This is a genomic window from Clostridium sp. UBA3061 (assembly GCF_002367465.1).
In the GTDB taxonomy this organism is placed as follows: domain Bacteria; phylum Bacillota; class Clostridia; order Clostridiales; family Clostridiaceae; genus Clostridium_J; species Clostridium_J sulfidigenes.
The window spans coordinates 519,044-576,714 of sequence record NZ_DFCF01000002.1; the positions used below are offsets into that span (position 1 = coordinate 519,044).

General features: G+C 30.2%; 54 protein-coding genes (2 of these 54 running past the window's edge). 47 read left to right on the forward strand and 7 right to left on the reverse strand.

Features of this window, described 5'->3' with window-relative positions; genetic code table 11:
• From B2P65_RS02545 to B2P65_RS02575, 7 genes are all read left to right on the forward strand, one after another.
• Positions 1-1,778: the 3' portion of an endonuclease MutS2 gene (locus tag B2P65_RS02545; protein ID WP_346848605.1), read on the forward strand. The gene continues 589 nt to the left of window position 1, outside the view; the window shows 1,778 of its 2,367 coding nt (coding positions 590-2,367); the start codon falls outside the window, past its left edge; it ends in the stop codon at positions 1,776-1,778.
• A gap of 24 nt (positions 1,779-1,802) precedes the next feature.
• Positions 1,803-2,276 (forward strand): DUF523 domain-containing protein, encoded by a 474-nt coding sequence (locus B2P65_RS02550; RefSeq protein WP_346877768.1) that lies wholly within the window; start codon positions 1,803-1,805, stop codon positions 2,274-2,276.
• 23 nt (positions 2,277-2,299) lie between these two features.
• Positions 2,300-3,322 (forward strand): alpha-hydroxy-acid oxidizing protein, encoded by a 1,023-nt coding sequence (locus B2P65_RS02555; RefSeq protein ID WP_346848607.1) that lies wholly within the window; start codon positions 2,300-2,302, stop codon positions 3,320-3,322.
• Positions 3,323-3,571: 249 nt separating this feature from the next.
• Complete coding sequence (locus B2P65_RS02560) at positions 3,572-4,468, forward strand: phosphate butyryltransferase (RefSeq protein ID WP_346848608.1); 897 nt, start codon at positions 3,572-3,574, stop codon at positions 4,466-4,468.
• Between the two features lie 76 nt (positions 4,469-4,544).
• Positions 4,545-6,311 carry an indolepyruvate ferredoxin oxidoreductase subunit alpha gene (gene iorA, locus B2P65_RS02565; protein ID WP_346879536.1) on the forward strand — a complete coding sequence of 589 codons (1,767 nt, stop codon included), beginning with the start codon at positions 4,545-4,547 and terminating at the stop codon, positions 6,309-6,311.
• A gap of 1 nt (position 6,312) precedes the next feature.
• Positions 6,313-6,888, forward strand: coding sequence for an indolepyruvate oxidoreductase subunit beta (locus tag B2P65_RS02570; RefSeq protein ID WP_346848610.1), 576 nt, complete (start codon positions 6,313-6,315; stop codon positions 6,886-6,888).
• 271 nt (positions 6,889-7,159) lie between these two features.
• Complete coding sequence (locus tag B2P65_RS02575) at positions 7,160-8,020, forward strand: hypothetical protein (protein ID WP_346877771.1); 861 nt, start codon at positions 7,160-7,162, stop codon at positions 8,018-8,020.
• Between the two features lie 104 nt (positions 8,021-8,124).
• On the opposite strand, the gene B2P65_RS02580 is transcribed toward B2P65_RS02575, so the two are convergent.
• Entirely contained in the window at positions 8,125-9,615 is a 1,491-nt protein-coding gene (locus B2P65_RS02580) for an aminotransferase class I/II-fold pyridoxal phosphate-dependent enzyme (RefSeq protein ID WP_346848612.1), read from the reverse strand.
• A 382-nt stretch (positions 9,616-9,997) separates the two neighbouring features.
• Here B2P65_RS02580 and B2P65_RS02585 point away from each other — a divergent pair, with 382 nt between their 5' ends.
• The 25 genes from B2P65_RS02585 to spoVAE all read left to right on the forward strand — a co-directional run bounded on the left by B2P65_RS02585 (position 9,998) and on the right by spoVAE (position 37,526).
• Complete coding sequence (locus B2P65_RS02585) at positions 9,998-11,059, forward strand: tetratricopeptide repeat protein (protein WP_346848613.1); 1,062 nt, start codon at positions 9,998-10,000, stop codon at positions 11,057-11,059.
• 181 nt (positions 11,060-11,240) lie between these two features.
• Positions 11,241-13,082, forward strand: a complete 1,842-nt coding sequence (locus B2P65_RS02590) for a nucleoside-diphosphate sugar epimerase/dehydratase (RefSeq protein WP_346848614.1) — start codon at positions 11,241-11,243, stop codon at positions 13,080-13,082.
• Between the two features lie 51 nt (positions 13,083-13,133).
• Positions 13,134-14,450 (forward strand): nucleotide sugar dehydrogenase, encoded by a 1,317-nt coding sequence (locus B2P65_RS02595; RefSeq protein WP_346879537.1) that lies wholly within the window; start codon positions 13,134-13,136, stop codon positions 14,448-14,450.
• 155 nt (positions 14,451-14,605) lie between these two features.
• Positions 14,606-15,706, forward strand: a complete 1,101-nt coding sequence (locus B2P65_RS02600) for a Gfo/Idh/MocA family oxidoreductase (protein ID WP_346848616.1) — start codon at positions 14,606-14,608, stop codon at positions 15,704-15,706.
• 13 nt (positions 15,707-15,719) lie between these two features.
• Positions 15,720-17,012, forward strand: a complete 1,293-nt coding sequence (locus B2P65_RS02605; protein WP_346877772.1) for a flippase — start codon at positions 15,720-15,722, stop codon at positions 17,010-17,012.
• A 10-nt stretch (positions 17,013-17,022) separates the two neighbouring features.
• Positions 17,023-18,114, forward strand: a complete 1,092-nt coding sequence (locus B2P65_RS02610; RefSeq protein WP_346879538.1) for a leucine-rich repeat domain-containing protein — start codon at positions 17,023-17,025, stop codon at positions 18,112-18,114.
• A 14-nt stretch (positions 18,115-18,128) separates the two neighbouring features.
• Entirely contained in the window at positions 18,129-19,481 is a 1,353-nt protein-coding gene (locus tag B2P65_RS02615) for an O-antigen polymerase (protein ID WP_346879539.1), read from the forward strand.
• Between the two features lie 26 nt (positions 19,482-19,507).
• Positions 19,508-20,608, forward strand: coding sequence for a glycosyltransferase family 1 protein (locus B2P65_RS02620; RefSeq protein ID WP_346879540.1), 1,101 nt, complete (start codon positions 19,508-19,510; stop codon positions 20,606-20,608).
• Positions 20,609-20,628: 20 nt separating this feature from the next.
• The gene (locus B2P65_RS02625; protein WP_346879541.1) at positions 20,629-21,723 is read left to right on the forward strand and encodes a glycosyltransferase; all 1,095 of its coding nucleotides are present in this window, start codon (positions 20,629-20,631) and stop codon (positions 21,721-21,723) included.
• 19 nt (positions 21,724-21,742) lie between these two features.
• Positions 21,743-22,795: a non-hydrolyzing UDP-N-acetylglucosamine 2-epimerase gene (wecB, locus tag B2P65_RS02630; protein ID WP_346879542.1), complete on the forward strand. Its 1,053-nt coding sequence runs from the start codon at positions 21,743-21,745 to the stop codon at positions 22,793-22,795.
• A 22-nt stretch (positions 22,796-22,817) separates the two neighbouring features.
• A complete protein-coding gene (locus tag B2P65_RS02635; RefSeq protein ID WP_346877778.1) occupies positions 22,818-24,038 on the forward strand; it encodes a glycosyltransferase family 4 protein in 1,221 nt (406 codons plus the stop codon).
• A gap of 12 nt (positions 24,039-24,050) precedes the next feature.
• Positions 24,051-25,220, forward strand: coding sequence for a DegT/DnrJ/EryC1/StrS aminotransferase family protein (locus B2P65_RS02640; RefSeq protein ID WP_346877779.1), 1,170 nt, complete (start codon positions 24,051-24,053; stop codon positions 25,218-25,220).
• Between the two features lie 240 nt (positions 25,221-25,460).
• On the forward strand, positions 25,461-26,114 hold the full coding sequence (locus B2P65_RS02645; RefSeq protein ID WP_346877811.1) for an exopolysaccharide biosynthesis polyprenyl glycosylphosphotransferase: 654 nt from the start codon (positions 25,461-25,463) through the stop codon (positions 26,112-26,114).
• A gap of 183 nt (positions 26,115-26,297) precedes the next feature.
• On the forward strand, positions 26,298-27,182 hold the full coding sequence (locus B2P65_RS02650) for a DMT family transporter (RefSeq protein WP_346877780.1): 885 nt from the start codon (positions 26,298-26,300) through the stop codon (positions 27,180-27,182).
• A 366-nt stretch (positions 27,183-27,548) separates the two neighbouring features.
• Positions 27,549-28,682: a glycosyltransferase gene (locus B2P65_RS02655; RefSeq protein ID WP_346877781.1), complete on the forward strand. Its 1,134-nt coding sequence runs from the start codon at positions 27,549-27,551 to the stop codon at positions 28,680-28,682.
• Between the two features lie 310 nt (positions 28,683-28,992).
• Positions 28,993-30,516 (forward strand): histidine ammonia-lyase, encoded by a 1,524-nt coding sequence (hutH, locus tag B2P65_RS02660; RefSeq protein ID WP_346877782.1) that lies wholly within the window; start codon positions 28,993-28,995, stop codon positions 30,514-30,516.
• A gap of 116 nt (positions 30,517-30,632) precedes the next feature.
• Positions 30,633-31,529 (forward strand): glutamate formimidoyltransferase, encoded by an 897-nt coding sequence (ftcD, locus tag B2P65_RS02665; protein WP_035134405.1) that lies wholly within the window; start codon positions 30,633-30,635, stop codon positions 31,527-31,529.
• A 22-nt stretch (positions 31,530-31,551) separates the two neighbouring features.
• A complete protein-coding gene (gene hutI, locus B2P65_RS02670) occupies positions 31,552-32,808 on the forward strand; it encodes an imidazolonepropionase (RefSeq protein ID WP_346848629.1) in 1,257 nt (418 codons plus the stop codon).
• A gap of 17 nt (positions 32,809-32,825) precedes the next feature.
• Entirely contained in the window at positions 32,826-33,461 is a 636-nt protein-coding gene (locus B2P65_RS02675) for a cyclodeaminase/cyclohydrolase family protein (RefSeq protein ID WP_346848630.1), read from the forward strand.
• A 410-nt stretch (positions 33,462-33,871) separates the two neighbouring features.
• Positions 33,872-34,207, forward strand: a complete 336-nt coding sequence (gene spoIIAA / locus B2P65_RS02680) for an anti-sigma F factor antagonist (RefSeq protein ID WP_035134409.1) — start codon at positions 33,872-33,874, stop codon at positions 34,205-34,207.
• A gap of 17 nt (positions 34,208-34,224) precedes the next feature.
• On the forward strand, positions 34,225-34,656 hold the full coding sequence (spoIIAB, locus tag B2P65_RS02685; protein WP_035134411.1) for an anti-sigma F factor: 432 nt from the start codon (positions 34,225-34,227) through the stop codon (positions 34,654-34,656).
• 9 nt (positions 34,657-34,665) lie between these two features.
• Positions 34,666-35,421 carry an RNA polymerase sporulation sigma factor SigF gene (sigF, locus tag B2P65_RS02690; RefSeq protein WP_035134413.1) on the forward strand — a complete coding sequence of 252 codons (756 nt, stop codon included), beginning with the start codon at positions 34,666-34,668 and terminating at the stop codon, positions 35,419-35,421.
• 266 nt (positions 35,422-35,687) lie between these two features.
• Entirely contained in the window at positions 35,688-36,140 is a 453-nt protein-coding gene (gene spoVAC, locus B2P65_RS02695) for a stage V sporulation protein AC (RefSeq protein WP_346848631.1), read from the forward strand.
• A 4-nt stretch (positions 36,141-36,144) separates the two neighbouring features.
• On the forward strand, positions 36,145-37,164 hold the full coding sequence (gene spoVAD, locus B2P65_RS02700; RefSeq protein WP_150844476.1) for a stage V sporulation protein AD: 1,020 nt from the start codon (positions 36,145-36,147) through the stop codon (positions 37,162-37,164).
• Between the two features lie 2 nt (positions 37,165-37,166).
• A complete protein-coding gene (gene spoVAE / locus B2P65_RS02705; protein WP_346848632.1) occupies positions 37,167-37,526 on the forward strand; it encodes a stage V sporulation protein AE in 360 nt (119 codons plus the stop codon).
• A 72-nt stretch (positions 37,527-37,598) separates the two neighbouring features.
• Here spoVAE and B2P65_RS02710 read toward each other — a convergent pair whose 3' ends face one another.
• Positions 37,599-40,187 carry a transglycosylase domain-containing protein gene (locus B2P65_RS02710; protein WP_346848633.1) on the reverse strand — a complete coding sequence of 863 codons (2,589 nt, stop codon included), beginning with the start codon at positions 40,185-40,187 and terminating at the stop codon, positions 37,599-37,601.
• A 184-nt stretch (positions 40,188-40,371) separates the two neighbouring features.
• Here B2P65_RS02710 and B2P65_RS02715 point away from each other — a divergent pair, with 184 nt between their 5' ends.
• The 3 genes from B2P65_RS02715 to B2P65_RS02725 all read left to right on the forward strand — a co-directional run bounded on the left by B2P65_RS02715 (position 40,372) and on the right by B2P65_RS02725 (position 41,879).
• Positions 40,372-40,728, forward strand: coding sequence for a hypothetical protein (locus B2P65_RS02715; RefSeq protein WP_346879543.1), 357 nt, complete (start codon positions 40,372-40,374; stop codon positions 40,726-40,728).
• The gene (locus B2P65_RS02720; protein WP_346879544.1) at positions 40,725-41,003 is read left to right on the forward strand and encodes a sporulation protein YunB; all 279 of its coding nucleotides are present in this window, start codon (positions 40,725-40,727) and stop codon (positions 41,001-41,003) included. Before B2P65_RS02715 ends, B2P65_RS02720 begins: the two co-directional genes overlap by 4 nt.
• Before the next feature lie 144 nt (positions 41,004-41,147).
• A complete protein-coding gene (locus tag B2P65_RS02725; protein WP_035134424.1) occupies positions 41,148-41,879 on the forward strand; it encodes a class I SAM-dependent methyltransferase in 732 nt (243 codons plus the stop codon).
• A gap of 139 nt (positions 41,880-42,018) precedes the next feature.
• On the opposite strand, the gene hpt is transcribed toward B2P65_RS02725, so the two are convergent.
• On the reverse strand, positions 42,019-42,546 hold the full coding sequence (gene hpt, locus B2P65_RS02730; protein ID WP_346848635.1) for a hypoxanthine phosphoribosyltransferase: 528 nt from the start codon (positions 42,544-42,546) through the stop codon (positions 42,019-42,021).
• Positions 42,547-42,697: 151 nt separating this feature from the next.
• Here hpt and hflX point away from each other — a divergent pair, with 151 nt between their 5' ends.
• From hflX to B2P65_RS02765, 7 genes are all read left to right on the forward strand, one after another.
• Positions 42,698-44,485: a GTPase HflX gene (gene hflX, locus B2P65_RS02735; RefSeq protein WP_346877786.1), complete on the forward strand. Its 1,788-nt coding sequence runs from the start codon at positions 42,698-42,700 to the stop codon at positions 44,483-44,485.
• Between the two features lie 71 nt (positions 44,486-44,556).
• A complete protein-coding gene (locus B2P65_RS02740) occupies positions 44,557-45,261 on the forward strand; it encodes a HEAT repeat domain-containing protein (RefSeq protein ID WP_346878557.1) in 705 nt (234 codons plus the stop codon).
• Positions 45,254-46,162, forward strand: coding sequence for an EamA family transporter (locus B2P65_RS02745; protein WP_346879545.1), 909 nt, complete (start codon positions 45,254-45,256; stop codon positions 46,160-46,162). Before B2P65_RS02740 ends, B2P65_RS02745 begins: the two co-directional genes overlap by 8 nt.
• Before the next feature lie 73 nt (positions 46,163-46,235).
• Positions 46,236-46,889: a YigZ family protein gene (locus B2P65_RS02750; protein WP_346848638.1), complete on the forward strand. Its 654-nt coding sequence runs from the start codon at positions 46,236-46,238 to the stop codon at positions 46,887-46,889.
• A gap of 95 nt (positions 46,890-46,984) precedes the next feature.
• Positions 46,985-47,725 (forward strand): YebC/PmpR family DNA-binding transcriptional regulator, encoded by a 741-nt coding sequence (locus B2P65_RS02755; RefSeq protein WP_035134436.1) that lies wholly within the window; start codon positions 46,985-46,987, stop codon positions 47,723-47,725.
• A 372-nt stretch (positions 47,726-48,097) separates the two neighbouring features.
• Entirely contained in the window at positions 48,098-48,244 is a 147-nt protein-coding gene (locus B2P65_RS02760) for a hypothetical protein (RefSeq protein WP_346848644.1), read from the forward strand.
• Between the two features lie 283 nt (positions 48,245-48,527).
• Positions 48,528-48,776, forward strand: a complete 249-nt coding sequence (locus tag B2P65_RS02765) for a BhlA/UviB family holin-like peptide (protein WP_150843415.1) — start codon at positions 48,528-48,530, stop codon at positions 48,774-48,776.
• A 240-nt stretch (positions 48,777-49,016) separates the two neighbouring features.
• Here B2P65_RS02765 and B2P65_RS02770 read toward each other — a convergent pair whose 3' ends face one another.
• From B2P65_RS02770 to B2P65_RS02785, 4 genes are all read right to left on the reverse strand, one after another.
• The gene (locus B2P65_RS02770; RefSeq protein ID WP_198028596.1) at positions 49,017-49,184 is read right to left on the reverse strand and encodes a hypothetical protein; all 168 of its coding nucleotides are present in this window, start codon (positions 49,182-49,184) and stop codon (positions 49,017-49,019) included.
• 446 nt (positions 49,185-49,630) lie between these two features.
• Positions 49,631-52,123 (reverse strand): CoA-disulfide reductase, encoded by a 2,493-nt coding sequence (locus B2P65_RS02775; protein WP_346879546.1) that lies wholly within the window; start codon positions 52,121-52,123, stop codon positions 49,631-49,633.
• A gap of 158 nt (positions 52,124-52,281) precedes the next feature.
• Positions 52,282-52,575, reverse strand: coding sequence for a metalloregulator ArsR/SmtB family transcription factor (locus B2P65_RS02780; RefSeq protein ID WP_346879547.1), 294 nt, complete (start codon positions 52,573-52,575; stop codon positions 52,282-52,284).
• Between the two features lie 194 nt (positions 52,576-52,769).
• Positions 52,770-54,161 (reverse strand): hypothetical protein, encoded by a 1,392-nt coding sequence (locus tag B2P65_RS02785; protein ID WP_346879548.1) that lies wholly within the window; start codon positions 54,159-54,161, stop codon positions 52,770-52,772.
• Positions 54,162-54,394: 233 nt separating this feature from the next.
• Between B2P65_RS02785 and B2P65_RS02790 the strand changes: the two genes are divergently transcribed.
• The 5 genes from B2P65_RS02790 to queA form a co-directional block, all read left to right on the forward strand.
• Positions 54,395-54,808: a DUF3785 family protein gene (locus tag B2P65_RS02790; RefSeq protein ID WP_346848648.1), complete on the forward strand. Its 414-nt coding sequence runs from the start codon at positions 54,395-54,397 to the stop codon at positions 54,806-54,808.
• Between the two features lie 205 nt (positions 54,809-55,013).
• A complete protein-coding gene (locus B2P65_RS02795) occupies positions 55,014-55,673 on the forward strand; it encodes a hypothetical protein (RefSeq protein ID WP_346848649.1) in 660 nt (219 codons plus the stop codon).
• 294 nt (positions 55,674-55,967) lie between these two features.
• Positions 55,968-56,561: a Holliday junction branch migration protein RuvA gene (gene ruvA / locus B2P65_RS02800; RefSeq protein ID WP_346848650.1), complete on the forward strand. Its 594-nt coding sequence runs from the start codon at positions 55,968-55,970 to the stop codon at positions 56,559-56,561.
• Positions 56,562-56,598: 37 nt separating this feature from the next.
• Positions 56,599-57,606: a Holliday junction branch migration DNA helicase RuvB gene (ruvB, locus tag B2P65_RS02805; RefSeq protein ID WP_346878561.1), complete on the forward strand. Its 1,008-nt coding sequence runs from the start codon at positions 56,599-56,601 to the stop codon at positions 57,604-57,606.
• Positions 57,607-57,644: 38 nt separating this feature from the next.
• A protein-coding gene (gene queA, locus B2P65_RS02810; protein ID WP_346848652.1) for a tRNA preQ1(34) S-adenosylmethionine ribosyltransferase-isomerase QueA crosses the window boundary here: on the forward strand, positions 57,645-57,671 show its beginning. 1,002 nt of this gene lie beyond the right edge of the window; 27 of the gene's 1,029 nt are visible here — the first part of the coding sequence; the start codon lies at positions 57,645-57,647; the stop codon falls past the right edge of the window.

A 57,671-nucleotide genomic window follows, 5' to 3' on the forward strand; every position in this document is an offset into this window, starting at 1 on the left:
CTGTAAGATCTGAGTATAAAGAACAGGTTAAGGGTTTGATCCATGACCAGAGTGGTACAGGTGCTACATTATTTATAGAGCCTATGGGACTAGTAGATCTTAATAATGAAATAAGAGAACTTAGAAATAAAGAAAAGGCAGAAATAAATAGAATTCTTAAGGAACTTACTTTAAAAATTGCAGGTAACATTGATGTTATAGAGAATAATGGAAGTATTATATGGGAATTAGATTTTATATTTGCAAAAGCTAAATATGCCAATGAATTAAATTGTATATGTCCAGAGGTAAATGATAAAGGAATTATAGATTTAATAGAGGCTAGGCATCCTTTAATAGACCAAAAGGTAGTAGTACCAAGCACTATTTATCTTGGTAGAGAGTTTACTTCTTTAGTTATTACAGGTCCTAATACAGGAGGTAAAACTGTAACACTAAAAACTGTAGGTTTAATAGAGCTTATGGCTATGAGTGGAATGATGATTCCTGCAAGAGCAGGTTCAGCTGTTAGTGTATTCTCAAATATATTTGCTGATATTGGTGATGAACAAAGTATAGAACAAAGTTTATCTACTTTCTCATCTCATATGACTAATATAGTAAATATTATTAATGAAGCAGATGAAAATACTTTAGCACTTTTTGATGAGCTTGGTTCAGGAACAGATCCAACGGAGGGTGCAGCTCTTGCTATGAGTATTTTGGATAACTTAAGGGATAGAAATACAAAAATAATAGCAACTACTCACTATAGTGAACTTAAAGGTTATGCTTTAAAAACTGTTGGAGTAGAAAATGGCTCTGTAGAATTCGATGTTGAAACTTTAAGACCAACTTATAATTTGCTTATAGGTGTGCCAGGTAAATCTAATGCCTTTGAAATATCAAGGAGGCTTGGTCTTCCAGAGTATATTATAAATAGTGCTAAAGAAAATATTTCCACAGAGAGCTTAAAGTTTGAAGAGTTAATACAAAATCTTCAACAAAAGAGCATTAAAGCAGAAAATGATGCTAGGAAGGCAGAAGGTTTAAAAGCAGAAGCAGAAAAACTAAAAAATAAATATGAAGAAAAGTTATATAAGTTCGAAAATGTTAGAGAAAAAGCTATCTATGAAGCACAACGAGAAGCTAAAGAGCTTATAAAAGCTGCTAAGGAAGAAGCTGATTCCATTGTTAAAAATATAAGAGAACTTGAAAGGTTAGGCTATTCTTCAGAAGCTAGAACTAAAATAGAGAATGAAAGAAAGAAGATAAAGGATTCTCTTGATAACATGGAAGAAAAATTAAGTAAAAAAGATGAGCCTAAGGGAGAAGGATTAACTTCTGTAACTCAAGGACAGGAGGTATATCTTCCATCTTTAAATCAGAATGTTATAGTAGTATCCGAGGTGGATAATAAGGGAGAAGTTCAAGTTCAAGCTGGAATAATGAAAATCTCTGTAAAGCTTAAGGATTTAAGGAAGGGAAAAGTGTCTAGTGAAGATAAGAAAAAAGCTAAGGTTCAAAGAAGAGAAGCTAAGCTTAATCTAAAAGCAGTATCATCTTCAGTAGACTTAAGGGGTATGGATTCCGAGGAGGCTATTTATACCACAGATAAGTATTTAGATGAAGCTTATCTTGGTGGTCTCGGCGAAGTTACAGTAATTCATGGTAAAGGAACAGGAGTACTTAAAAGTTCTATAACTGATTTATTAAAACATCATCCCCATGTTAAAAGCTATAGACTTGGTAATTATGGAGAAGGTGGAACAGGAGTTACTGTGGTTGAGTTAAAGTAATACTAGAGTATAGGGGTTGACGAAATGATTTTGGTAAGTGGATGTCTTTGTGGTATTAACTGCAAATATGACGGTAACAATAATTTAAATGAAAAAATTCTTGAACTTTTAAGACAAGGGAAGGCTATACCAGTATGTCCAGAGCAACTTGGAGGACAGGCGACTCCTAGAGAAGCTCATGAGATTGTAAATGGTGATGGTGCTATGGTCTTAGATGGAAAATGTAGGGTTTTAGGAAGAGATGTAAGTGATGATGTAACTGGTGAATTTATTAAAGGTGCAGAGGAAACATTAAATATAGCTAGAGAGTTAAAAATTGATACAGCTATTTTAAAGGCAAGGAGTCCATCATGTGGAAAAGGAATTATATATGATGGTACTTTTTCAGGTGGTAAAAAAACAGGTAATGGAGTAACTGCAGAGATTTTAATTAGAAATAATATAAAGATTTATACTGAAGATGAATTGGATAAATTCTTTGAGGAAAATAATATTTAGTTTTATAGTTAGGTGGGGATTTTATGAATTATAGTGATGTTAGAAAAGAAGCTAGAGTTAATTTAAATAATAGCTGTAAAGTATGTAATGTATGCAATGGAGTTGTTTGTGCAGGAGAAGTGCCAGGTATGGGTGGAAAAGGTACTGGAAATGCATTTACAGAAAACATTAGAGCTCTTGAAAGATATAAGCTTAATATGCGCGTAATTCACGATGCTAAGGATCCAGATACAGCTATTGAGATTTTTGGTAAGAAGTTAGATATACCAGTTTTTGCAGCTCCAGTTTCAGGAACTACTCTTAACATGGGTGGAAAGTATTCTGAAGAAGAGTATATTTCTTGGGTTATTGGAGGTACTTTAGATGCAGGTATATACCCAATGGTAGGAGATACAGCAGTAGATACATTTTTAACAACTAATTTAAAAGTGTTAAAGGAGTTTAATGGTGAAGGTATTGTATTTATAAAACCATGGGAAAATAAAAATATAATTGAAAAGATAAAATTAGCTGAGGAGTCAGGAGCATTTGCCGTAGGCGTGGATATAGATGCCTGTGGACTTATAACTTTAGCTCTTCATGGGAAGCCAGTAATGCCTAAAGGAGTAAAGGAGATAAAGGAATTAGTTAACAGTACTAAACTTCCATTTATACTAAAGGGAATTATGACAGTAGATGAAGCATTACTTGCAGTAGAATCAGGTGTAGATGCTATAGTAGTTTCTAACCATGGAGGTAGAGTTTTAGATGAAACTCCAGGTGTAGCAGATGTTCTTGAAGATATAGCAAAAGCAGTAAAGGGTAAAGTTAAGATTTTAGCTGATGGAGGAGTAAGAACAGGAGTAGATGTACTTAAATTCTTAGCCCTTGGTGCAGATGCTGTATTAATAGGAAGGCCTTTTGTAACTGCATCCTTTGGTGGTAAAAGAGATGGTGTAAAAACTTATGTTCATGGATTAAAGGGAGAGTTGAAATCTGCTATGGTACTTACGGGATGTAAAGATGTAGATAGTATAGATAAGAGAATTATATTCCAAAGAAAATAATCGAATAAGTAAAGTTTTTTAAAGTAATAAAAATTTTTAATAGATATCTTAAATTGTATAATTTAAGATATCTATTTTTGTTAATTTTAAATAAAAAATACACTATTACACTTTAGCAGTTAAAATTGACTCAGAAAGGATTACACATTATACTTAAAAGTAAGAAAATATAAAATATTATAAAAAAAGTGTTGGATATCTACTACTTATTTCAATTTTTTAGTAAACCTATACATAAGGAGTGAAAATATGGTTAAAAGTTTAGAAGAATTGTTAGAATTAGCAAAGAAAAAAGAAAAGAAAACTATGGCAGTAGCAGTAGCACAAGACAATGTTGTTCTAGAAGCAGTGATAAAGGCAGTGGACATGGGTATCATAAATGCTATATTAGTTGGAAATGAAGAGAAAATTAAAACTATAGCAAAAGATTCTAATATAGACTTATCTAGAGTAAGAATAATTAATGAGTGTGACATAACTAAGGCTGCAGCAAAGGCTGTGGAATTGGTTACAAAGGGCGAGGCTAATTATGTAATGAAAGGATTACTTGGGACTTCAGATTTATTAAGAGCTGTACTTAATAAGGAAGCAAATCTAAGAACAAATAATTTACTATCTCATGTAATGGTGTATGATGTAAAGTCTTATGATAAGCTGTTACTTCTTACCGATGGAGGAATGGTGCCATATCCAGAATTAAAAGATAAAATAGGAATATTAAAGAATGCAGTAACAGTGGCAAAAGCACTAGAGATAGATATGCCAAAGGTAGCACCAATTTGTGCTGTAGAAGTAATTAATCCATCAATGCAGGCAACTTTAGATGCAGCAGCTCTTTCAGCAATGAATAAGAGAGGACAAATTAAAGGTTGTATAATAGATGGTCCACTGGGACTTGATAACGCTATATCTAAGGAAGCGGCTCACCACAAAGGAATTGTAAGTGATGTAGCAGGAGAAGTGGATATACTTCTTGTACCTAATATTGAAGCTGGAAACTTCCTAGGAAAGTCTATGACTTATTTTGCTGGTGCTGAAAGTGCTGGAGTAATTGTAGGTGCAAAATGCCCCGTAGTATTGGTTTCTAGAGCAGATAGTGCAAAATCCAAGCTTTATTCAATAGCATTAGGTAGTATTTTAGGGTAAACAATTATTGGGGAATAATTGAAGTAGGATAGTTAATTAATTATTAAAAGATAAATTGTAATGGGGGAATGTGAATATGAAAAAGGTTATAATGACTGGTAATGAAGCCATCGCTAGAGGTGCCTATGAAGCTGGATGTCATGTAGCATCAGCTTATCCAGGAACACCTAGTACAGAAATATTAGAGAACTTTGCATTATATGAAGGTGTATATGCAGAATGGGCACCAAATGAAAAGGTTGGTTTTGAAGTAGCATCAGGTGCATCTATTGGAGGAGCAAGAGTGCTTACTACAATGAAGCATGTAGGACTTAATGTGGCTGCTGACCCATTATTTACTATGGCATATGAAGGAGTTAACGGAGGTTTTGTAGTTGTAACTGCTGATGATCCAGGAATGCACTCTTCTCAAAATGAGCAAGATAACAGATTTTATGCTCCTCATGCTAAGGTTGCAATGGTTGAACCATCAAACTCACAAGAATGCATTGACTATATGAAGGAAGCATATGAAATAAGTGAAAAATTTGATACATTAGTTTTATTTAGAGTTACAACTAGAATTTCACACTCTAAAACAGTAGTAGAGGTTGGAGATAAACAAGCTGTAGAAGTGAAGCCATATGAAAAAAATATTAAAAAATATATAATGACTCCAGGTCATTCAAAAATTAAACACTATGAAGTAGAAGAGAGATTAGAGAAGCTAAGACAATATTCTAATACTACAAAGCTTAATAGAATGGAAATGGGCAATACAAAGATAGGTATAATTACTAGTGGTATTTCTTATGAATATTGTAGAGAAGTTTTTGGAGATAATGTATCATACCTAAAGATAGGTTTCTCTTACCCATTACCAGATGAAATGATTAAAGAGTTTGCATCTAAGGTAGAAAAATTATATGTAGTAGAAGAGAATGATCCATACTTAGAAAATTCAGTTAAAGCTTTAGGAATTAGCTGCATAGGTAAGGAAGTTATTCCTATATGTGAAGAACTAAATCCAGCCATTATTAGAAGAGGTATTTTAGGAGAAGAAAATAAAATAACTTATACAGCAGATACTAATCCACCTTCTAGACCACCAGTGCTATGTCCAGGATGTCCTCACAGAGGAATATTCTATGCAGTATCAAAATATAAGGATGTAATAGCTTCTGGAGATATTGGATGCTATACTCTTGGTATGAATGCACCACTTAGTGTAACTGACACTGTAATTTGCATGGGTGCTTCTATATCAGCTGGTGTAGGAATGGAAAGAGCTAGTATAGTAGCTAATAGAGAAGATAAAAAGGTATTTGCATTTATTGGAGATTCAACGTTCTTCCATTCAGGAGTAACTGGATTAATTGAAAGTGTTTATAACAATACACCGATAGTAACTGTAATTCTTGATAACAGAATCACAGGAATGACAGGGCACCAAGAAAATCCAGGAACAGGTAGAACCCTTCAAAATAGAGAAGCTCCAATGGTAGATATTGAAGCTTTAGTCCTTGCATGTGGTATTAAAAAGGAAAATATAAAGGTAGTAGATCCATATAAAATAGAAGAAACTTCAAAGGCTGTAAAAGAAGCTCATGATAGCACAGAACCTTTTGTAATTATTACAAAACAACCTTGTGCTTTGATAAAAGACGTATTAAAGAAAAGAGCTAACTTAAAGTGTAAAGTTGATGTAGAGAAATGTAAGAAGTGTAAAATGTGCTTAAAAACAGGATGTCCAGCATTGAAATTCCAAAATGGTGTAGTGGAAATAGATGAAAGCATGTGTAATGGTTGTGAAATATGTAAGCAAGTTTGTCCATTTGATGCTATAGAAAAGGTTGGTGAATAATATGAAGGAAGTAAAAAGTATATTATTTATAGGTGTAGGAGGACAAGGAACTATCCTAGCTTCAAAAATATTATCTGAAGGCTTGTTAAGAAATGGCTATGACGTTAAAATGTCTGAGGTTCATGGAATGGCTCAAAGAGGAGGAAGTGTTACTACTCAAGTTAGATTTGGAGAAAAAGTCTATTCTCCTTTAATAGAAAAAGGAAAAGCTGATGCCATAGTTGCTTTTGAAAAAAGTGAAGCACTAAGAGCACTACCTTATTTAAAAGAAGGTGGACATTTAATAGTAAATGATTATGAAATTCATCCTGTACCAGTACTAATAGGACTAGAAAAGTATCCAGAGGGTGTAAATGAGGCACTAAGATCTACAGCAGAAAATACAGTTATAATTAAAGCGGCAGAAATTGCAAAAGATCTAGGTAATATGAAAGCACAAAACGTTGTATTACTAGGAGCGTTACTTAAAGCCCTAGATATAAAGGAAGTAAATTGGGAAGAGGTTGTAGCTTCATTAGTGCCAGCAAAGGCTGTAGAGTTAAATAAGAAAGCTTTAGTTGCAGGAATGGAAGTATAGAGGAAAATCAGAAGAGTTAATTTCATGATTGAAGCTTGTTCATTATAAGGTTTAGAATAAGTTTCTATAAAATATTAGCTTTACTCTATTATATAGAGGTAAAGCTAATATTTTTTATATAAGCAATAAATTTATATGATTTTCATTATTTTCTGATATAATATATTATAGTAAAAGTCTGAAAAGTAGATCTAATGATAATAAGAGTATATTAAGTTTAGTGGTTACTATTCATAATTATATAAGTAAAATTACTATGGGAGGATAATTAATGGGAATATACAAAGCACCAAATTCAGAAGAAAAAAAAGCTATAAAAAAATATAGTAAGTTATTTGAAGATATTAAGATATCTGAGCCAGCGCTATTTTTGGGAAATACATATAAAGAGGTAATATTTGAAAAGAAAGGTATTGTCAGCTTAATTGGTAAGAAAAAGGGATATATATATATTGATGCAAATAATAAAGTAGTAGAAGATGAGAAAACAATAATGAGACTAGGAAGAATATTCTTTTTCATGGAAGCATTCTTAAATGATGATAATGGTAGTATAATTAAGGCTCTTCAAAATGAAGAAGAAGTAGAAAAAAATAAAACTGATTTGGAATTAATGATGAAAGGCTTTGAAATCATTGAGAAAATGAATAAAAAATATGATATTGAACATAAGGAAGTTGAAAAGGTTAAAGATATATTATCAAAACTAATAGAACTTAGAGCTAAAACTAACTTGAAATTACAAGATTTTCTTAAGGTAGTACAGGAAGAAACATCAAAACAGAAATACTTTGATGAAAATATTATTGAAGCATGTATGCCAGCATATAAAGAAGTGATGGCATGTAATTATGAAAAGGTGATACTCATAGCTAAAGGATCTTCAAGTTATAACTGCTTAAAAAAGGCGGCAGAGAAAGTAAGGAAAAAATATACTATAAGATTTAATATATCTTATACAGATCCATTAATGAAGGTAAACTATATGATGGGTTATTTTGAAAGTTTAATTAGAGCTTATGAAAGCATTATTAACATGTCTTATAATCAGTATTTAAAAAGTATAGTAAATTCAGGAAGAACCAATGCTGAATTTAAATTATTAGAGTTAAGAAATAAGAAAAAAAATTAAAAGATCAATACAGTTAAAGATTAATAAAAATAATTAAAGGTATGTATGTGAGAGATATCATACCTTTAATTATTATAATTTATATAATATAAAATTCACATTTATTATTCAACGTTAATAAATACTGCATCCTCATCTTTAACTACATTTATATACTCAACTTCAGGATCTTCAGTACCTTGAACATAAAGGCCAGTATCTTTTAGTTGTTGAACATAATCTACAATTTCTTGTGTGATTTTTTCTCCCGGGCATAGTACAGGTATTCCTGGTGGATAAGCCATTAGGAATTCACCACTAATCATGCCTACGCTATTTTTAATTCTAACAGAAGTTTTAACACTGTTGAAGGCTTCGTTAGGAATCTGTATTTGCTCAGGAATGGAAGGGATGTCTATGAAGTCTGCTTTAGCAGTACCCTTGCCATAATAGTCATCACTGATTTCTCTCAAAGCTCTTAAAAGTCTTTCCATGCCATCTTCAGTATCGCCAAAGGAACCTACAATAAGGACATTATATAAATCCGAAAGTTCCATTTGAATATGATACTTGTTTGTTAAAATCATATCCAAATCATAACCAGTTATACCTAAATCTCTACAAGTTATTGTAATTTTAGTTGGATCAAAGGCATATGCTCCAGGAACTCCTAAGATTTCTTCGCCAAAGCAATAGAAACCAGGGATTTTATTAACTTCATCTCTAACATAATTAGAAAGTTCTATTGTTTTATCTAGTAATTCTTCTCCACCCAATGCAATTTGTCTTCTAGCAGTATCTAATGAAGCCATTAGAATATAAGAAGGCGAAGTTGTATGCATTAAGTTTAAAACCTGTTTTACCCTTGGAATACTTACTCTTTTAGAGTTAACTTGAAGTAGAGATCCTTGAGTTAAAGCACCAATAATTTTATGAGTACTTTGAGCACAGATATCAGCACCAGCTTCCATGGCAGACATAGGTAAATTTTTATTAAAGTTTAAATGCGGTCCATGAGCCTCATCAACTATTAAAGGAATATCATATTCATGAACGATATCAGCAATTTGCTGAATGTCTGTAGATACACCATAATAAGTTGGATTGATTATAAGAACAGCTTTAGCATCCTTATTAGCTTCCAATGTAGTTCTTACTGTTTCAGGTGTAACTCCATTTGCAATTCCTATCTTTTTATCTAACTCAGGCTGCATATATACAGGGATAGCACCAGCTAAGATAATTCCTCCAGTAATGGATTTATGAACATTCCTAGGAATTATTATTTTGTCCCCAGCACCTACTACAGAAAGAATCATTGCTTGAATAGCGCCGGATGTTCCATGAACAGAGAAAAAGCATGCATCTGAACCGTAGGCATCAGCAGCTAATTCTTGAGCTTTTTTTATAGGACCTGTTGGATGATGATAACTATCTACTAGTTTAAAAACTGTAACGTCAATCTTAAACGGATTTTCGCCCATGAAGTTTTTAAAATCTATGTCTACTCCAACACCTTTTTTATGCCCAGGAACATGGAATGGAAGAGTGTCTCTATTCACATATTCCATTAAGGCATCAAATAATGGGGTTTCATTTTGGTTTAACTTATACAATTCCATACCCTCTTTCTAATTTATAAAGTATAGAGATATCAATAATATAATTTAATGACCTCCCTATAATAATTTTACTCCAAATATAATATTTATAAAGTTATAAAACAAATTTATTATAGAATAATATTAGTATCAATGCAATAAGATTTTAGTTTATAATTAAATATTTATAATGTTTTACTTATTATATGAGTTATAAGATTATAAATGTATAATAAAGCATATAAATTTTATGCGTTTATTAAATTGTGTTATATAAAAAATAAAAAAAATACGAAAATATTACTTTATACAAAAAACAGATGATTAAAAATAAAATAAATGGTAATATAGTTTAGTGGAATAAATTAAAAAATATAGAATAGTAAGAAGGTGCATTATGAGTAATGAAAATTATTTTTTAGAAAAACTTGAGAAAATGCTATTTCTTGAAATAAAAAAAGGTAGCAAAATAAATGAATATGTATTTAAAGATAATATATATCTACCAGTAAATTCAGATAAAATAGTTTCCAAAACTAAAGAAGGAGATGATTTATCTAATATTCCTGTTAATTTTTTTATAGAGGGAATTTTTTATGCACTAGGAGCAGATAAAAACTTTAAATTTAATCATGTATATAAGGAAATAATAGAATCCATTCCTAATAGCGTTAATTATATAAAAGGAAAAATATTTGAGAATATTAAAAATGAAAAGTATGAAGATGGATATATATTATTAAAAGGATTATTGGAAGTTGAAATTACAACAGATAATTTAAATAAAGCTTTTATTTTAATTGATGGAATGAGAAAAAATAATATTGTATTTAAAGAAGAGATTATTAAACTTATTGAAATTGGAAAAGAGATTAAGGATTATCCACAACCCTATTATTATTCAGCCTTAGTAAGTTATGAAGATAAAGATTTTGAAAAAGCTCATTTTAATATTAAACAATATATATCATTGGGAGGAAATGTAAGTGAAGAGGTTGAGGTATTAAAAGAGAATCTAGATATAATCAATTCTTTTGATAAGGGGAAAGAACTTGTATATGAAGAGCCAAAGAAAGCGTTAGAAGTATTATTACCACTAATAGATGTATTAGGGGATAGCGCTGAGATATTTTATTATATTGCAGTTTCTTATAGAATTTTACAAAACTATGAAAAAGCTATATACTATTTAAATGAAGCATTATCTATAGATAGTAACTATGTTCAGGTGTTTAATGAACTTGGGATAAACTATGCTTGCTTGAATGATTTCGAAACTGCAATTAAGTATTTAAGGAAAGTATTTGAGGTTACCAAATCTATAGAGGTATGCACTAATTTAATAATGTGTTATATAAATATTAAGGATTTTAATCAAGCAAAAATACATTTAGATATAGCTAAAAAATTAGATCCAGAGGATGAAATTGTAAAGGAACTTGAAGAAACATTAGGATAATCAAACGAAAAAGAATGTATCAATAGAATATAAATAATTAAATAATATTTTATGAATAACTTTGAATGCAATTGTGTTTACATGCAAAAAACAGTATAATAACTGTGATAAACTTTTGAAATTTGCATTTCAAAACATCTTGAAGTATTTGATTACCATAATTGATTTAGGAAGTGAAGTTATGAAAAAAGAAAATAAAAATATAGTTTTAGATGTAATTCTTGTCGCAATAAGTTTATATTTGGCTTTATTACTAAAATTTGATTTCAGGATACAACCTGATTATAGAGAGTTTTTTATATTATCAATAGTTCCAGTTGTAGCATTAACAATTATATTTAATATGATATTCAAACTATATAGTAATATTTGGAAATATGCATCTGTTGAGGAGTTACTATCGATAGTATATTCTATGACTGCTTCTAATATAGTATTTATAATCTATGGTTATTTTATAAGCCACACTATGTTAAAAAGTAGATTTTTTAGATTTCCAATAACTGTTCATATTATATTTTGGCTATTGAGCGTAATAAGCTTAGGTGGAGTTAGATTTTTATATAGAATCATGGAGAATAATGGAACAGATAAAGGATCGATTAACAAAAAAAAGAATTTGTTAATCATAGGTGCTGGAGATGCTGGAGCTATACTTATTAAAGAAATAAATAATAATAGTACTTTGCACTATAAAATTGTTGGGTTGATTGATGATAATATAAATAAGATAGGTAAGAGAATTCATGGAGTAAAGGTTGTAGGAGATAGAAATAAGATTATATCCTTTTGTAAGCAAAACAAAGTTGATGAAATAATGCTTGCGATGCCATCAGTGGATAAGAATACTAAGAAAGAAATTCTAGATATATGTAAACAGGTGACAAAAAATATTAAAACCATGCCAGGTATTTATAAAATTATTGATGATAGCATAAATGTAAATCATATGAGAGATGTGAACATTGATGATTTATTGGGAAGAGAATCGATAAAGCTAAAATCGGAGCATATAGAAAGATATATAAAAAATAAAACAATACTAGTTACTGGTGGTGGTGGAAGTATTGGGTCTGAAATTATTAGGCAAATAGCAAAATTCTCACCTAGAAAAATAATTATTCTGGATATATATGAGAATAATGCTTATGATTTAGAAATGGAATTTAACAGAAACTATCCAGAAATAAATAAACAAGTAATTATTGCTTCTGTAAGAGATATGATAAGAATAGATCAAATATTTGACGAGCACAAACCAGAAGTGGTATTCCATGCAGCAGCTCATAAGCATGTACCTTTAATGGAGGGAAATGCAGGGGATGCAATTAAAAATAATATTTTAGGTACATATAATGTAGCTAAATGCTGTAATAAATATAATGTTAAAAAGTTTGTTTTAATTAGTACAGATAAGGCAGTAAATCCAACTAATGTAATGGGAGCCACTAAAAGATTTTGTGAACTTATAATTCAAGCTTTTAATGAAGTTAGTAAAACAGATTATGTAGCAGTTAGATTTGGAAATGTTCTTGGAAGTAATGGTTCAGTAATACCACTATTTAAAAAGCAAATTGAAAAGGGTGGACCAGTAACTGTAACCCATCCAGAAATAACAAGGTTCTTTATGACTATTCCTGAGGCTGCTCAATTAGTTATTCAAGCTGGTGGTCTTGCAGATGGTGGAGAGATATTTGTATTAGATATGGGTAAACCGGTTAAAATGGTTGATTTAGCAAGAGATTTAATAACATTATCTGGATATAAGCCAGATGTAGATATTAAAATAGAATATGTGGGATTAAGACCAGGTGAAAAGTTGTATGAAGAGCTTTTAATGGATGAAGTAGCACTTACATCTACAGAGCATAATAAAATTTTTGTAGAAAAACCTAAAGATGCTACTATAGAATTTATTGAAGAAGCTATAAAACAGTTTAGAAATGTAGATAATATGACTAAAGAAGAAATAATAAAATTGCTTGAAGAAAAAGTTCCTACATATAAAAGAAAGAAAGACTAAGATATGTAACGAATTGTGTAATGTAATAAATTACTAATAGGAGGAACAATTATGAGTCAATTAAAGGAAGAATTATTATTAAAATTAAAGAATAAAACAGCTAAACTAGGTGTAGTAGGTCTTGGATATGTAGGACTTCCTCTAGCAGTAGAAAAAGCTAAGGCGGGATATGAAGTTATAGGATTTGATGTTCAAGATAAAAAAGTTGTTATGGTTAACAATGGAGAAAATTATATAGGTGATATAGTAGATAATGACTTATCAGCCCTTGTTAAAGCGGGTAAGCTAAAAGCAACTACGAATTTTAGCTTCATAGAAGAAGTAGATACAGTATGTATAGCTGTACCAACACCTCTTGATCTTTATAAACAGCCGGACTTATCCTATGTAGTTAACTCAACAAAAGATGTAGCAAAATACTTAAAGCGAGGAATGCTTATAATTCTTGAGAGCACAACCTATCCTGGAACAACGGATGAAGTTATAAAACCAATTCTTGAAGAAAGTGGATTAAAATGTGGAGAGGATTTCTTTTTAGCATTTTCACCAGAAAGAGTAGATCCCGGTAATAAGGAATATAACACTAAAAATACACCTAAGGTTGTAGGTGGATGTACACCAGAGTGCACTGAGGTTGCAGGAACTTTATACAGATGTGTATTGGATGGAGAAATTATGGAGGTATCGTCACCAGCAGTAGCTGAGATGGAAAAAATTCTTGAAAATACCTTTAGAAATATAAATATAGCCTTAGCTAATGAAATGGCAATATTGTGTAAGAGGATGGGAATTGACGTTTGGGAAGTTATTGAAGCTGCAAAAACTAAGCCTTATGGATTTATGCCATTCTATCCAGGTCCAGGTCTTGGTGGTCACTGTATACCACTAGATCCATTCTACTTGGAATGGAAGGCAAAAGAGTATGATTATCATACAAAACTTATAGAGACTTCAGGTATAATTAATGATTCTATGCCAGAATTTGTAGTTGAGAACGTGATGAAGCTTTTAAACGGACATAAAAAGGCGTTAAATGGTGCAAAAGTACTTGTTATGGGTGCAGCATATAAAAAAGATATAGATGATATGAGAGAGTCACCAACATTGAAAGTCCTTGAGATATTAAACAAAAATGGTGCGGACATAATGATTAATGATCCATATATTCCGTCTTTTAAACATAAAGGTATTGAATATATATCAGTAGATTGGGAAAAAGAAATTGATAATGCTGATATAGTAATCATCACTACAGATCACAGTTGTTACGACTATGAATTGATGATTGAAAAGGCTAAGATCCTTTATGATACAAGAAATGCGACAAAGGATGTTAAAAAAAATAGAGATAAAATAAATAAACTTTAATATATTAAGTGTATTAGATACAGCACTACAATGTCTTTTGTGCTGTATCTAATAATTATGAATAAAAATTTAATAGATAATATTGGTAATAATTAACCATATTTAAAGGGTTCGAGTTTAGTCTTAATCCCTAAAATATATTAGGAGGAATTGGTATGAAATTATTTAATGTAGCTGTTATTGGATGTGGAAGGATATCCTATAAGGGAATAGAAGCAGTGGTTAATAACAAGGAAAGGCTACAGTTGGTATCAACTTGTGACCCTATAGAAGAAAAAGCTATTGCAAAGAAAAATGAATATATTGACAAGTTAGGTAAGGAAGTTAAAGTTAATATATATAAAGATTATAAAGAAATGTTAGAAAAAGAAGATATAGATATAGTGTATATAGCAACTGAAAGTGGATATCATCCAGAAATTGCTATAAATTGTATGAAAAAACATATTCATGTTATAGTTGAAAAACCAATGGCGTTATCAATTAAAGATGCTGATGAAATGATAGCTTGTGCTAAAGAAAATAATGTTAAATTATGTGTATCACATCAAAATAGATTTAATACTGCTATTCAAAAACTAAGAAGTGAAGTTGAAGCAAATAATTTTGGTAAGATGGTTAATGGTACAGCAAGAATACTTTGGAATAGAAACATGGGATATTATGAGCAAGCTCCTTGGAGAGGGACTTATGAACTTGATGGTGGAACATTAATGAATCAATGTATCCATAATATAGATTTACTACAATGGATGATGTGCTCAGATGTTGATACAGTATATGCTCAATGTGATACTTTCTTAAGAGATATTGATGCAGAAGATTTTGGAGCTATATTAATAAGGTTTAAAAATGGTGCCATAGGGATAATAGAAGGAAGTGCTTGTGTGTATCCTACAAATTTAGAGGAAACATTAAGTATTTTTGGGGAAAAGGCAGCTGTTTGCATAGGAGGCCTTGCAGTAAATAAAATTGAAACTTGGAGAATTGAAGGCTCAGAAGAAAGTGAGGAGAAAGTTTTGGCAGCACAAGAAGCAGATCCAGATAGTGTTTATGGATTTGGACATACTTTATTATTTAAAGATGTAGTAGACTCTATCATAGAAGATAGACAGCCACTAGTAAGTGGAGAAGAGGCTAAAAAACCTCTAGAAATAATATTAGCTGCTTACAAGTCTACAGCAACTGGAATGCCTGTTAAGTTTCCATTAGGCGATTTTTCTACTATGGATATGAAGGAAATGAAAAATAAGTAAGTGAGGGTTCACTGTGGGATATAAAAAGAATATAGCAAGTAACTTTGTTACTCAAATAATTACGTCAGTTTTGGCCTTTATAGTGAGCATTATAGTTTCTAGAGTGCTAGGAGCAGAAGGAAAAGGTGAGGTGGCATACTTTCTATTGTTTTTTACAACAATAGGACAGTATGGTCACTTTGGAATAACTTATGCTACACCATATTTTAGTAAGAAGACACAGTATAGTAGTGAGGAAGTTTTTAATAATAATTTTTCTTACATAATGCTAATGTGTGTTATACAATCAAGTTTTGTGATTGTAGCAAAGACTTTTGGATTAATTTTTGAAGAATATAGTTATTTAACTTTATTTCTTGGAATATTAATTTTAGCATTTACTATGATAGCTGAATTTTTATCAACGGTATATATAGGTAATGAAAGAATTATTGAAGTAAATAAAATTACTTTAGCGTCTAATATAATAAAAATAGCATTAACTATAATATTATGGCTTGCAGAATTATTAAATATATATACTTATTTGTTAGTTTTATCTTTACCAGTTATATTTAATTCAATACTATTAATGAGAAAATCAAAACAAAAGTATAAATTTGAAATAAATAAAGTCTTAATGAGTAAGGAGTTTAAATTTGGAATAAACATATATCTAGCAACCTTATTTATTTTCATGAATTATAAAATTGACCAATTTTTTATAAAGTTTATGTTAGGAACATCTGAATTAGGAGTTTATAGTGTATCGGTATCTCTAGCAGAACTTCTATTTTTAATTCCTGGTAGTGTAGCAAGTGCAATTTTGGGAAGATTATATAATATGAAAAACGATACTCCGGAAGAAAGGGCTAGACTTACTAGTAATACTATAAAAGTTACTTTTTATGTAACATTCCTTATTATGATAATAGGTATTCTATGTACGCCTATTATTCCAGTTTTATACGGGAAACAGTATATGGGTGCTATAGTACCTACAATTATATTATTTGTAGGAATTTTATTTGCATCAATAGGAAAAATTTCGTCATCATACTTCCAAAGTTCTGGAGAGCCAAAAGTACACTTATATATAACCTTTTCAGTATTTGCTATAAATATTGTTTTTAATGCAGTGTTGATACCACTTGTTGGTATAAATGGTGCTGCTATTGCTTCAAGTATTTCATACTTTGCATATGGAATAATATATGTAATTATCTTTATTAGAAAAGAAAAGTTTACATTTGAAGGATTATTCCTATTTAGTGATAGTGATAAAGAGATGATTAGACAAGTAAAACGCAGAGTTTTAAAAAGATAATGGAGGGAACATGAAAAAATATTTAAACTATATTAAGAACAATAAAAAAATAGCTACTATAGGGATAGCTATAATAGCTTTAGCTGTAATATGTATATTTGTAGGGATTAAAGTTAGTCTTAATAATAAAGAAAATGCTGAGAAATATAAAGGTGATAAGGGTGTATTCTTTGAAGATAAGAATTTTGAGAAAGCCATAAGAAAAGAAATAAATAAATATATAGGAAAAATATATGAAAGTGATTTAGAAAAAGTTAAGGCTTTAAATTTAAGTGAAAAGAAAATAGAAAGTATTGAGGGAATACAATATTGTATTTCTCTTACTGATTTAAATTTAAGTAAAAATAAAGTCACTAGCATAGAACAACTAAATGAGCTGACATATCTTAAAATATTAAATTTAAGCTCTAATCAAATAGAAGATATAATTCCATTATCAAACCTTAAAAATTTATTAGATTTAGATTTATCAACTAATAATATTCGTAATATTGAGCCTTTAGGTAAAGTTAAAGGTGTAGTATCTTTAAATATAGCGAAAAATAATATAAGTAAGATAGATTCATTGGTGAATCTTAAAAACCTAAAAATTTTGAATTTGGCTAATAATAGAATTACTAAAGTAGATGATTTAGTTAAGATGACAGAATTAGTAAACCTGGACATTTCTAATAACTCAATTATGAACTTAAAAGGAATTGAGGATCTGCTTTATCTTAATGAACTTAAGGCTAATGGAAATGGAATAGAGGAGATAAATAGTCTTAAGAACATTGAATATTTACAGATTTTAGAGTTATCTAACAATAATTTAAGCAATTTAAGTTTTATTAAAGATAATATAAATCTTCAAAATCTAATTGTATCCTATAATGACATTTCAGATTTAAATGATATAAGTAAGTTAGATAACTTAGAAAAGTTGGGAATAAGGTATACTAGTATAGAAAATGTGGAGTTATTAGCAAAGCTACCAAGTTTAAATGAATTATATATAGATGATAGAATTGATAGAACACCACTATTGGATATGAAGACTAGATTTAAAAATGCTGATACAAAAACTAAAGAGTTTTTTATAAATAATATATACAATAAGTAAAGGAAGAAAAGTTTATGGCTTTAAAAATATTAATAGTTGCATTAGGATTAACATTAAGTACTTACTTGTTCAAAAAAGCAGCAGGAACATTAAGTGTAAGAAAATTAAATTTAATATCCTATACATTTTATTTATTTATACTTCAAACATATATTGGTACTAGTTTAGTATTTCTTGGAGACAGAGAACATTATACTATTACATATATTTTAAATAATGATACCATACCTAGAACATTTTTTTATGTACTGTTAACAGCTGTACTACTTCCTTTAATTATAATTTTTCTGTACAAATTATTAAAAGTAGATATCAATTATATATATAGTGAGTATTTAAGTAAAGAAACTAATGTAGATAATGAGCAAATAGTATTTTACATAGTATTAGGGATTTCAAGTATTTCTATAATATTAATGATTATGTTATTTGTAAAGATAGGATATGTACCATTGTTAAAGATGGTTTTTGCTGAGCCAGGGTTTAACTTTAAAACAGCTAGAATAAACATATCTAACGTTACAATAATACATGAATATGTGAAAAACATACTTATACTTTCTTTAATACCTGTATTTTCATATATATCTTTTGTATATGTCTATACTACTAAAAATAAAAGATGGATAGTGCTATTTGGAGTCTTATTTATATGTTCACTATTTACTAAAACGTATAATTTTGCAAAGACGCCAGTTATATTTTATTTGTTCACATTTGTAATAATATATATTATGTTAAATGATGGTATAAGGAGACATTTGTTATATGTGATAGTAGGGTGTTTGGGTGGAGTGATTTTTTTACTTTACAAAGTTATGGGATATGCATTAGAATTTTCTATACACACTGGTCCTATAAGTAGAGTAATATTTACACAAGCAGGAACCCTTATGTATCATTTTGATTTCTTTCCTCAGCATTTTCCATTCTTAATGGGAAGAAGTTTATCTGGTACAATAATTAAGGTATTAAGTTCAGATTTGACGCCTCTAAGGTCTGCCAAAGTAATTATGGCTTTTTATGGTTCAAGAAGTGTATATGAAGGTACTGCTGGAGTAATGAATGCACTTTTTATTGGAGAAGCTTATGCAAACTTTGGTGCAATTGGATTGCTTTTAAGTATAGTATATATATCTTTATTGTTTGGAATGATATACTATTTGTTTACTAAAAAATTTCGTAAAACGGCTCTTAATGTAGCTTTATTTGGAATTTTAACTAGTGAATTAGCAAGTATAACACAAGGTGGTTTTTTTGATTTTATATATAGTGCAAATATAATAATAATAGTTTTATTATTTATATTTGTTAATTATTTAAGTAAGTTTTTAGAAAAGAAGATAAATAAGGGATATAAAGGGTAAGAGTTCATTAGAAAGTAGGATATAAAATGAAGAAATGTATTGTATATTTTCCTTTTAAAATTCATGAAGAGCATCCGAGCGCTTCTAATCTACGACCAATAAAAATAGTAAAAGGGTTTAAAGAGTTAGGGTATGAGGTTGAAGTTATAAAGGGGTATGCTGCTGAACGTAAAAATACTATAAAAAAACTTGAAAATAAAATAGAGAACGGTGAGAAGTTTGATTTTATTTACATGGAAAGCTCAACAGAACCAACACTTCTTACAGAATCACACCACATACCAATTCATCCTTTTTTTGATTTCAAATTTCTTAAATTTTGTCGAAAAAGAGGAATTAAGGTAGGATTATTTTATAGGGATATTCATTGGAGATTCAGTCAATACAAAAATACTGTTTCAACACCTAAAAGGGCAATAGCATATACATTTTACTATTATGATTTATTAAAATATAAGAGTTCTATAGATGTTTTATATTTGCCATCCCTAAGAATGGAAAAATATATACCTATAAAACTAAATAAACCTATTTTAGAATTACCATCTGGGTGTGAATTTATAGAAGCTACAGGACAATTAGATATATCAAAAGATAAATTTTCTATCCTATATGTTGGAGGTCTTAATAGGGAGCTTTATAATATCGAAGAAATGGTTAAAGCTGTAGCTAATAATGAAAGATTTACTTTAACTATCTGCTGTAGGCAAGAAGAATGGGAAGCTAATAAAGGGTACTACTATGAATATTTAAATGATAGAATAAAAATCATACATGAAAGTGGTAATGAACTAGATAAAATTGCGATTAGTGCGGATATGTTTTCTTTAATAGTTGAGCCTACAAGTTATTGGGAATTTGCAATACCAATGAAATTATTTTCTTATATTTCTTACTGTAAACCAATTTTAGGAGTAAGTAATACCGCGTGTGGTGAATTTATTGAGAAGAACAATATAGGATATACTACTAAATATAATGAAGAGAATATTGAAAATATATTAAAATATGTAGAAAAAAATTATAGCAAAGATTATGATAGAATGAAACTAGCAATGAGTGAAGCCTTTGAAAATAATACTTGGGAAAAAAGGGCTTATGCTGTGGTAAGAAGCCTACATAAATAGTAGATATAAGAGGTGAAAAAATGAAGATTTGTTATTTATCTGATGCAAATAGTATACATACAAAAAAGTGGTGTAAATTTTTTAAGACTAAGGGATATGATATACATGTAATTTCATTAAATGATGGTGAAATAGATGGAGTTACTGTACATAGTCTAAAAATACAATTAGATAATGTTAGAAATGGAAGTTTTATGAATAAGATTCAATATCTTACGTATACAGGGAAGGTTAAAGCTTTAGTTAATGAAATAAAACCAGATATACTGCATGCACACTATGCAACTAGTTATGCGTTTTTAGCTGGAGCTACTAATTTTCATCCTTACGTTATTTCTGTTTGGGGAAGTGATGTTTATGATTTTCCAAAACAGAATATATTATGTAGAAAATTTGTTGAGCGAAACTTATCTAAAGCAGATGTATTGCTATCTACAAGTAAAGTAATGGCTGAGGAAACCAAGAAATATACTAATAAATCTATAGAAATAACTCCATTCGGTGTAGATATTAATTTATTTAAACCTAATGAAAATAAATATGATAATAGAGAAGAGATAGTAATCGGAACAATTAAAGCTTTAGAGGCTAAATATGGAATTGAATATTTGGTAAGAGCTTTCGGTAATTTAGCGAAAAAGTATGATAATATTTACCTGGAAATAGGGGGAATAGGATCTCAAAAGGAATATTTAGATAACCTATGTAAAAAATTAAATATAGAGAGTAGAGTTGAATTTTTAGGATTTATAACTCCAGAAGAAGTAGTGCAGTCATTTAATAGATTTGATATTGCAGTATTTCCATCTACTTTAGATAGTGAAAGTTTTGGGGTAGCTGCTGTAGAAGCTCAAGCTTGTGGAACCCCAACTATAGTATCCAATGTAGGTGGGTTACCAGAAGCGACATGCCCTGGAAAAAGTAGTATTGTAATTCCTAAGGAAGATACTATTGCCCTTGAGAAAGCTATAGAAAAGTTAATTACAGATGAGGAACTAAGAATTTCTATGGGAAAATACGGAAGACAATTTGTTGTTAATAATTACAATGTTAAAGATAATTTTAATAAGGTAGAGGTTATATATAAAGAATTGTTAAATAGTCAACATAAGTAAGCTAAAAGGAGTATAAATTATGAAAATAATAACAGTTATTGGAGCTAGACCTCAATTTATTAAAGCTGCGGCAGTATCTAATAAGTTAAGAGAAAAACATGAAGAAATATTAGTTCATACAGGGCAACATTACGATGAAAATATGTCAAAAATATTTTTTGATGAATTAAACATACCTTACCCTAATTATAACCTTTCAGTTGGATCTGGAGGACATGGAAAGCAAACTGGAGAGATGATGACAAAGCTAGAGGAAATATGTGTTAAAGAAAATCCCGACATGATTTTAGTATATGGTGATACAAATTCTACTTTGGCCGGAGCATTAGTTGCAAGTAAAATGTTAATTCCTGTAGTTCATGTTGAAGCAGGACTTAGGAGCTTTAATAAAGCTATGCCAGAAGAACAGAATAGAATACTTACAGACCATATATCATCCAAATTGTTTGCACCTACGGAAACAGCTATTAGAAACTTAAAAAATGAAGGTATAGTAGAGAATGTATATAATGTGGGAGATGTAATGTTTGATGCAGTTCTTCATTTTGGTGAGATTGCTAAGAAAAACAGTACAATAATTGAAAGATTGAATTTAAGGGACAAAGAATTTATATTAACTACAATACATAGAGCTGAAAATACTAATAATATTTCAAGATTAAAAAATATAATAGAAGCCCTTAATGCCAGTGAGAAGACTATAGTACTTCCATTGCATCCAAGAACTAAAAAGTATATGAGCGATTATAACTTAGAATTTGGTGACAATATAATAGTAATTGACCCAATAGGATATCTAGATATGCTTGCATTAGAAAGTAACTGTGTAAAAATAGTAACTGATAGCGGTGGAGTACAAAAAGAAGCTTTCTTTATGAAAAAACCATGTATAACTATGAGAGATGAAACTGAATGGGTGGAGACTGTAGAAAATGATTGGAATAGAATTGTTGGAACAGATAAAGAAAAGATACTAGATGCTATAGTTAATTTTATACCAAGCCAACCACAAATGGATATATTTGGAGATGGTAAATCATCTGAAAAGATTTGTAGCATTATAAAAAAATAAGATTGGTAAAGAGGGAATTCTAATGAAGATATTATTTTTAACTCAGTATTGTCCTCCAGAAGTAGGAGCTCCTCAGAATAGGATTTTTGAGTTTGCCAAACAATTAAAGAAATTTGGTCATGAGGTTACGATATTGACTGCTATGCCGAACTATCCAAGAGGAGAAATATTTGAAGAATATAGGGGCAAGAAGATAGTTAAAGAAACTATTGATGGAATAGATATAGTGAGAACAGGAATTTATGCTACTAAAAGTAAGGATTTTGTAAAGAGACTTAGAAATTATTTATCATTTACTTGGAGTAGTGTATTTAGTGGAGCAAAGCATATAGAAAAGCAAGATGTGATAATAACAGAATCACCACCATTATTTTTAGGCTGGTCAGGATATGTTCTATCAAAGATGAAAAAAGCTAAGTTTATATTCAATGTATCAGATCTATGGCCAGAGTCAGCAGTAAAATTAGGTGTTTTAAATAATAAAGCTATGATTAGAGCATCCACGTGGCTAGAAGAATTTTGTTATAGAAAGGCTGCAGCGGTTACAGGTCAAACTAAAGGAATTGTTGATAATATAGTTTCTAGAGGGTTTGATAAAAATAAAGTTCATATCATAACAAATGGTGTCGATACAGAATTCTTCAAAAAAGAAAATAGGTCGGAAGAATTTAGAGAGAGTATAGGAATAAAAAATAAATTTGCAGTTGTTTATGCAGGAATTCATGGAATTGCTCAAGGACTTGAAGTATTAGTCGATGCCGCTGAAATCATAAAAGAAGAAAAGGAAATACAAATTGTATTTATAGGAGAAGGTCCAGAGAAGCCAATGCTTATGAATAAAGTTAAAGAAAAGAAGCTTGAAAATGTTAGTTTTTTACCTATGCAAGATAAAAAAGATATGCCAAAGATTATAGCTTCAATGGATGCAACTGTAGTACCATTAAAAAAATTAGATATATTTAAAGGTGCACTACCATCAAAGATGTTTGAAAACTTAGCTTCAGAAATACCTATTGTATTAGCTGTTGAAGGTGAGGCAGAAAATTTAATTAATGATGCACAAGCTGGGATTGTGGTTGAACCTGAAAATTCAAAGGAAATTGCAAAAGCAATTTTAAAGCTACATAAAAATAAAGAACTAAGAGAAGACCTAGGAAAAAATGGAAGAAGTTATGTTATGAATAATTTTTCTAGAGAAGCGATTGCAAGAAAACTAGAAAATATATTACTAGACTTAAAGTAAGGAGGAATTAATATGGTTAGAAAAAGAGAAACATTTTTACCTTATTCAGTACCACTAATTGATGATGATGACATAAATGAAGTAGTAGAAACATTAAAATCAGGATGGGTAGCTAAGGGGCCTAGAACTATTGAATTTGAGAAGAGATTCGCAGAATATACAGGTGCAAAATATGCTATCGCTATGAATTCAGCTACTGCTGCATTACATATTGCTTTAATAGCTGGAGGAGTTAAACCAGGAGATGAAGTTATAACAACTCCAATTACTTTTGCAGCTACAGCCAACACTATAATTCATGTAGGTGCTAAACCTGTATTTGTAGATATAGATCCAAATACATTTTGTATAGATGCAAATAAAATAGAAGAGAAAATAACAGATAAAACTAAAGCTATAGTTCCGGTGCATTATACAGGTCATGCTTGTAATATGGACAAAATAAGAGCTATTGCTGAAAAATATGACCTTTTTGTATCTGAGGATGCAGCGCATGCCATTGATACTTACTATAAAGGTGATTTAATAGGAAAAAAAGGCGACTGTGCATCCTTTAGTTTCTATGCAACTAAAAATATATGTACAGGTGAAGGCGGAATGCTTACTACTAATAGAGAAGATATAGCTGAAAAAGCAAGGATTATATCAACTCATGGGATGAGTAAAGCTGCATGGAATAGATATGGAAAAGGTGGAACTTGGAGATATGATATAGAATATCCAGGGCATAAGTACAATATGTTTGATATTCAAGCTGCTCTGGCTAAAACACAAATGAATAAATTAGATTTCATGCAAGATAGAAGAAAAGAGATTGTAAAAAAATATGAAGAGGCGTTCTCTAATCTAGATGGAATTAAACTTCCACCAGAAGCAGAGTATACTACTCACTCATGGCACCTTTATGTAATAAGATTGGAATTAGATAAACTTACAATTGATAGGGATGAATTTATAGAACTTATGGCGGAAGCTAATATAGGCACTAGCGTTCACTTTATACCTGTACATTTAATGAGTTATTATAGAGAAACCTATGGATATAAAGAAGGTGATTTACCAATTGCTGAAAATTACTTTGACACTATAGTTTCATTGCCATTATATCCTAAGATGACAGATGAAGATGTTCAAGATGTAATTAATGTAGTTACAGATATTATAAAAGAGAATCACAAATAAATATATTTAATATAGTATTGAGTATATCTAAATTTAAGGACTTAGTTCTTTTAAGTAGGATTAAGTTCTTAAATTATAAATCTTTAAAAATAATTAAAATTGTATGAAATATGAGCTTTAATATCTATAATCTATAATATATATTGACATAATATAAATTAATAAATTCATAATAATTAAAAAATATTTTTTTTATCAAATAAATGATATAATAGTTTTGTGTTCGTACAAGGAGGAATTATTTTGGAGAACAATATAGTAATAGATGTAAAGGAAAAAATCGAAAATAAGCGATTTCAGTTTTTTGTGAAAAGGGTTTTTGATATTATATTGTCACTTATAGGAATAATAATATTGTTGCCTATATATTTAATTATCGCTATTGCGATAAAATTAGATAGTAAAGGCCCAGTGTTATTTAAACAAGTTAGAGTAGGGAAGAATAGAAAAGATTTTGTTATATATAAATTTAGAACTATGGTAGTATCAGCTGAAAGTAAAAGGGAATTACAGATAGACCCAAGTAATATGGATAATTTTGTATTTCAAAGTAAAAGCGATAATAGAGTTACAAAGGTTGGCAGCTTTTTAAGAAATACTAGCCTTGATGAGATACCTCAATTATTTAATGTTTTGTTTGGTGACATGAGCCTGGTTGGGCCTAGACCTGAAATACCTGATGTTGTAAAGTATTATCCAGAAAATTATTACCAAAGATTACTAGTATTACCTGGAATAACAGGTCTTGCACAAGTCAGTGGAAGAGGCGAGATAGAATTGGGAAAAACCATTTATTATGATTTAACCTATATAAGTAATTTTTCAATATGGAATGATATAAAAATATTATTTACTACTGTTTTTAAAGTATTTAAGAGAGATGGCGCTTTTTAAGAGAGAATTAGTAAAATAAAGGTATTAGAGCTAGGGTTATAGATAAAAATATGCAGTTATAAATAATAATAGCACGAACACAAATATAAATAGTAGTAGCTATAAATATAAAATTAATTTCTTATATTCCTTTCATGGTACAGAATTTTAGCATGTACTATGAGTTAGGAGGGGGGAAAAAATATGGACAAGAGTAATGAAAAAATAAAAGGAATTTTTTACATTACCATAGCATCGATAGCTTTTGGGGTAATGCCAATATTAGCTAAATTAGCATATAAAGGTGGAGCAAATCCAATAAGTACTTTGGCATTAAGATTTACTTTTGCATCAATAATACTTTATATATATATAAAAAATAAAAATCTTTCACTTAAATTAAATAAGGAACAAATAAAGCTTATATTGTTTTTAGGAGTAGTAGGATATTCAATGACATCCATACTATTATTTTTAGCCTACAATTATATAGATGTAGGTATAGCAGGAATGATACTACATACATATCCTTTAATGGTTATGATCTTATCTATAGTAATATATAAAGAAAAGTTTAAGATGAAAAAATTTCTCTATTTAATTATAACTACTATAGGTGTATTTATAATGTTGGATGTCAATGTTGGAAATGTTAATAATATAGGTGTGATACTAGTTTTATTATCTGCTCTTTGCTATGCAATATATGTCATTGGAGCTTCTAATGAGAAACTTAAAAATATAAATAGCTTTGTTATAACCTTTTATATATCTATAATTTCTGCAGTTGTTGGAAGTGGTACAGGAGTCATAACTAGTAGCTTTAATAGCACTATAAATTTTTATGGAATTATATCTATATTACTAATTGCATTTATATCTACTGTGGTTGCTTTGATGGCATTTTTAAGAGGAGTAAAACTCATAGGACCAACAAACTCAGCAATCTTTGGCGCTTTAGAGCCTATAGTATCTTTAGTTTTAGGTGTAATTGTTTTAGGGGAAGCCATATCTATTAAGATAATTATAGGTAGTGTTATTATTATATTAGCTATGATTGAGCTAGCTAAGGATACTGTTAGAAATTAAGAGTTACTTTATCAAAATGATTGGATCACTTTGATAAGGTGATTTTTTGTAATTATGGATTCATAAATAGATAGAAATTTGTCGCATATATGAGTTATAATTATATAGTACGATATATAAGATTCAATAAATAGATTTTATCAATGCTACTTAATATAGTTAGATTAAAGATTAATACAGGTATAGAAACTTAATTGAAATTATTATATGTAGAATAAAGAGTAACATATACTAGTGGATTATAGTATGGTGGATTTTATATAAATTAAGAATAGTATAGAATTAAAATAAATAAATATTTCTCTGAAATTTTACTTTAGAAGACTAATAGATTTAATTCTATTATATAGAATAAAGGAGTTTTATATGAATGTATTGATATTACCAGCGTGGTATCCAAATAAAAAAGATTATGTTGGAGGTATATTTATAAAAGAACAGGTTAAAGCTCTTAAAAGTGTTGGTATTAATCCAATAGTATATTATCCTTTTGATAATGAAATTTTACCTAATGATTTAAGGTTAAATATAGAAGATACAATTAAGGTATACAGGGCTAATACAGATTATATGAAAAATAGTAAATTATCTAAATTTAATAGCTTTAAAAATTCCATTAGAGATCTAAAAAAAATAGTTAAAGATAATAGTATTGATTTAATTCATGCACATGTTGGATATCCAGCAGGTGTTATAGCATATTTACATTATCTTACGAATAAAAGCATACCATATATTTTAACGGAGCATAGATCAAATACAAGGGAATTTGCTGCTAGGTTCTATAATGGAATTCTAAAAAGAGTATACTTAAACGCTAAGAGTGTCATAACTGTTAGTGAATTTTTAAAAAAAGAACTTGAAAATTTAGAATATGTTTTTAATGGTAAGGTTATAGGAAATGTAGTAGATATTCCTAAAGAAAAAGTTGTTTATAATCCTATAAAAGAAAAGGTGACTATACTTTTTATTGGAAGTATGAAGGAAAATGAAGTTAAAGGAATAAAATATCTTATTCCAGCACTAGCTAGATTTATTAAAAATATATCTCTTAAGGTTAATGTTTTATTTATAGGAGAAGGCACATATAAAGAGAGCTATGAGAATCTTGCTCAGAATTTTGGAATAAAGGATAATTGTACTTTTATTGGAAGTATACCAAATGAAAGTGTTGGAGAATATATAAAAAGAAGTAATTTTGTAATATCATCTAGTATAAAGGAAACTTTTGGAGCAGTCCTCATTGAGAGTATGAGTTATGGAAGACCAGTTCTTGCTACCAAGTGTGGCGGACCTCAAGAATTTGTTAATGAATTCAATGGTATATTGGTAGAAAAAGAAAGCGTAGATGAGTTATATTATGGAGTGAATAAAATGGTAAAAAATTATTCTCAATTTTCTAGTGAAGATATAAAGAAATATGTAGAGGATAATTATTCATTAAATGTTATAGGTGAAAAATTGAAAAAAGAGTATGAAGTAATATTAAAATCTATATAAAATTATTTTATTATAAATATAAGTAGATTAACTAAGTATATAATGTATATGAAAATTTAGGAGTTACTGTATCAGAGTGATTTAAATATCAATGTGGTACAGTATTTTTATTGCTAAAATATTAGAAGTAATCATCCATGTATGAGATTTATATAAATTTATCATAAGGATGATAATGCTCCTTTAGTAAGTTAAAATGATAATACATTAAAAATATTCATAATATTCAGACGTAACAATTAAAAGGTTATTTTGATTTTATAAAGAATAGTAATTATATAGGAAAATATATTGTAAAGGGGAGATATTAATGAATAAAGTAATAATCAATGGAAATGACTTAAGACTTGAAGATATAGTAAATGTGGCTAGAAATAATTATCAAGTTGAGCTTAGTGAAGAAGCCATAAAAAGAGTAGAAAAATCTAGAGAAATTGTAGATAAAATTGTTGAAGAAGATAGAATAGTCTACGGAATAACTACAGGGTTTGGAAAATTTTCTGATGTATCTATATCAGGTGAAGATTGCAAAACTCTTCAAAGAAATTTAATTATATCTCATGCTTGTGGCTTTGGAAACAGCCTTGATACAGATATAGTGAGAACAATAATTTTGCTTAGAGCTAATGCTTTATCCAAAGGATATTCAGGAATAAGATTATCAACACTACAAACCTTGGTGGCTATGCTAAATAAGGGAGTTCATCCAGTAATACCAGAGAAAGGGTCTTTAGGAGCATCCGGTGATTTAGCACCATTATCTCATATGGTATTACCAATGTTAGGAGAAGGAGAAGCTGAGTATCAGGGTAAAATAATAAGTGGTAGAGAAGCTATGAATAAAGCTGGTATAGAAGTAGTTCAATTAATAGCTAAAGAAGGTCTTGCATTAATTAACGGTACTCAAGTTATGACTGCTGTTGGAGCTTTGGCTTTATGGGATGGAATAAACTTAATTAAGAGTGGCGATATAGCTGCTGCATTAACAGTAGAAGCACTAAGAGGAATAAGAGATGCGTTTGATTTAAGAACTCATAACATACGTCCTCATGAAGGGCAAATTGAAACAGCAAAGAACATATTAGCTTTAGTAGATGGAAGTTCTCTTGTGACATCTCAAGGGGAAATTAGAGTACAGGATGCATATACTTTAAGATGTATACCACAAATTCATGGAGCTTCTAAAGATGCATTAAATTATGCAAAACATAAAGTAGAAATAGAGATTAATTCAGTAACAGATAATCCAATAGTAACAGAGGAAGGAGACGTTATTTCAGGAGGAAACTTCCATGGTCAACCTATGGCATTAACTTTTGACTTCTTAGGTATAGCTATGAGTGAAATTGCCAATGTATCTGAAAGAAGACTTGAAAGATTAATTAACTATCAATTAAATGATCTTCCAGCTTTTCTTGTTAAACATGGTGGCCTAAATTCTGGATTTATGATAACTCAATATGCAGCAGCAGCTTTAGTTTCTGAAAATAAAATCCTTGCTCATCCTGCTAGTGTTGATTCAATACCTTCTTCTGCAAACCAAGAAGATCATGTTAGCATGGGTACAATAGCAGCTAGAAAGGCAAGGGATATAATAAGAAATGCAGAGAGAGTCGTAGCTACTGAAATTTTAGCTGCATGTCAAGCTATCGATTTTAGAGAGGATTATACTTTAGGTAAAGGAACTAAGGTTGCCTATGAATCAGTTAGAAACGTAGTTAACTTTATAGAAAATGATGTAGTTATGTATAAAGAGATAGATAAGGTTACAGATCTTCTTCGTAGTGGAGAACTAGCTAATAAAGTTGAAGAAGTAGTTAAGGTTAATTATTAATGCAACCCTAAAGACTTTAAAGAATTAGTATATTATAATTTAAAAATAAAAAGTGATACCAATATCTATAAATACAGGTATTGGTATCAACTACAAATAAATAGGAGGAGTTAATTATGGCAAGAATAGTAGAATGTATACCTAACTTTAGTGAAGGTAGAGACAAGGAAAAAATTGAAGCTATAGTAAATGTATTTAGAGGAGTAGAGGGAGTAAAGTTACTAGACTATTCTAGTGATGCAGACCATAATAGATCTGTTGTTACTGTGGTAGGAGAACCAGAAGCTCTAGAGAAAGCGATAATAAATATGGCAGAAAAGGTTTATGAAAATATAGATATGAGTGCTCATACAGGAGCTCATCCAAGAATGGGTGCTCTAGATGTAGTTCCATTTGTACCTATCGATGGAATTACCATGGAAGAGTGCGTAGAAATAGCTAATAGAGTTGGTAAAGTAATTGCAGAAAGATTTAATATTCCAGTATATTTATATGAAAAAGCTGCTACAGCTTCACATAGAGAAAATTTAGCAACGGTAAGAAAAGGTCAATATGAAGGCTTCTTTGAAAAAATAAAAGAAGATAAATGGGCACCAGACTATGGTCCAAAAGAAGTTAATGTTAAGGGTGGATGCGTTGCTATTGCTGCAAGACAACCTTTAGTAGCCTTCAATGTAAATTTAGGAACAGACAATTTACAAATAGCAGATACTATTGCTAAGACAGTTAGACATTTAGGTGGTGGATTAAGATTTGCAAAGGCTATGGGAGTAATGCTTGAAGATAGAAATATAGCACAAGTATCTATGAACTTAGTAAATTATGAAAAAACAGCAGTATACAGAGCTTTTGAAATGGTTAAGATGGAAGCAAAACGCTATGGAGTACCAGTAGTTGGTAGTGAAGTTATAGGACTTGTACCAATGGCTGCTTTAATCAATAGTGCTGAGTACTATCTTCAAATAGAGAATTTCTCCATGGATCAAATACTAGAAAGAAGAATAAGCGAATAAAATAGCTTAGGAGTTGAAAGACATGTCTATATTAATTAGGAATATTGATTGCTTGGTTACCTGTGAAGGTAGCCATAGAAAAAAAGGCAAGGAAATGAATGATGCCAATATTATAGAAAATGGTTTTGTATTTATAGAAGACGATATAATATCTGCTGTAGGAAAAGATGAGGAATATAAATCCTATATAGATGAAGATACCATAATTATTAGTGGTAAAGGCAAAACAGTTACACCGGGACTTGTAGATCCCCATACTCATTTAGTTTATAGTGGAAGTCGTGAAAATGAATTACCTCTAAAATTAAACAAGGTAGGATATATTGAAATCCTAAATATGGGTGGAGGAATATTAAGTACCGTAGAAAACACTAGAAAAGCATCTCTAGATGAATTAGTAGCAGAAGCTAAAAGTAGACTTAATATAATGTTAAATCACGGTACAACTACTGTAGAGAGTAAATCAGGCTATGGTTTAGACTTAGAGACCGAGAAAAAAATATTAGAAGTAAATAAAAGATTAGATAAGACTCATCCAATAGATGTGGTATCTACTTTTATGGGAGCCCATGCTATTCCTAAGGAATATAAAGGTGATAGAGAAGGTTTTATAAAACTTATAATGGAAGAAATGATACCAGGTATAGCAAAAGAAAATTTAGCAGAATTTATAGATTGCTTCTGTGAAGAAGGAGTATTCACTACTGAGGAATGTAGAAAAATCCTTGAAAAGGGTAGAGAATATGGAATGAAACTCAAGCTTCATGGTGATGAAGTTGAATCTGTTAAGGGAGCAGAGCTTGCAGGAGAGTTGAAATGTATTTCAGCAGAGCATTTAATAGCAGCTTCGGATGAAGGAATAAAGGCTTTAAGTGAAAATGATGTGGTAGCGGTATTATTACCATCTACAGCTTTCTATTTAATGCTTGGTAAGTTTGCAAGAGCAAGAGATATGATCGATAATAACGTGGCCGTTGCACTTGCTACAGATTGTAACCCAGGAACATCTCCTACTGAATCCATGCAAAATGTTATGACCTTTGCATGTTTCGGAATGAGAATGCTTCCTAATGAGATAATCAATGCTATGACTATAAATGCAGCTTGTGCTATTAATAGAGAAAAATCTGTAGGTTCTATAGAAAAAGGTAAAAAGGCCGATATAGCTATATTTAATAGCAAAAACTTAAATTATCTAGTTTATCACTTTGGAATAAATTCTATAGACAAGGTAATAAAAAATGGTAAGATAGTTGTAGATAGAGAAAAAAATAAGTAATTACAGGAGGAATATTTATGTTAGATACAAAAACTGTGAGAGAGTTTATTGGAGAATTAGGTTCAAATTCACCAGCTCCAGGTGGTGGAAGTGTAGCAGCTCTTTGTGCATCATTATCTAGTGCATTATCATCAATGGTTTTTAACTTAACTGTAGGCAAAAAAGCTTATGAAGCATTAAATGAGGAAGAAAAAGCATTAGTAAATAAATATTTAGAAGTATCAGGAAGAGAAAAGGATGAATTCTTAGACCTTATGAATGAAGATACAGAAGCTTTCAATGAACTTATGGCTGCATTTAAAATGCCTAAGGATACTGATGAAGAAAAGGCTGCTAGAAGTAGTAAAATACAATTAGGGTATAAGGCAGCAACACAAGTACCATTAAAAGTAGCAAGAAGATCCTATGAAATTTATGAAGGAATTCTTGTATGCGTTAAATATGGTAATAAAAACGCTATTTCTGATGGTGGTGTAGCAGCATTATTGGCTCAAAGTGCTATAGAAGGAGCAATTTTAAATGTAAAAATAAATCTTTCTTCTATAAAGGATGAAGCTTATACAGAGGAAATTAGAAGTGAATTAAAAAAATTAAGTGAAGATGGTATGAAAAAGCAAAAAGAGATATTAGCTATTGTAAATCAACATATGTAGCTTAAGATAATTACAAACACTATATAAAAGAGAATGTCTCAGGGAAGAATATCCATTGAGTGCATTCTCTTTTTTAATAAGATTATATTTATAAATATAGTTATAAATATGAAGAACTCACTAAATAATTTTTAAATTAATAAGATACAGAGAAGCGATACCACTAATTTTTATTACGCTAAGTTGCTAAGTTTTAAATCAATATTATTTGTGCAAATATGAAAATTATGCTTAAATGTAAAATAATGAAGGCGATGAATGTAAAAATATGTTGACAAGTAAATATTTTTGTATTAAATTTCTCAAATAAATTTTGGAAAAAACTGTAACGGATTAACAATATAGTGTATAATTAGTGTATGTTCTAAATGTAAAAATTTATGAATATAATATAGGTTGGAGGGAAGCGTATGTTACTTAGGTTTGAACCATTAGATGACAAAATCGTAGTTACACTTCAAGGAGAACTTGATCATCACAGTGCAGAAGAAGTTAGAACTAGGATTGATGATATTTTAGATAAAGATGGATATAAGGCTTTAATTTTCAATTTTTCTGGTGTGAATTTTATGGATAGTTCAGGAATTGGAGCAGTAATAGGAAGATATAAGAAGATGTCCTTAAGGGGTGGCAAGGTGTGCTTAACAAATGTTACACCTACAGTTAAGAGAATATTTGAACTTTCAGGTATGTTTAAAATAATTTCAATGTATGAAAATGTTGAAGAAGCACTAAGGAACATTTAGTGGGAGGAATTAATGATATGGAAAATAAAATCAAAGTTGAATTTAGTAGTTTATCTAAAAATGAAAGCTTTGCAAGAGTTGTAATAGCAGCTTTTGCTGCGCAGTTAGATCCTACATTAGACGAGCTTAGTGATATAAAAACTGCAGTATCAGAAGCAGTTACCAATGCAATTATTCATGGCTATGGCAATGAAAGTGAAGGTAACTTTGTAAAATTAGAGGCTACAATTATTGAGAATGAGTTTACAGTAAAAGTAATAGATAATGGTGCGGGAATAGATAATGTAGATATGGCAATGCAACCTCTATATACATCTAGACCTGACCTAGAGAGATCAGGAATGGGCTTCACAGTTATGGAAACTTTTATGGATAGCCTAATAGTAGAATCTGTAAAGGGTGAGGGAACAACTGTAACAATGAAAAAAGCTTTCAACACTGTAAGATAGGTGAAAAATATGAGTGAGAAAATTCATAGAAATAATAACTATAATTATGACGATAATAAGGAACTTATAAAACGGGCTAAAGAAGGAGATAATGAAGCTTTAGAATATTTAACAGAAATGAATTTACCTTTAGTTTCTTCTATAAGCAAAAAGTTTTTAAATAGAGGCTATGAGTACGATGATATATTTCAAATAGGATGCATAGGCCTAGTGAAAGCTATAAATAACTTTGATGAGAACTTTAATGTAAAATTTTCTACATATGCTGTTCCAATGATTATAGGAGAAATAAAAAGATTTTTAAGAGATGATGGAATGATAAAGGTAAGTAGAAGCATTAAAAATACGGCTAGAAAGTTACACTATGATAAGGATGCATTAACCAAAGAACTCGGAAGAGAACCCACCATTGAAGAATTATCAGATTATTCAAAAGTAGATAAAGAAGATATAATCACTGCACTAGAATCTGCTAGTAGCATGCAATACTTATATGACACTATTCATCAAGATGACGGAGCTCCAGTATTACTTATAGATAAGCTTAGTGAGGATTATGAAGAAGATAATGAGGTAATTGATAAGCTAGCATTGAAGGAAGCCTTAAATAAATTGGATGTTAAATCAAGGCAAATTATAATACTTAGATATTTTAAAGATAAAACTCAAATTCAAGTAGCTAAGATGATGGGCATAAGTCAAGTACAAGTTTCTAGAATTGAAAAAAAAGTTCTAAAAATTATGAGAGATAGGCTATCTGGGTAAACAGAGTTCTTAGCTTCTTCTAAGGTTAGAAATCGTTATCCAGGGACGTAGCAGCTCTTTACTACCAATTTGAAAAAGATGGGAGTATTAGAGCTGATAGTCATCGGGTAAACAGAGTTCTTAGCTTCTTCGAAGGTTAAAAAAATCATAAGTTTTTAATTTGTAAATTTGAAAAAGATGCGTAAGCATCTTTTTTTGTTTAAATTTTAGTAAAATGCAGATACTATCATTAATACTTTTACAATTTTGATGTTAGGAGGATAATAATGAAAGTAAAAGAAACTAAAATAAAAGCTAAGTTTCAAAATGTATATGAAAGTTCCAAACCTAAACCTACTATATTTAAGAATTCTTTCAGAGCCTTTTGGACTGGTGGATTAATATGTGTAGTTGGAGAGATTATTTTTAAAACATTGATTTATTTAGGTCAAGATAAATTACAAGCTACTGCATGGGAAACAGTTATTATGATATTTCTAGGAGCCCTTTTAACAGGGATAGGTATATATGACAGAATTGGAGATTATGCAGGAGCTGGATCGGTAGTCCCAATAACAGGCTTTGCAAACTCTATTGTATCACCAGCCATAGAATTTAAAAAAGAAGGATATGTGTTTGGAGTTGCATCAAAGATGTTTACTATAGCAGGACCAGTGCTTGTTTATAGCATTAGTGCCTCTGTTATACTTGGAATATTATATTATATTTTTAGGTGGTAATAATATGGGAAGAAAAGTAGGATTACAAACAGTAGAATTATTGACAAAACCAAGACTTATAGCTACATATACCGTTGTTGGTCCCAAAGAAGGGGAAGGTCCATTAAAGGATAATTTTGACGAGATTCTAGAGGATGATTTATGTGGTTGTAAGACCTTTGAATCGGCAGAAAGTAAAATGCAACTACATGTAGTTCAAGAAGTACTTAAAAAAGCACACCTTAAAGAACAAGATATCTCTTATGTTTTTGCCGGGGATTTAATAAATCAATTAATGCCATCTTGTTTTATGGCAAGAGAAGTAGATATTCCATTTTTGGGTTTATATGGGGCATGTTCAACATTTATAGAAGCACTTTCACTAGCATCAATATGTTTAGAAGCAGATATAGGTAATCATATGATGGCAGTATCTTCATCTCATTTCTCATCATCAGAGCGTCAGTTTAGAGTACCTCTAGAAATGGGAAGTCAACGAGCTCCATCATCTCAATGGACGGTTACAGGTGCAGCAGCGGTGGTATTAGCTAAAAAGGGAAACAATGTACCTCGTGTAACTCATATTACCCTTGGTAAGGTAAAGGATTATGGAATAACTGACCCTAATGAAATGGGAGCAGCCATGGCTCCAGCAGCAGTTGATACTATAAAACAACATTTTCAAGACACAGGTAGAAAGCCTAGTGATTACGACATCATTGTCAGTGGAGATTTAGGTTCTGTTGGTAAGCAAATAACTACTGAGTTATTAAAGGAATATGGCTATAATATAGGATCAAATTATATTGATTGTGGTGATGAAATATTTGATTGTAAATCACAGAGTACCAACTGTGGAGGTAGTGGAGCAGGATGTTCTGCTACAGTTATGAGTAGTATGATTTATAAAGGAATGATACAGAAAAAGTATAAAAAGGTGTTACTAATTGCTACAGGAGCTCTTCTAAGCACCATATCTAACTATCAAGGTGAAACTATACCAGGTATAGCCCATGCCATTGCTCTAGAGTTTGGGGGTGAATAAATATGTGGGGAGATTTTCTAAGGGTTTTTGTAGTTGGTGGAATCATTTGTGTAATAGGTCAAGTTTTAATGGATACCACAAAATTAACTCCATCTAGAATATTAGTTATCTTTGTAGTATCAGGGGTAGTTCTTCAAGGATTTGGCATATATGAAAAGATAGCTGAGATTGGTTTATCGGGAGCTAGGATTCCTCTACCTGGATTTGGATATTCCTTAGCTAAAGGTGTTATGGAGGAAGTTGATAAAAATGGTTTATTAGGAATTGTTACAGGAGGTGTAAGTGCTACTTCTGCAGGTATAGCGGCTGCTGTAGTATTTGGATACCTAATGTCAGTACTATTTGACTCTAAAACGAAGTAAAGCATATAAAAAGTCTTCTCAAATTTGTGTATTTGAGAAGACTTTAATTTTATAGTTTTATAATAGAATTATTTAGCCTCTTATACTATTACTAAATATTTTAGGGATCATAGTATAGATATTTAACAGATGATTGAAAGCTTCAGGCTTATTTTCACTATTTCCAGTGTTACCTTCATTACCTTCATCTCCAGTATCACCACCAGGATCAGATGGGCCTACAGGAGGTGTAGTTGTATCACCAGGATTTGTATTTTCACCAGGTTTATTAGGATTAGGTATTTTATCTTTATTTTTATCTTTATCCTTGTCTTTATCTTTATCTTTTTCTTCAACCTTATATTCTGTAGGATCTTTAGCCACTGGAGCTAGGTATTTATTATCAAGCATGTTACCAGAATATAATCTAGTATCACGAGTTATAAATACTACCTTTTGTATTTTATCTTTAGGTGTTTTATCAGAAGGTAAGTAGTATTTACCATCAGCAGCCTTTACAACGTCAAGTTCCACATGGATATTATCCAGAGTAGTTGGTTGAGTACCACTTATAAAGATTTCAGAGTAAATTCTATTTCCCCTAGGATCCCTCTTAGTAAGCGCCGTTGGAAGGGTTCCAGAATCTTTAGAAATATAAGCACTAGTTAATCCACCAGGAGCCTGAAGAGATTTATATTCAAGCCCCTCATGAGCTGCTGCCATAATCTTACCCCATAGACCAGCTGGAACGCTACTACTAGTAAAAGGTAATTCCTTACTATTATCATAGCCCATCCATACAGCGCCTGAGTAGTAAGGTGTTAATCCACTGAAATAAAGGTTTTTGGTAGATTCAGAGGTACCAGTTTTACCCCTAACTTCCATATTCCCAAATCTTGCTTGTGGACCTGTGTTGTTCACAGAACCTTCAAGCATATCATAAACAATATAAGCTGTTTGTGGAGAAATTACTTGTTTAGATTCAAGTTTTGGCTCGAGTAGAACTTTACCATTCTTATCAGTAACCTTAGTATATATTCTTGAAGTAGTCATATTTCCTTGATTTCCAAAGGTACCAAAGGCTTGAGCCATTTCATAAGGTGTAGTTCCATCTATTTCACCTAGAGATAAAGCAGAAATACTAGTTCTATCTCTATCAGTTATACTTAATCCAAATTTTTCTCCATAGGATGCTGACGTATCTAAACCTATTCTATCAACTACAGATACTGCCACGGTATTTTTAGAAAGAGCAAGAGCATCACGGATAGTAATATATCCGTCAAATACATAATTCCAGTTCTGTGGAACGTAGGAACTGCCTTTATCTGGATATTTAGAACCAATAGAAGTTGGTAATGGACCATCTACAAATACCGACCCTGCAGTTAAAGTTTTACCTTCAATAGCTGGAGCATATACAGTAAGTGGCTTTATACTAGAACCTGGTGAACGTAGGAAGGTTTGACCATCCTTTCCAACAGAGATAGCTCTATTATAAGACATAGCTGGTTGATCACCAATACCACCAATTATAACTTTAACTTCACCCTTAAGATAATCTGTTATTATAGCAGAGGCTTGAACTCCATCTGCCTTAGAGCCTTGAGTATCTTTAAGATAATTGTTCATAATTTTTTGTACTGAATCCTGAAGTTTTCTATCCATGGTTGTATATATTCTTAAACCACCAAAGGTGATTTTTTCATAGGCTTCAGCTTCAGTATATCCATAGGTTTTCATTAAATCCTTTGCCACTTGTTTTATTACAGGTCTTGAAAACCATTCATAAACCATTTTGTCACCCTCTAAAGTTGAGAAATTTAGCATAAGAGGTTCTGCTAAAGCAGTATCATATTCCTCTTGAGTTATTTTTCCCAGCTCTAGCATTTTAGCAAGAACCAATTTAGTTCTTGGTGAGTCAAAGGCTTCTTTCTTTTCAAAGGCTTCATAGGCATTCATATAAGATATAGTTGGATTCTGAGCAGCACTTGCTAAAAATGCACATTGCTTAAGGGTTAAACCATCTGCTACAGATTTTCCAAAATACATGGTTGAAGCAGCTTCAATTCCGTGAGCGTTACCGCCTAAAAAGATAGTATTCATGTATTCGTTAAGAATTTGTTCCTTAGATAGAAGCTTTTCTAACTTACGTGCCAAATAAATCTCTTGAACTTTTCTTTCTATATTAGCTCTATTATTTATAGAATCTTCAAGGAAAAACTTATACTTAACCAACTGTTGAGTAATAGTTGATGCACCTTGGATTTCATCATTAGATAAACCAAGAATTATTTTAGCATCTTGGATTACAGCTCCTCCAAGTCTTCTTATGTCAACACCTTTATGTTCTAAAAATCGTTGATCTTCAATACTTACAAAGGCGTCCTGTAGATATTTAGGTACTGTAGATATATCTACAGAGATTCTCTTTTCAGGAGTCTTATACTCATCCATTTCTTTTCCTTTATTGTCATATAGAAGTGTAGTTTCTCCATTAGATAAAAATATATCAAGATCAAGCTCTGGAGCTGTTTTAATCATGCCAGATATAATACCAAAACCAGCAGCTGCACAAGTTATTATTAAAAGTAGTAAAACTATATATATTACTTTAAAGACTTTACGACTTTTCTTCTTGGGCTTTTTTTGCTTAGGTTTAATTTTTTTATTTTCTCCCATATTCTCCTCCTTTTATGATGAACATATCTTCGATACTATATTATAACTTATATGCTAGTATAAATACAATATAGTATTCTTCAATGAAGTTCTTATACATATACATATATTGGATATTGAATAATTTTATGTAACATATTATACATTTATTAACATTATACCACATTTATAAAGGAGTAATACTATGAAATCATCTTTGAAGTTAAAATTTACCATAATAACTTTTTTAATTATGACTTTTTTAATAACTTTTATATATACTTTAGATAAAATTATAATGCCAACGGTAAAATTAGTGGCAGATGCACAGATGAGAGCAGAGGTCACTAATACAATAAATAAAACAATTTTCCAGGAATACTCTAAGAATTTTAATTATAATGATATAATAAAATTTGATAAGGATAATGATGGAAACATCATAATGATGTCAGCAGATACTTTAAAACTAAGTGAAATTGCTACATTGACTGTATTAAAAGCACAAGATGAATTAGAGGAAAAATCTAAAGTAGACATAAGATACCCATGGGATATGTGACTAAAAATAATATTTTAGGTAGATTTGGTCCAGATGTAAAAATAAGAATGAGGCCAATAGGGCATATTACTACTAGATATATATCCGAATTTGAAGATGCAGGAATAAATCAAACTAGGCATAAAATTTATATAGAAACAACCACTAGAGTAAAGATGATTATGGCAGTATCTTCTAGTGAGTTAGAAATAGTTAATGAAATACCTATAGTTGAAACCATTATAGTTGGAAGGGTACCAAGTACTGCAATACAAATGGATCTTAACGGTAATTAGAAAGTGTGATGCTAATCACTGAATAAATTCTTTATATATCATACTATTTATGTAAATAAATATAGATATATGAAAATATATAATTAATTTAAATAGTAGGAATTTCCTATAGAATAAATAATTAAAGAACAGGAGATGAGTAATATGGATCAATGTATAAAATTTTATAATGCCTTAGCTAAATATTATGATGATATTTTTCCAGCACCATTAGGTAAAAAGAAGTTTGCTTTAAAGAATATAGAAAAGGGTGGATTTGTTTTAGATATTGGATGTAGTACTGGAGAAACTACAGAATATATTTCTTCACAAGGATATAGGGCTTTAGGCATAGACTTAGACCAAGAAATGATAAGAATAGCTAAGGATAGGTATAAGGAAAGTGATACTTTGAAGTTTGAAGTTATGGATATGAAAACTATAGCTAAGTCCTTTGGAGAAGAGTTTAATGGTATTGTATGTATAGGGAATGTACTTCCTCACCTAGGCGGAAAAAGTCAAATAAAAGAATTTTTAAAAGGATGCTATGAAGTATTAAAAAAGGATTCACCATTATGTATTCAAACTATTAATTTTGATAAGGTGAAGAGAGAGCATATTAAAGAATTGCCTCTTATTGATGGTCCTAAAGTTAAATTTGAAAGGTTTTATAGTATTAAACCAGATAGTGATATTGTAAAGTTTACGGGAAGAATAACTGATAAAGAAAATAATGAGATTTTAGAAAACACAGTAGATCTATTTATGTTAGAAAATGAAGAGTTATTTGAAATGTTAAAGGAAATTGGATTTGAAAAATCCTGGAGCTACGATGATTTTAATAGAAGTACCTATACAGGAAATGCTCTTCCTTTAATAGTAGAGGCTATTAAGTAGAAAATTATAGTAATGTAAATATATAATTTAATAAATAAAAAAACATACTAGAAGTTAATAAGTTAATATTAGCTTTTAGTATGTTTTCATGTTTTTTCTTCTATTAATATATTAAGTATTTAAAACATTTGTAAGGTTATTATTTAGATTCCCAGTTAAATATGTAAGGAATATTTCTATATAAGTCACCATAATTTAAGCCATATCCAACTACAAATAAATCAGGAATCTCAAAACAACAATAGTCTGGAGATATTTCTACAGTTCTTCTTTCTGGTTTGTCTAAAAGAGTACAGCATTTTACACTTTTAGCACCCAACTTTTTAACGTGTTCAACCACAAAGTTCATAGTAATACCACTATCTACAATGTCATCTACTACAAGTACATCCATACCTTCAATATTATCAGGTACATCTTGAACTATTTTACAAGTACCACTAGTTTCTTCGCCATGACCATAGCTTGATGTAGTCATAAAACCTATAGTTGTAGGTACAGTAATTTCTCTAACTAAGTCAGCAGCAAATATGAAGCTTCCTCTAAGTAGAGATAATACGTAAACAGTTTTTCCATCATAGTCTTTAGAAATTTTTGCTCCAATTTTAACTACAGCCTCATTAATTTCTTCTCTAGAAAAGAGAACATTTCTTTGTTTATCTTCCATGTAATCACACCTCAATTTATATTTACATTAATGTTTTCATAGTATAAAATTAAGGTGAAATTGTCAATAGTATAAAATGTATAAGAATGCAGTGTTTGTTTAATGTAGAAAAATTATTAATAAAGAAAAAATAAGGTTTGGAGATGATTATATGATAAATGGAAATACTGATGGAGTTAAAAACTTCATCTTGAAAAAGTTAGATACTATATATGATATGAGATTTCAAAAATCAGACATATTAACTGAAGAGTTAGCAGAACTTCTAAGAGAGGTTACCCTTGAAATTGAAAGAGAGGTTAGCGTTGCTATAGATAGAAAAGGAAGTGTTGTTAGTGTTGCCATCGGAGACAGCTCAACAGTTGAAGTTCCTATGATTGACACTAGAGAGGGGAGATTATCTCAAGTGAGAGTAATCCATACCCATCCCAATGGAAATCCTAAACTATCCGCATTAGATTTATCTGCACTTCTAAAATTAAAACTAGATTGTATAGTTGCTATTGGTGTATCAGAGGATAAACCTCTAATTTATAATATGGGTTTCTGTGATGTGAAGGATAACATGCTCATAGAAGAAGAAGTTGAAAATTTAACTATCAATAAAGTTTTAAGCTACAAGTTTTTAGATAAGGTTAGATATATTGAAGATGTTTTTAAAGTAGATAACATAGTGGAAGATAATTCAGAAAGAGCGATATTAGTATCTATAGAAGATGAGGAAAGCCTAGCTGAGTTAAAGGAACTTACTAAAGCCTGTGATGTAGAGCCAGTTTTTGAAATACTTCAAAAACGTAATAAAATTGATTCAGCTTATTTTATAGGTAGTGGTAAGGTTGAAGAAATAGCATATTTAAGACAGTCACTAAGAGCCAATGTAGTAATATTTGATGAGGAATTATCAGGATCTCAAGTAAGAAATCTAGAGCAAGCTATAGGAACAAAGGTAATTGATAGAACTACTCTTATTTTAGAGATATTTGCAAGGAGAGCCAGAAGTAAGGAATCTAAAATTCAGGTAGAGTTATCCCAGTTAAAATACAGATTAAGCAGGCTTAGTGGATTAGGAACTATGCTTTCAAGAACAGGAGGGGGTATAGGAACAAAGGGACCAGGAGAGAAAAAGCTAGAGACAGACAAAAGAAAGATCAGAGATACTATCTATGATTTAAATAAAGAATTAGAAAAGATAAAAAGTATAAGAGCAACCCAAAGAGAAAGAAGAAGTAAGGATAATATTTCTAAGATATCATTAGTGGGATATACTAATGCAGGAAAATCTACCCTTAGAAATGCTCTTTGTGAATACTCACCAGTTAAGTCAGCTACGGTAAAAGAAAAAGTTTTTGAGGCTGATATGTTATTTGCAACCTTAGATATTACAACCAGGGCTATGGCTCTTCCAGACAATAGAGTTGCCACAGTAACAGACACTGTAGGATTTATAAGAAAATTACCTCACGATTTAGTAGAAGCTTTTAAATCAACTTTAGAAGAGGTAGTTTATTCAGACTTATTACTTCACGTAGTAGATGCATCTAGTAATGCAGCAGAAAAGCAAATAACAGTGGTAGAGGAAGTACTTAAGGAGTTAGGTGCAGGAGATAAGCCAACTTTATTGGTGCTCAACAAAATTGATAATTCTAATGATGATATTTTAAATTCTTTAAAGGAAACATTTAATAACTATTCTATTTTAGAAGTTTCAGCTAAACATAAAATCAATTTTGAAGAGTTGCTAAATAAATGTACAGAAATACTTCCTTATAAATTAAAAACCTTTAAGGTATTAATACCATATAGCGATTCATCATCAGTTGCATATCTACATAGAAATGCTTTGGTAGAAAGTGAAGAGTACGGTGAAGAAGGTACTATTCTTGTAGTTCAAGGTGATGATGAGGTCTATAACAAAAGTTCAAAATATATTATAGAGTAGTAACTAAAGTATCATTATATTGTTAGGATCGAAGTTAGAGCATTATTTGAAGGGGAGAGTAGGGAGAAAATTTGAGTACAGGATTAGTTAAATATGATTGGAATTTCATTGAAAATTATAGTGATGAAGAAATCAGCTATTTTCTAAGCTTAGAAGGAAAATCTATAGAAGCCATATGTAAAATTAGAAATTTAGATAGAGCCACAGTTCAAAAACATCTCATAAATTGCAAAATAAAATACAGGTTTTTAGTTAAAAGTGAATCGTCATCAGATCTATTTAAATCCCTAATCTTAGCAGCTAAGGAAGAAAGAATTTTGGTTTTGAATAGTTTAGATAGAGTTAATAAAGAAAAGTTAATTCATTTTTTAGTTAAAAACTATATGGAGCTAGGACTTAAGGACAAAGAAGCCGCCATATGGATCATGGGTGAACTTAGAAGTAATGTCACTGTAGACATACTTATAAAGGCAACGGTTAATAATCATGTAAATATTAGAAGAATGGCAATTTCAGCTCTTGGAAAAATAGGTAATTCAAGAGCTGAGAGAGCCCTTATTAGAGCTTTGGAGGATAAAAATCCTCAAGTAATAAGTTATGCAGTTAAGTCCTTACAGAAGATAAGCAGTGGAGAAGCCGATGATAAAATAAGAGCTTTATTTAATAGTACTGATAAAGAGTATATTAAAAAGGCTTGTGAGGGTTATATTAAGCAAAGAGATAATGAAGAATTAAATTTTCAAGATATAAGTGACGGAGATAAAAATAATGATTAATATTTTATTATCTATATTATGCAGTTCTTTAATAGCTATTGTATTTAAGTTTAGTGAAGGTAGAGAAAGTAATAGATATATGGTAACTAGCATAAATTATCTATCAGGAATGATGGCAAGTATAATAATGATGGGAAGTTTAAATATTTTCCACATAAATTGGTTTTCTATGTTTATGCAGGAATTTAATCAGGTACTTATAAGTGGACAACTTTTCTCTAAAGAAGGAACAGGAGCTTTAGCAATAATTCTAGGTATAATAACAGGTATTTTATATTTTTTAAGTTTTATTCTATATCAAAAATCTGTAGGAAAGAATGGAGTATCTGTATCTGCAACTTTTATGAAGCTAGGAGTATTAATACCTACAATTTTATCTGTTATACTATTAGGAGAGACCATAGAATTATTACCTATATTAGGAATAATCTTGTCTATCATAGCTATAATAGTTATAAATCTAAATAACAAAGAAGAACAAAAGGTTAAAGATACTATGAAAGTAGATTTAATACTTCTTTTTATACTAGCTGGTGGAGGAGATTTTGTAACAAAGCTATTTCAAAACTTTGGTATGGTACAATATAAAAATTTATATTTATTTTATACTTTCCTAACGGGATTTACTATAAGCTTAATTATGTTAATTATTAAAAATAGAAAAGTAAAGTTAATAGATATGTGTTTTGGTGTCATGGTAGGTATTCCTAATGTATTAATGCCAAGCTTTTTAATAAAGGGCTTAGAAGAAGTAAGAGCAGTTATAGCCTTTCCTATGGTAAGTGCAGGAACTATTTTAATCACAAACTTTTGTGGAGTTACATTCTTTAAAGAAAAGTTAGGGAAGAAGGAGATTACTGCTATAGTACTTACCATAATAGCCATAATACTTATGAGCTAACAGTCTTCGAGAAATCTTCATTATGGTTTAGAGTACAGAAATCTATTTTAAATATTATAGAGGGGGCTTAAATATGAGTTATTTTACAGTGAAAGGGAGTGCTACTTCAGAATTTCAAGAAAAGAAATCTACATTTATAGGATACATAAAGAGAGTAAATACTGAAGAAGAAGCAAAGAACTTTGTAAATGAAATAAAGAGTATGCATAAAGAAGCAACCCACAATGTTTATGCTTATATAGTGGGAGAAAATAAAGGCATACAAAGATACAGTGATGACGGTGAACCCCAAGGAACAGCAGGCATTCCAGTTTTAGAAGTCATAAAGAAAAATGATTTAACCGATGTAGCGGTGGTAGTTACTCGTTACTTTGGTGGTATTCTTTTAGGGGGAGGTGGGCTAATAAGAGCTTACTCTAAAGGAGCCTCTTCAGCCATTGAAGAAGCAGGTGTTGTAGAAAAAGTAAAGGGCTTAAAATTAAGATTTACTTTAGAATATGATTTAATAGGTAAAATACAATACCTATGTGGTACAAATAATTGGCATATTGAAGATACCATATATACAGATAAAGTGGAGTTATCACTGTTCACAGAGGTAGAAAATAAGGAAACAATAATTGCAGATTTTGTAGAGGCTACTAGTGGAAAAGTAACTATATGTGAAGAGGATGAAGAGTATTTATTTAAAGAAGGATACAGATATTATAGAGCTATTGAAGGATAGCTCTTGAAATTTGAAATTATTAGACATATTATGTTATAATAGGTACATTGATTTTAAAGTTAATAATTATATATATAGTACAGGAGGAAGTTAATATGTCAGGACATTCAAAGTGGCATAATATCCAAGCTAAAAAGGGTAAAGCAGATGCTAAGAGAGGTAAAATATTTACTAAAATAGGTAAGGAAATAGTTGTTGCAGCTAAAAACGGTGGCTCTAATCCAGAGACAAATGCTAAGCTTAGAGACGTTATAGCAAAAGCAAAAGCAGCTAATATGCCTAATGATACAATTACTAGAGCAATTAAAAAAGCCGCAGGAGAGTTAAGTGCAGTAAACTATGAAACTATAATCTATGAAGGATACGGACCAGAAGGAATAGCAGTTATAGTTGAGTGTCTTACTGAGAATAAAAATAGAACTGCAGGAAATGTAAGATACGCCTTCTCTAAACAAGGTGGAAATATGGGAACCGTTGGATGTGTAGGCTTCATGTTCCAAAGTAAAGGTGAAATCATCATAGAAAAAACTGATTCAGTAGATGAAGATGAGTTAATGATGATGGCTTTAGATGCAGGTGCTGAGGACTTTGTAGCTGAAGATGAAGTATTTGTAGTAACTACAACTCCAGAAGACTTTGGTACTGTGAGAGAAGCTTTAGAATCTAACGGAATAGAATTCTTAGAAGCAGATGTTAAAATGATTCCAGACACATACACTGAAATTAATGAAGAAGTTGCGACTAAATTCCAAAAGATGTTAGATGTTTTGGAAGATGATGATGATGTACAAAATGTATATCATAATGCTGAATTCCCAGAAGGATGGGAAGGGTAGTAGTGAGTAACCGTTGGTATTACTAACTTTGAAATTTATTCATTAATTACTAATAAATAATATGATTATGACATACAATGATTATGAATGATGTGTGTTTAAAATTGCAAGTTGCTTTCTATAAATAGGATAGTAAGTAACTTGCAACCATATAATTTAACTTTAATGTTGCATTATTAATAACAATATACCCTTAATGATACTCTTGTTGAATTTCATGTTGCGTTTCATCCATCTTAGGCTTTATTAGTTGTATTATTATTGATTGTAGCATAAACTATAACAAAATATCATAAATGATAATTGAACTAGTTGTCTTTTACATAAAATAACTTCTTATTTTATTAAGTAATCTTAAGGAGGATGTATAGAATGGGATTAATAGTGACTCTAGTGAAAGAAGCAAAACCTTATGATAAGAATAGTATGGAATCATTGTTAATTAAATTTGATTCTATTACTAATAGTTTACCAAGGAAGCTAAGATATGACTGTGCTAAAAATAATTTATTTAATTAGGGAATATCTTTAACTTATCTGAGGGAACATTAGTAAATTACATCAAGAAATCCTTATATTAGATTATTATAGTCTAAATAAAACTCATATTTAATGAAGTTGAAATGGATAATTAATTTTCAGAATTATCAGATAATTTGTAGCTATAAAAATAGAATACTTTTATATTAATTTATAGGCTTTAGGCATATAAATAATAAACCCAAAATGTGTTCTCTTAGCAAAAAGTCATTACAGTCTTACTAATAAATAAATATATCAAGTAAGGAGTGTGAAATAAATGATGGAGAATGAAATTCTAAAGGTAGCTTTATCCCAAGGTATTTGGGCTGTACTAAGTATATTTTTATTATTCTATATACTAAAAGCTCAAGAAAAAAGAGATGTGAAGCAAGAAGAAAGAGAAAAAAATTATCAAGATGTGATATCACACCTTACCGATAAATTAAGGATAGTAGATGAAGTGAAAAAAGATGTAGAAGATCTAAAAAAGGATGTAGGTGATCTAAAAAATTATATGAGAAAAAGTTAATAAGTCAAAAATATAATCAAAGCATTAATTCTTATATAAAATCATAACACTCCCATATTAAAATCTCTGAAACCCGCATGGACAGAACAAATAGTTAACTAGTTAACTAGTTAACTAGCGAAATAGGCATATATTTATATATTTAAAGATTTCCCTATATAAATAGTTATATAGGGAAATTTTTTAATAATACATCTAGTAAATTAGCAATTTCTATAAAGACTTCTCTGCTAATCTTTATTAATAAGTTATTTCATCCTTCTCAGAATGATCTTTGCTATTAGCGTAGGAGCCTATTTTAACTCCATCTATTATTCCTACATCTGCACCATCCTTAGGATACATTTTTCTTAGTTCAGCTTGACTTCTTTTTTGATCCTTAAGACGACTTTTATTATTATCAACCATAAAAACACCTCCTTAAATGATATAAAGGATAACTACACAATTATTTTGTCCTTAAAGTAAGAAATTATTAAGGAAAGTAAAGGATTAGCTTCCTTAGAAAGAGACATTACCATTTTATTAAAGGTATAGATTGAATGTTTGGACACATAATAATATTGACAATAAAATTATATGGGAGGTATTAAAAATGGCTAAAAATCATAAAAAGCATGAACATACTCCAAGTAACCCTAAGACTGGAAATGTAAAAGATCATATATCTTCAAAGGCAGGAATTAAATCTCCTAAGGAAAAAGAATAGCTTAATATATTTACGTAAGGTATAGGTTATTTTGAATAAGTAAATGACTATCTCAATAAAGAGATAGTCATTTACTTAAATAGAAACATAAAGTTTTAATTAAGGAACTATTCATCTAGAGGTAGACAAATATATGAGTTATACATTAGATAAATAAGTTAAGTCCAGCATCTTCTGTGGAAGCTAAATACGTTGCAACTCCACCAACCTCAACTTCAGGAATTAATTCTTCATGTTTAATACCCATTAAATCCATAGACATAGCACAAGCAATGATTTTAACTCCCATTTTAAGAGCATTAGCAATTAAAGTATCAAGGTCATCTACATTATTTTTAGCCATAATGTTTTTAATCATAGCAGGGCCCATACCAGCCATATTCATTTTAGATAATGGAAGCTTTCCAGTGCTGCTTGGAAGCATCATATCAAACATTTTTTCCATGGTATCCTTTTTAACAGAAGGCTTATCTTTTCTTTTTAAGATATTAAGTCCCCAGAAAGTAAAGAACATGGTAACTGGTTTTCCCATGGATGCTGCACCAGTAGCTATGATGAAGGAAGCTATAGCTTTATCAAGGTCACCACTGAAAACTACAAGGGTTGCACCATCCTTTTTAGAAATATCACAACTAATAGGCGATGAGCTACTTGTTAGATCTTGAGAGGTACCTTTTTTGATTAATGCTACAAAGGCTTTTTCTTTTTTATCAAATTCACCTTTTACAAGGGTATTTCCTGTTTTACTACACCAACTATTGATGTCCTTTTGGAAACCTGGATCAGAAGCTTTAACTTCTAAGATATCTCCATCCTTCATTTTGCCAATTTCCTCAAAAACTCTTCTAATAGGACCTGGACATTGAAGTCCACAAGCATCAAGACTTACAGTAACTTTACTAGAATCTTCTATATTAGAAGAAGTACTAGTTTCACAAGTACAGTCTTCAGTATTATTATTTAATTTAGATTGAGTATCTTTATTATTTAAAGAAGATTTAACGGTAGCATAAGTTTTATAACCACCATCTAAGTTCACACAATTAAATCCATATTGAGAAAGTATTCTACAGCCGATATATCCACGAAGACCTACTTGACAATAAACATAGATTGTTTTGTCCTTTGGTATTTTATTTAAATTATTTCTAAGGGTACCTAGAGGAATATTTATAGCATTTTCTATATGACCAACTTCAAACTCCATCTCTTCTCGTACATCTAGGATAAATTCATTGTTAGCTATTAAATTATCAACTTCATCCCATTGAACTATAGAAACTAAATTATCCATTATATTAGTTCCTATATATCCAGCCATATTAACAGGGTCTTTTGCAGAAGAATATGGTGGAGCGTAGCATAATTCTAACTCAGGTAAATCTGTAACCTTTAGATCACCTTTTATAGCAGTAGCTATAACATCGATACGCTTTTCTACGCCATCTAAACCTACACCCTGTGCTCCTAATAGTTTTCCATCCTTTGGATTGAATAAAACTTTAAGAGAGATAGGGAAGGCACCAGGATAGTAACCAGCATGGGAATTTGGATGTAAATGGATTGCCTTATACTCTAAGTTAAGTCTTTTTAAAGTTTTTTCATTATTGCCTGTAGTTGCAACAGTTAGTGAAAATACCTTTGCTACAGAAGAACCTAAAGTACCATTATATTCAGCTTTTTTACCACAGATATTATCAGCTACAACATGCCCTTGTCTATTAGCTGGCCATGCAAGTGGAATCATAGTTGGATTACCATTTATATAATCAATTACTTCTACAGCATCACCAAGAGCGTAGATGTTTTCATCAGAAGTTTTCATTTCTTTATTTACAACAATTGCTTTTCTATTGTTAACTTCTAGACCAGCATCTATGGCAATCTTACTTTCAGGAGAAACTCCTATTGATAAAACAATCATGTCTGTTACAATTTCTTTACCACTATTTAAAACTACTTTTTTACCACGGTTTTCAAAGGATTTAACTCCATCTTTAAGAATTAAATTAACTCCATTTTGAAGTAGATGTTCATGAACTATTGCTGCCATTTCGTAATCTAGAGGAGCCATTACTTGATCTGCCATCTCTACAAGAGTTACAGAAACTCCTCTTTCATTAAGGTTTTCAGCCATTTCAAGACCTATAAAGCCACCACCAACAATTACAGCTTCCTTTGGAGAGTTATTATCAACAAAGGCTTTAATCTTATCTGTATCTGGTATATTTCTAAGAGTAAATAAATTGGTTGCTTCTTTAAGGCCGGGAATAGGTGGGGTTATTGGACCAGCACCCGGTGATAAAACTAATACATCATAACTTTCTTCATAAACTTGAGAAGAACTATGATTTTTTACAGTAACTTTTTTTGCATCCTTATCAATTTTAATAACTTCACTAAAGTTTCTTATGTCAATGTTAAATCTAGAACTCATGCCTTCTACTGTTTGCACTAGGAGATTATCCCTTTCCTTTATAGTTTCACCTATATAATAAGGAAGTCCGCAATTGGCAAAAGAAATATATTCCCCTTTTTCAAACATAATTATTTCTAAAGATTCATCTAGTCTTTTTAAACGTGCAGCAGTAGAAGCCCCACCAGCAACTCCACCAACGATAATAACTTTTTTACTCATAATAAAATCTCCTTTCAATATTAAACAATACAAATAGTATAAACAATATAACCTTTACAATACTCAGGAACAATTAAATCTTAATATTTATATATAATAATAATACGATGTAAAATATTTATAAAAAAGAAGTCTAAAGAATTTTGACTTCTTAATAGTTAAAATAATACTTCTATTAACTTTTTTATATTCTCATCACTAACACTATATATAATTTCAAGACCGTTACGCTGCCAGTCTATAATGCCAAAAGTTTTTAGCTTTCCAATGTGCTGCGATATAGTTGATTGAGGCATATTTAAGCAATTTTGCATATTGGTAACATTGCTTCCACCAGTTTCAATGAGACCTTTAACAATGCATAGTCTTACGGGGTGGGCTAATGCCTTTAAAATATTTGCTTTTTCTTCAAAAAGTTTTGGGTTAGTTAAAAATGTGTCATTCTTAGTCATGTTTTATACACCTCCATATCACTATATTCATATAATACGATATAGTTACAAATGTGTCAATGAAAAATAAAAAAATATATATTTAAAACATTAACTTATTTTAATTTTAGATATTGTGTTGTAATATAGAAAATTAAACTCAACTAAACTTCAGTGAGAGTAAACCTCTCTATGAAGTTTAGTTAAATTATACATTACAAGAAGAATAGGGCCACTATGGTAGTAACAATTAAACCTAAAACTACTGGTTTAAAGTTGCGCTTTGCAAGCTCAAAAGGGGATACCTTGCATATAGCAGAAACGGGGATAATTGCCCAAGGTATTAATGTGCCTCCACCTACCCAAATAGCACCTAATTGTCCAAGAGCGGTTAAAGTAGCCACATTTCCACCAGTGGCTGTTCCAAATAAATTTGCAGTGGAACCGGCTAGAGCTATACCGGAAAATCCAGAACCATCTAGTCCAGTGATTGCACCTACAGTAGTTACACCAAAAGCACTTAAAAAATTGTTTAGTGGAACTGCCTTAGAAAGGGCAAAACCTAAGTCGTTTACTATACCTAAGGAGCCAGTAGGTAAATAGTTACCTATAATAGCTGTAAATCCATCACCCCCTACATAGAAAAAGGCAGCAATTGGAACTACTATTCCAAAAACTTTAAAGCCAAATTGGAAACCTTCTACAAGATATCTAGTGATTTTATCAAGAGAAGCCTTTTTATAAGATTTTATAGATATCAATATGAGTATAATTAAGGTTGTACCACCGATTAGTGCTGTAGCATCTCCACCTTTTAAGTTTAAAGAAACCATCAAAAATACATCAATAGAAAAGAGAAGAGGAATTAATATTGCAAAAAAAGATTTCCATCCTTTGCTTAAAAGAGATTCATCTGTAGACTGAACCTCTTCTGAATATTCAGTGTAGGTGAGATTTTCAAGGGTTCCATTTTTAATATCTTTCTTTAGCATGATAAAGGCTGTAACAGTAGTGACAATTCCCATAATAATTATTAGAGGAATACTAGCTTTAACTACTTCAGATACAGGAATACCAGCAGCATCCGCAGTTAATTTTGGAGCAGCTTGAATTACAAAGTCTGTAGACAATGCAATACCATGACCGAAAAGATTCATAGCTATGGCAGCACCTATGGCAGGGAGACCAGATTTGATAGCAACAGGAACTAATACAGCTCCAACTAGTGCAACGGCTGGAGATGGCCAAAAGAAATAAGAAATAATCATCATTATTATACCTATACCCCAAAAGGCTATAAAATCATTTTTCATAAACTTACTAAAGGGTTCTATCATAACTTTACTTATGCCAGTATAGGATAATGCTTTACTTAATCCAGCAATTATAGATATTATAAGTATTGTTGGCAGTAATTCCGTAATTGAGTAGATAAAACTATTAAAAATACTAATTAGAGATGCAGGAATAGATTTAGTGCTAATTAATGCAATTAATACTACTCCAACAATGCAAATAAGGGAACAGTCTAATTTTTTTATCATTGCTATTAAAATTAATATAATAAAAATTAAATATATATAGTGTATTGCGGTTAATTCAATCATTTGTAGCCTCCTACTAACTTATCCTAATTTAATAATAGAATATGCTGACAGGAGAAATTAGTGTTAAAAAAGCAAGATGGAAATTTTAAAAATTCAGATTTTCATTGGTTAGTTCTATGGACTAAAAATATAAGAGGTTTTATATTATGAATAAAACTGTTTAAATAGTTTTAAATAATATATAATAATAGTATGATATTTTGGAACAAATTGAAGAATTGAGGAGAAATAATATGAATAATTTTAAATTTAAACATAAGGATGAAGAGTTTATTTTATCAGAAGATAACCTTTCTTATATTGAAGCTGAGGAAGTACAAGATTTTACCATAGAAAAAGCATTAGAAATTTTAGAAGAAGGTAAAGAAAAAGTAGAATTTGACTATGAATATTATGCTGATAACTGTGAAGCATGTGGAAATAGTGAAGTTATAGATAAAAAACATTATAGATATTTAGAGTATCATTTTTATATTTTTACTAAAGAAGGAAAATATATAATTAGTAATATAAGTAATGAGTTTGAAACCACTACTTATTCCAAATTAGAGAGAATGAAAAAAATTGATGAAAGTTATATAGTATCTATTATCATCTGTGAAAGTTGTAAGAATTTTGCAATAGAAGTTGAACAGTGTGATATGTAAATAAATAACTGTGATATATAATTAAATAATTGTGACATGAATTTAAATAACTGTGACTTGAATTTAAATATCTGTGTATATTTTTAGGCTAATTCCATATACTCTTTAATGGAAGAAGAATGGAGATGTATAATTTATAAATTTTTGTAAGCAATAGTGTATAAACATATCAAAGCTGGATACAATTCCTAGTAGGAGGGATTGTATGATTGAAAGATATAAAAAAAATAAAGGATTATATATTTTTATAGCCTCTGTAGGAATAATAGTTTTTTTACTTAGCTATACTGTAAGTATAGCATTCTTAAGAAGTTCAAAAGATGGAGGAGCTGGAATTTTAGGCGAAGCATCTCAAGCAAGCTTTTTAAATATGAATGATGTATTAATTTCAGATAAAAGTAATATAGAGTTCATGTTAAACTATAAAAACTCTTTAGGTAAGGTAAAGATTAATGATAAATTAGATAAAACTATAAATGTAGAAAAAGATAATTTGATTGGTCTTAATCAGGAGCAGGCTGAAAAGATATTTTCTAGTTTTGGATACAAGGTAGAAAAATTCACAAAAGAAGATATTATATTTGTAAAGGACATAGAAGGATATTCCTACAAAGAAGATTCTTATTTTATAGGAATAAAGGATGAAAATATTGTTATTTATAATAAGGATTCTAATGGAACAATAAAAGTAGTAGAAGAGAAGATATTGAATCCTAAAGATGATAATGGACAGTCGTATTTAAAAATTAACGACATAGAGAACAGAGGTAATCTTTTGAGGACATTCTACGAAGGACATAAAGATTATCAGTTTTCCAATATACAAGAGGCTATGGAATATGCTCAGGCTCTTTGTAGCACATAGTGTCAGAAAGGGAGTGTTTCAAAAGGAATTTTGAAACACTCTTTTTTCATGAGAAATTGTAGAAATGGTATAAATTTAATTTGAAATAAGTTTAAAATAGTTTTTATTGAATTGTTATATTGTAGATGGTAAAGTATAATATAGTTACGATTGTAAGGTAATATAATTAATTAGTGAAGTTTAATATCAATACATATAGGTATATAATAGATTATAGGTCTAAATTTGCAGATGATGACTATATAGTAATGAAGAATTAACAAATGGTTAAATAAAAAAGATAGGTGACAAAGCATGTATGAATATATAAAAGGAATTTTTAAGTCTATAGAAAAGGAATATATAGTTATAGAATGTGGTAATATTGGATATAAAATTTTCACATCAGGTAGTACAATTTCTAATATGCCAGCTATAGATCAACAAATAAAGATTTATACTCATCAAATTGTAAGAGAAGATTTCATTGGACTTTATGGTTTTTTAACTAAAGATGAAATATCCATGTTTAATCTTCTTATTTCCATTAATGGTGTAGGACCTAAGGCGGCACTATCACTCATGTCTATTGCCAATGTTTCTACATTAAAGTATGCTATAATTACCGATGATGATAAATTAATAACTAAGGCACCGGGCATTGGTAAGAAAACTGCTCAAAGGATCATATTAGAACTTAAGGATAAGATAACCGTAGGAGGCGCCATGCCAAAGGGAACTACTATTAGTGATATTGACATAGATAATGAAAAACTATCAGAAGCAGTGGGGGCACTTATAGCTCTTGGATACTCAGATAAAGAGGCAGAAAAAGCAATAGAAAAAGCTAATAGAAGTAATAGTGTTGAAGATATTATAAAGGAATGTTTGAAAATTTTAATGGGATAATAACCTTATTAAGGGTTTTTAGTTAAGGAGGGGGATTATGGAAGATAGAGTTATTACATCTAATATTATTGAGGAAGATATAGAAGTAGAATATTCCTTAAGACCTCAGCGACTTAAGGAATATATAGGACAAGAAAAAGTTAAAAATAAGTTAGATATATTTTTAAAAGCTGCAAAGATGAGAAAAGAACCCTTAGACCATTTATTATTATATGGACCACCAGGCCTTGGTAAAACTACATTAGCTAACATAGTAGCAAAAGAAATGGGTGGAAATTTAAAAATTACATCTGGTCCTGCTATAGAGAGAGCTGGAGATTTAGCAGCATTGTTAACTAATCTAAATACCAATGATGTATTATTCATAGATGAAATTCATAGATTGAATAGGTCTGTAGAAGAAATTTTATATCCAGCCATGGAAGATTTCGCTTTAGATATTGTTATTGGTAAGGGGGCATCAGCAAAATCTATAAGACTAGATTTACCTAAATTTACTCTCATAGGAGCAACTACAAGGGTAGGACTTTTGACTGCACCTTTAAGAGATAGATTTGGAGTACTATGTTCAATGGAATATTATAATGATGACGAGCTTAAAGAAATTGTTTTAAGGTCTTCTGAAATATTAGGAGTTGAAATTGATAAGGAAGGTGCCTTTAGTCTGGGAATGAGATCTAGAGGAACACCAAGGATAGCTAATAGGTTACTAAAAAGAGTTAGAGATTACTCTATGGTTAAAGGTATAAATGTAATTGATATTAACATGGTGGAGCAAGCAGCTGAACTTTTAGAAGTGGATAGAGAAGGCTTTGATAGATTAGATAATAAGATATTAGAAGCTATAGTGGATAACTTTAATGGGGGACCCGTTGGAGTTGAGACACTAGCTTATTTTATAGGTGAAGAAGTCAGTACCATTGAGGATGTATATGAACCATACCTGATACAAAAGGGGTTTATTGTAAGAACTCCAAGAGGTAGAATGGCGGCAAAGAAAGCCTATGAACATTTAGGAAGGATTATTCCAGATCATATATTATAGAAATAAACATATAGATAGAATAGGGAAGTGTATAGACTTTGAAAGTAAAGGATTTTTATTTTGAT

Bases quoted from the DNA above. Each gene is read 5' to 3' on its own strand.
- B2P65_RS02550 (WP_346877768.1), top strand. From the start codon at position 1,803: ATGATTTTGGTAAGTGGATGTCTTTGTGGTATTAACTGCAAATATGAC.
- B2P65_RS02555 (WP_346848607.1), top strand. From the start codon at position 2,300: ATGAATTATAGTGATGTTAGAAAAGAAGCTAGAGTTAATTTAAATAAT.
- B2P65_RS02560 (WP_346848608.1), top strand. From the start codon at position 3,572: ATGGTTAAAAGTTTAGAAGAATTGTTAGAATTAGCAAAGAAAAAAGAA.
- iorA (WP_346879536.1), top strand. From the start codon at position 4,545: ATGAAAAAGGTTATAATGACTGGTAATGAAGCCATCGCTAGAGGTGCC.
- B2P65_RS02570 (WP_346848610.1), top strand. From the start codon at position 6,313: ATGAAGGAAGTAAAAAGTATATTATTTATAGGTGTAGGAGGACAAGGA.
- B2P65_RS02575 (WP_346877771.1), top strand. From the start codon at position 7,160: ATGGGAATATACAAAGCACCAAATTCAGAAGAAAAAAAAGCTATAAAA.
- B2P65_RS02585 (WP_346848613.1), top strand. From the start codon at position 9,998: ATGAGTAATGAAAATTATTTTTTAGAAAAACTTGAGAAAATGCTATTT.
- B2P65_RS02590 (WP_346848614.1), top strand. From the start codon at position 11,241: ATGAAAAAAGAAAATAAAAATATAGTTTTAGATGTAATTCTTGTCGCA.
- B2P65_RS02595 (WP_346879537.1), top strand. From the start codon at position 13,134: ATGAGTCAATTAAAGGAAGAATTATTATTAAAATTAAAGAATAAAACA.
- B2P65_RS02600 (WP_346848616.1), top strand. From the start codon at position 14,606: ATGAAATTATTTAATGTAGCTGTTATTGGATGTGGAAGGATATCCTAT.
- B2P65_RS02610 (WP_346879538.1), top strand. From the start codon at position 17,023: ATGAAAAAATATTTAAACTATATTAAGAACAATAAAAAAATAGCTACT.
- B2P65_RS02615 (WP_346879539.1), top strand. From the start codon at position 18,129: ATGGCTTTAAAAATATTAATAGTTGCATTAGGATTAACATTAAGTACT.
- B2P65_RS02620 (WP_346879540.1), top strand. From the start codon at position 19,508: ATGAAGAAATGTATTGTATATTTTCCTTTTAAAATTCATGAAGAGCAT.
- B2P65_RS02625 (WP_346879541.1), top strand. From the start codon at position 20,629: ATGAAGATTTGTTATTTATCTGATGCAAATAGTATACATACAAAAAAG.
- wecB (WP_346879542.1), top strand. From the start codon at position 21,743: ATGAAAATAATAACAGTTATTGGAGCTAGACCTCAATTTATTAAAGCT.
- B2P65_RS02635 (WP_346877778.1), top strand. From the start codon at position 22,818: ATGAAGATATTATTTTTAACTCAGTATTGTCCTCCAGAAGTAGGAGCT.
- B2P65_RS02640 (WP_346877779.1), top strand. From the start codon at position 24,051: ATGGTTAGAAAAAGAGAAACATTTTTACCTTATTCAGTACCACTAATT.
- B2P65_RS02650 (WP_346877780.1), top strand. From the start codon at position 26,298: ATGGACAAGAGTAATGAAAAAATAAAAGGAATTTTTTACATTACCATA.
- B2P65_RS02655 (WP_346877781.1), top strand. From the start codon at position 27,549: ATGAATGTATTGATATTACCAGCGTGGTATCCAAATAAAAAAGATTAT.
- hutH (WP_346877782.1), top strand. From the start codon at position 28,993: ATGAATAAAGTAATAATCAATGGAAATGACTTAAGACTTGAAGATATA.
- ftcD (WP_035134405.1), top strand. From the start codon at position 30,633: ATGGCAAGAATAGTAGAATGTATACCTAACTTTAGTGAAGGTAGAGAC.
- hutI (WP_346848629.1), top strand. From the start codon at position 31,552: ATGTCTATATTAATTAGGAATATTGATTGCTTGGTTACCTGTGAAGGT.
- B2P65_RS02675 (WP_346848630.1), top strand. From the start codon at position 32,826: ATGTTAGATACAAAAACTGTGAGAGAGTTTATTGGAGAATTAGGTTCA.
- spoIIAA (WP_035134409.1), top strand. From the start codon at position 33,872: ATGTTACTTAGGTTTGAACCATTAGATGACAAAATCGTAGTTACACTT.
- spoIIAB (WP_035134411.1), top strand. From the start codon at position 34,225: ATGGAAAATAAAATCAAAGTTGAATTTAGTAGTTTATCTAAAAATGAA.
- sigF (WP_035134413.1), top strand. From the start codon at position 34,666: ATGAGTGAGAAAATTCATAGAAATAATAACTATAATTATGACGATAAT.
- spoVAC (WP_346848631.1), top strand. From the start codon at position 35,688: ATGAAAGTAAAAGAAACTAAAATAAAAGCTAAGTTTCAAAATGTATAT.
- spoVAD (WP_150844476.1), top strand. From the start codon at position 36,145: ATGGGAAGAAAAGTAGGATTACAAACAGTAGAATTATTGACAAAACCA.
- spoVAE (WP_346848632.1), top strand. From the start codon at position 37,167: ATGTGGGGAGATTTTCTAAGGGTTTTTGTAGTTGGTGGAATCATTTGT.
- B2P65_RS02710 (WP_346848633.1), bottom strand. From the start codon at position 40,187: ATGGGAGAAAATAAAAAAATTAAACCTAAGCAAAAAAAGCCCAAGAAG.
- B2P65_RS02715 (WP_346879543.1), top strand. From the start codon at position 40,372: ATGAAATCATCTTTGAAGTTAAAATTTACCATAATAACTTTTTTAATT.
- B2P65_RS02725 (WP_035134424.1), top strand. From the start codon at position 41,148: ATGGATCAATGTATAAAATTTTATAATGCCTTAGCTAAATATTATGAT.
- hpt (WP_346848635.1), bottom strand. From the start codon at position 42,546: ATGGAAGATAAACAAAGAAATGTTCTCTTTTCTAGAGAAGAAATTAAT.
- hflX (WP_346877786.1), top strand. From the start codon at position 42,698: ATGATAAATGGAAATACTGATGGAGTTAAAAACTTCATCTTGAAAAAG.
- B2P65_RS02745 (WP_346879545.1), top strand. From the start codon at position 45,254: ATGATTAATATTTTATTATCTATATTATGCAGTTCTTTAATAGCTATT.
- B2P65_RS02750 (WP_346848638.1), top strand. From the start codon at position 46,236: ATGAGTTATTTTACAGTGAAAGGGAGTGCTACTTCAGAATTTCAAGAA.
- B2P65_RS02755 (WP_035134436.1), top strand. From the start codon at position 46,985: ATGTCAGGACATTCAAAGTGGCATAATATCCAAGCTAAAAAGGGTAAA.
- B2P65_RS02760 (WP_346848644.1), top strand. From the start codon at position 48,098: ATGGGATTAATAGTGACTCTAGTGAAAGAAGCAAAACCTTATGATAAG.
- B2P65_RS02765 (WP_150843415.1), top strand. From the start codon at position 48,528: ATGGAGAATGAAATTCTAAAGGTAGCTTTATCCCAAGGTATTTGGGCT.
- B2P65_RS02770 (WP_198028596.1), bottom strand. From the start codon at position 49,184: ATGGTTGATAATAATAAAAGTCGTCTTAAGGATCAAAAAAGAAGTCAA.
- B2P65_RS02775 (WP_346879546.1), bottom strand. From the start codon at position 52,123: ATGAGTAAAAAAGTTATTATCGTTGGTGGAGTTGCTGGTGGGGCTTCT.
- B2P65_RS02780 (WP_346879547.1), bottom strand. From the start codon at position 52,575: ATGACTAAGAATGACACATTTTTAACTAACCCAAAACTTTTTGAAGAA.
- B2P65_RS02785 (WP_346879548.1), bottom strand. From the start codon at position 54,161: ATGATTGAATTAACCGCAATACACTATATATATTTAATTTTTATTATA.
- B2P65_RS02790 (WP_346848648.1), top strand. From the start codon at position 54,395: ATGAATAATTTTAAATTTAAACATAAGGATGAAGAGTTTATTTTATCA.
- B2P65_RS02795 (WP_346848649.1), top strand. From the start codon at position 55,014: ATGATTGAAAGATATAAAAAAAATAAAGGATTATATATTTTTATAGCC.
- ruvA (WP_346848650.1), top strand. From the start codon at position 55,968: ATGTATGAATATATAAAAGGAATTTTTAAGTCTATAGAAAAGGAATAT.
- ruvB (WP_346878561.1), top strand. From the start codon at position 56,599: ATGGAAGATAGAGTTATTACATCTAATATTATTGAGGAAGATATAGAA.